The 56,746-nt window shown below is 66.8% G+C and carries 52 protein-coding genes and 3 pseudogenes (1 of these 55 cut by a window edge); 32 read left to right on the top strand and 23 right to left on the bottom strand.

The window, feature by feature from the left end; genetic code table 11:
* The 5 genes from MKK51_RS04205 to MKK51_RS04185 form a co-directional block, all read right to left on the bottom strand.
* Positions 1-1,819, bottom strand: the 5' portion of a protein-coding gene (locus tag MKK51_RS04205; protein WP_243975165.1) for a TonB-dependent siderophore receptor. 530 nt of this gene lie to the left of the window's left edge; only the first 1,819 of its 2,349 coding nucleotides appear in the window; the start codon lies at positions 1,817-1,819; its stop codon lies off the left edge, out of view.
* A 298-nt stretch (positions 1,820-2,117) separates the two neighbouring features.
* Positions 2,118-4,136, bottom strand: coding sequence for a Fe(3+)-hydroxamate ABC transporter permease FhuB (gene fhuB, locus MKK51_RS04200; protein ID WP_243975164.1), 2,019 nt, complete (start codon positions 4,134-4,136; stop codon positions 2,118-2,120).
* On the bottom strand, positions 4,129-4,944 hold the full coding sequence (locus tag MKK51_RS04195; protein ID WP_243975163.1) for an ABC transporter substrate-binding protein: 816 nt from the start codon (positions 4,942-4,944) through the stop codon (positions 4,129-4,131). Before MKK51_RS04195 ends, fhuB begins: the two co-directional genes overlap by 8 nt.
* Positions 4,945-5,116: 172 nt before the next feature.
* Positions 5,117-6,406 carry an MFS transporter gene (locus MKK51_RS04190; protein ID WP_243975162.1) on the bottom strand — a complete coding sequence of 430 codons (1,290 nt, stop codon included), beginning with the start codon at positions 6,404-6,406 and terminating at the stop codon, positions 5,117-5,119.
* Positions 6,407-6,462: 56 nt separating this feature from the next.
* A complete protein-coding gene (locus MKK51_RS04185; protein ID WP_243975229.1) occupies positions 6,463-7,530 on the bottom strand; it encodes a siderophore-interacting protein in 1,068 nt (355 codons plus the stop codon).
* 495 nt (positions 7,531-8,025) lie between these two features.
* Between MKK51_RS04185 and MKK51_RS04180 the strand changes: the two genes are divergently transcribed.
* On the top strand, positions 8,026-8,793 hold the full coding sequence (locus MKK51_RS04180; protein WP_243975160.1) for a GNAT family N-acetyltransferase: 768 nt from the start codon (positions 8,026-8,028) through the stop codon (positions 8,791-8,793).
* A 71-nt stretch (positions 8,794-8,864) separates the two neighbouring features.
* Here MKK51_RS04180 and MKK51_RS04175 read toward each other — a convergent pair whose 3' ends face one another.
* Together MKK51_RS04175 and MKK51_RS04170 are read right to left on the bottom strand one after the other, a co-directional pair.
* Positions 8,865-14,915, bottom strand: coding sequence for a non-ribosomal peptide synthetase (locus MKK51_RS04175; RefSeq protein ID WP_243975158.1), 6,051 nt, complete (start codon positions 14,913-14,915; stop codon positions 8,865-8,867).
* 39 nt (positions 14,916-14,954) lie between these two features.
* On the bottom strand, positions 14,955-15,170 hold the full coding sequence (locus MKK51_RS04170) for an MbtH family protein (RefSeq protein ID WP_243975156.1): 216 nt from the start codon (positions 15,168-15,170) through the stop codon (positions 14,955-14,957).
* A 194-nt stretch (positions 15,171-15,364) separates the two neighbouring features.
* Here MKK51_RS04170 and MKK51_RS04165 point away from each other — a divergent pair, with 194 nt between their 5' ends.
* From MKK51_RS04165 to MKK51_RS04130, 8 genes are all read left to right on the top strand, one after another.
* Entirely contained in the window at positions 15,365-16,747 is a 1,383-nt protein-coding gene (locus tag MKK51_RS04165; protein ID WP_243975154.1) for a lysine N(6)-hydroxylase/L-ornithine N(5)-oxygenase family protein, read from the top strand.
* A 65-nt stretch (positions 16,748-16,812) separates the two neighbouring features.
* Positions 16,813-17,637, top strand: coding sequence for an ATP-binding cassette domain-containing protein (locus MKK51_RS04160; protein WP_243975152.1), 825 nt, complete (start codon positions 16,813-16,815; stop codon positions 17,635-17,637).
* Positions 17,638-17,696: 59 nt separating this feature from the next.
* Positions 17,697-17,909 carry a hypothetical protein gene (locus MKK51_RS04155; RefSeq protein ID WP_243975151.1) on the top strand — a complete coding sequence of 71 codons (213 nt, stop codon included), beginning with the start codon at positions 17,697-17,699 and terminating at the stop codon, positions 17,907-17,909.
* A complete protein-coding gene (locus tag MKK51_RS04150) occupies positions 17,906-18,106 on the top strand; it encodes a DUF3606 domain-containing protein (protein WP_409565611.1) in 201 nt (66 codons plus the stop codon). Before MKK51_RS04155 ends, MKK51_RS04150 begins: the two co-directional genes overlap by 4 nt.
* 116 nt (positions 18,107-18,222) lie before the next feature.
* Positions 18,223-19,419, top strand: a complete 1,197-nt coding sequence (locus tag MKK51_RS04145) for an MFS transporter (RefSeq protein WP_243975149.1) — start codon at positions 18,223-18,225, stop codon at positions 19,417-19,419.
* A 110-nt stretch (positions 19,420-19,529) separates the two neighbouring features.
* The gene (locus MKK51_RS04140; RefSeq protein WP_243975148.1) at positions 19,530-19,991 is read left to right on the top strand and encodes a hypothetical protein; all 462 of its coding nucleotides are present in this window, start codon (positions 19,530-19,532) and stop codon (positions 19,989-19,991) included.
* A gap of 341 nt (positions 19,992-20,332) precedes the next feature.
* Positions 20,333-20,815, top strand: coding sequence for an Hsp20 family protein (locus MKK51_RS04135; RefSeq protein ID WP_243975146.1), 483 nt, complete (start codon positions 20,333-20,335; stop codon positions 20,813-20,815).
* A 100-nt stretch (positions 20,816-20,915) separates the two neighbouring features.
* Positions 20,916-21,416, top strand: a complete 501-nt coding sequence (locus MKK51_RS04130; RefSeq protein WP_243975144.1) for a hypothetical protein — start codon at positions 20,916-20,918, stop codon at positions 21,414-21,416.
* A gap of 371 nt (positions 21,417-21,787) precedes the next feature.
* Here the strand turns inward: MKK51_RS04130 and MKK51_RS04125 are convergent, their stop codons facing one another.
* Complete coding sequence (locus MKK51_RS04125) at positions 21,788-23,254, bottom strand: PLP-dependent aminotransferase family protein (RefSeq protein ID WP_243975143.1); 1,467 nt, start codon at positions 23,252-23,254, stop codon at positions 21,788-21,790.
* A 206-nt stretch (positions 23,255-23,460) separates the two neighbouring features.
* Here MKK51_RS04125 and MKK51_RS04120 point away from each other — a divergent pair, with 206 nt between their 5' ends.
* The 5 genes and pseudogenes from MKK51_RS04120 to MKK51_RS04100 form a co-directional block, all read left to right on the top strand.
* Positions 23,461-25,623, top strand: coding sequence for a molybdopterin-dependent oxidoreductase (locus MKK51_RS04120; protein ID WP_243975141.1), 2,163 nt, complete (start codon positions 23,461-23,463; stop codon positions 25,621-25,623).
* A 261-nt stretch (positions 25,624-25,884) separates the two neighbouring features.
* Positions 25,885-26,301: an ester cyclase gene (locus tag MKK51_RS04115; protein ID WP_243975139.1), complete on the top strand. Its 417-nt coding sequence runs from the start codon at positions 25,885-25,887 to the stop codon at positions 26,299-26,301.
* Between the two features lie 337 nt (positions 26,302-26,638).
* The gene (locus tag MKK51_RS04110; protein WP_243975137.1) at positions 26,639-27,364 is read left to right on the top strand and encodes a hypothetical protein; all 726 of its coding nucleotides are present in this window, start codon (positions 26,639-26,641) and stop codon (positions 27,362-27,364) included.
* The gene (locus MKK51_RS04105; RefSeq protein ID WP_243975136.1) at positions 27,297-28,574 is read left to right on the top strand and encodes a DNA-packaging protein; all 1,278 of its coding nucleotides are present in this window, start codon (positions 27,297-27,299) and stop codon (positions 28,572-28,574) included. The genes MKK51_RS04110 and MKK51_RS04105 overlap by 68 nt, the downstream gene beginning before the upstream one ends.
* 176 nt (positions 28,575-28,750) lie before the next feature.
* A pseudogene (locus tag MKK51_RS04100) lies at positions 28,751-29,098 on the top strand (phage portal protein); the annotation flags it as partial.
* Positions 29,099-29,147: 49 nt separating this feature from the next.
* On the opposite strand, the gene MKK51_RS04095 reads toward MKK51_RS04100, so the two are convergent.
* Together MKK51_RS04095 and MKK51_RS04090 are read right to left on the bottom strand one after the other, a co-directional pair.
* Positions 29,148-29,957, bottom strand: coding sequence for a hypothetical protein (locus MKK51_RS04095; protein ID WP_243975135.1), 810 nt, complete (start codon positions 29,955-29,957; stop codon positions 29,148-29,150).
* 92 nt (positions 29,958-30,049) lie between these two features.
* Complete coding sequence (locus MKK51_RS04090) at positions 30,050-30,313, bottom strand: DUF6471 domain-containing protein (protein ID WP_243975134.1); 264 nt, start codon at positions 30,311-30,313, stop codon at positions 30,050-30,052.
* A gap of 74 nt (positions 30,314-30,387) precedes the next feature.
* Between MKK51_RS04090 and MKK51_RS04085 the strand changes: the two genes are divergently transcribed.
* The 4 genes from MKK51_RS04085 (at position 30,388) to MKK51_RS04070 (ending at position 32,916) form a co-directional block, all read left to right on the top strand.
* Positions 30,388-31,365 carry an IS1595 family transposase gene (locus MKK51_RS04085; RefSeq protein ID WP_243975133.1) on the top strand — a complete coding sequence of 326 codons (978 nt, stop codon included), beginning with the start codon at positions 30,388-30,390 and terminating at the stop codon, positions 31,363-31,365.
* On the top strand, positions 31,365-31,799 hold the full coding sequence (locus MKK51_RS04080; RefSeq protein WP_243975132.1) for a hypothetical protein: 435 nt from the start codon (positions 31,365-31,367) through the stop codon (positions 31,797-31,799). Before MKK51_RS04085 ends, MKK51_RS04080 begins: the two co-directional genes overlap by 1 nt.
* Before the next feature lie 327 nt (positions 31,800-32,126).
* The gene (locus tag MKK51_RS04075) at positions 32,127-32,330 is read left to right on the top strand and encodes a hypothetical protein (protein WP_243975131.1); all 204 of its coding nucleotides are present in this window, start codon (positions 32,127-32,129) and stop codon (positions 32,328-32,330) included.
* Positions 32,331-32,637: 307 nt separating this feature from the next.
* Positions 32,638-32,916, top strand: coding sequence for a DUF6894 family protein (locus MKK51_RS04070; protein ID WP_243975130.1), 279 nt, complete (start codon positions 32,638-32,640; stop codon positions 32,914-32,916).
* A 37-nt stretch (positions 32,917-32,953) separates the two neighbouring features.
* On the opposite strand, the gene MKK51_RS04065 is transcribed toward MKK51_RS04070, so the two are convergent.
* Positions 32,954-33,223 carry a hypothetical protein gene (locus tag MKK51_RS04065; protein ID WP_243975129.1) on the bottom strand — a complete coding sequence of 90 codons (270 nt, stop codon included), beginning with the start codon at positions 33,221-33,223 and terminating at the stop codon, positions 32,954-32,956.
* A gap of 615 nt (positions 33,224-33,838) precedes the next feature.
* Here MKK51_RS04065 and MKK51_RS04060 point away from each other — a divergent pair.
* Positions 33,839-34,666 (top strand): annotated as a pseudogene (locus tag MKK51_RS04060) (phage portal protein); the annotation flags it as partial.
* Positions 34,667-35,023: 357 nt separating this feature from the next.
* Here MKK51_RS04060 and MKK51_RS04055 read toward each other — a convergent pair.
* A complete protein-coding gene (locus tag MKK51_RS04055) occupies positions 35,024-35,428 on the bottom strand; it encodes a type II toxin-antitoxin system VapC family toxin (RefSeq protein WP_243975128.1) in 405 nt (134 codons plus the stop codon).
* Positions 35,425-35,661 carry a type II toxin-antitoxin system VapB family antitoxin gene (locus MKK51_RS04050; protein ID WP_243975127.1) on the bottom strand — a complete coding sequence of 79 codons (237 nt, stop codon included), beginning with the start codon at positions 35,659-35,661 and terminating at the stop codon, positions 35,425-35,427. Before MKK51_RS04050 ends, MKK51_RS04055 begins: the two co-directional genes overlap by 4 nt.
* An 80-nt stretch (positions 35,662-35,741) precedes the next feature.
* On the opposite strand from MKK51_RS04050, the gene MKK51_RS04045 reads away from it, so the two are divergent.
* Positions 35,742-36,287: an HK97 family phage prohead protease gene (locus MKK51_RS04045; RefSeq protein WP_243975126.1), complete on the top strand. Its 546-nt coding sequence runs from the start codon at positions 35,742-35,744 to the stop codon at positions 36,285-36,287.
* Positions 36,284-37,588 (top strand): annotated as a pseudogene (locus MKK51_RS04040) (phage major capsid protein). Before MKK51_RS04045 ends, MKK51_RS04040 begins: the two are co-directional and overlap by 4 nt.
* 56 nt (positions 37,589-37,644) lie before the next feature.
* Here the strand turns inward: MKK51_RS04040 and MKK51_RS04035 are convergent.
* Positions 37,645-38,508, bottom strand: coding sequence for a S1 family peptidase (locus tag MKK51_RS04035; RefSeq protein WP_243975125.1), 864 nt, complete (start codon positions 38,506-38,508; stop codon positions 37,645-37,647).
* 105 nt (positions 38,509-38,613) lie between these two features.
* Entirely contained in the window at positions 38,614-39,372 is a 759-nt protein-coding gene (locus tag MKK51_RS04030; protein WP_243975226.1) for a S1 family peptidase, read from the bottom strand.
* A 37-nt stretch (positions 39,373-39,409) separates the two neighbouring features.
* Here MKK51_RS04030 and MKK51_RS04025 point away from each other — a divergent pair, with 37 nt between their 5' ends.
* The 9 genes from MKK51_RS04025 (at position 39,410) to MKK51_RS03985 (ending at position 43,915) form a co-directional block, all read left to right on the top strand.
* Positions 39,410-39,970, top strand: coding sequence for a phage head-tail connector protein (locus MKK51_RS04025; RefSeq protein ID WP_243975124.1), 561 nt, complete (start codon positions 39,410-39,412; stop codon positions 39,968-39,970).
* Positions 39,971-39,993: 23 nt separating this feature from the next.
* Complete coding sequence (locus MKK51_RS04020) at positions 39,994-40,344, top strand: phage head closure protein (protein ID WP_243975123.1); 351 nt, start codon at positions 39,994-39,996, stop codon at positions 40,342-40,344.
* Positions 40,341-40,796, top strand: a complete 456-nt coding sequence (locus MKK51_RS04015; protein WP_243975122.1) for a DUF3168 domain-containing protein — start codon at positions 40,341-40,343, stop codon at positions 40,794-40,796. Before MKK51_RS04020 ends, MKK51_RS04015 begins: the two co-directional genes overlap by 4 nt.
* Positions 40,793-41,200 carry a phage major tail protein, TP901-1 family gene (locus MKK51_RS04010; protein ID WP_243975121.1) on the top strand — a complete coding sequence of 136 codons (408 nt, stop codon included), beginning with the start codon at positions 40,793-40,795 and terminating at the stop codon, positions 41,198-41,200. Before MKK51_RS04015 ends, MKK51_RS04010 begins: the two co-directional genes overlap by 4 nt.
* Positions 41,200-41,538 carry a gene transfer agent family protein gene (locus MKK51_RS04005; protein ID WP_243975120.1) on the top strand — a complete coding sequence of 113 codons (339 nt, stop codon included), beginning with the start codon at positions 41,200-41,202 and terminating at the stop codon, positions 41,536-41,538. Before MKK51_RS04010 ends, MKK51_RS04005 begins: the two co-directional genes overlap by 1 nt.
* Positions 41,535-41,750, top strand: coding sequence for a phage tail assembly chaperone (locus tag MKK51_RS04000; RefSeq protein ID WP_243975119.1), 216 nt, complete (start codon positions 41,535-41,537; stop codon positions 41,748-41,750). Before MKK51_RS04005 ends, MKK51_RS04000 begins: the two co-directional genes overlap by 4 nt.
* 12 nt (positions 41,751-41,762) lie before the next feature.
* Positions 41,763-42,365 carry a phage tail tape measure protein gene (locus tag MKK51_RS03995; protein ID WP_243975118.1) on the top strand — a complete coding sequence of 201 codons (603 nt, stop codon included), beginning with the start codon at positions 41,763-41,765 and terminating at the stop codon, positions 42,363-42,365.
* An 84-nt stretch (positions 42,366-42,449) separates the two neighbouring features.
* Positions 42,450-43,085, top strand: a complete 636-nt coding sequence (locus tag MKK51_RS03990; protein ID WP_243975117.1) for a DUF2460 domain-containing protein — start codon at positions 42,450-42,452, stop codon at positions 43,083-43,085.
* Between the two features lie 32 nt (positions 43,086-43,117).
* Entirely contained in the window at positions 43,118-43,915 is a 798-nt protein-coding gene (locus MKK51_RS03985) for a DUF2163 domain-containing protein (RefSeq protein ID WP_243975116.1), read from the top strand.
* Between the two features lie 298 nt (positions 43,916-44,213).
* Here the strand turns inward: MKK51_RS03985 and MKK51_RS03980 are convergent, their stop codons facing one another.
* The 6 genes from MKK51_RS03980 to MKK51_RS03955 form a co-directional block, all read right to left on the bottom strand.
* Entirely contained in the window at positions 44,214-46,076 is a 1,863-nt protein-coding gene (locus tag MKK51_RS03980; protein WP_243975115.1) for a TniQ family protein, read from the bottom strand.
* 11 nt (positions 46,077-46,087) lie between these two features.
* The gene (locus tag MKK51_RS03975) at positions 46,088-47,152 is read right to left on the bottom strand and encodes an AAA family ATPase (protein WP_243975114.1); all 1,065 of its coding nucleotides are present in this window, start codon (positions 47,150-47,152) and stop codon (positions 46,088-46,090) included.
* Positions 47,149-49,335 (bottom strand): Mu transposase C-terminal domain-containing protein, encoded by a 2,187-nt coding sequence (locus tag MKK51_RS03970; protein ID WP_243975113.1) that lies wholly within the window; start codon positions 49,333-49,335, stop codon positions 47,149-47,151. Before MKK51_RS03970 ends, MKK51_RS03975 begins: the two co-directional genes overlap by 4 nt.
* Complete coding sequence (locus tag MKK51_RS03965; protein ID WP_243975112.1) at positions 49,332-50,030, bottom strand: TnsA endonuclease N-terminal domain-containing protein; 699 nt, start codon at positions 50,028-50,030, stop codon at positions 49,332-49,334. The genes MKK51_RS03970 and MKK51_RS03965 overlap by 4 nt, the downstream gene beginning before the upstream one ends.
* 491 nt (positions 50,031-50,521) lie before the next feature.
* A complete protein-coding gene (locus MKK51_RS03960; RefSeq protein WP_243975111.1) occupies positions 50,522-50,938 on the bottom strand; it encodes a hypothetical protein in 417 nt (138 codons plus the stop codon).
* A 4-nt stretch (positions 50,939-50,942) separates the two neighbouring features.
* A complete protein-coding gene (locus MKK51_RS03955) occupies positions 50,943-51,914 on the bottom strand; it encodes a 3'-5' exonuclease (RefSeq protein ID WP_243975110.1) in 972 nt (323 codons plus the stop codon).
* Between the two features lie 28 nt (positions 51,915-51,942).
* Here MKK51_RS03955 and MKK51_RS27510 point away from each other — a divergent pair, with 28 nt between their 5' ends.
* On the top strand, positions 51,943-52,209 hold the full coding sequence (locus MKK51_RS27510; RefSeq protein WP_409565610.1) for a helix-turn-helix transcriptional regulator: 267 nt from the start codon (positions 51,943-51,945) through the stop codon (positions 52,207-52,209).
* An 88-nt stretch (positions 52,210-52,297) separates the two neighbouring features.
* On the opposite strand, the gene MKK51_RS03950 is transcribed toward MKK51_RS27510, so the two are convergent.
* Positions 52,298-52,957: a response regulator transcription factor gene (locus tag MKK51_RS03950; RefSeq protein WP_243975108.1), complete on the bottom strand. Its 660-nt coding sequence runs from the start codon at positions 52,955-52,957 to the stop codon at positions 52,298-52,300.
* Positions 52,954-54,378, bottom strand: a complete 1,425-nt coding sequence (locus MKK51_RS03945; protein WP_243975107.1) for a histidine kinase — start codon at positions 54,376-54,378, stop codon at positions 52,954-52,956. Before MKK51_RS03945 ends, MKK51_RS03950 begins: the two co-directional genes overlap by 4 nt.
* Before the next feature lie 203 nt (positions 54,379-54,581).
* Between MKK51_RS03945 and MKK51_RS03940 the strand changes: the two genes are divergently transcribed.
* Entirely contained in the window at positions 54,582-56,384 is a 1,803-nt protein-coding gene (locus MKK51_RS03940; protein ID WP_243975105.1) for a methanol/ethanol family PQQ-dependent dehydrogenase, read from the top strand.
* Positions 56,385-56,746 lie beyond the last annotated feature (362 nt).

Below are 56,746 nucleotides of genomic sequence, written 5' to 3'. Positions count from 1 at the left end.
TCTTCGTGTTGAACACGGAGAAGAGGATCGAGGTAGCCTGGCCCGGCGGCTGAAACTTGACACCAGCCTCAATGGTCTCGCCGATCTCGGGCTTGGCCGGCGTGATGTTGTAGGTCAGTGGCACCGGACCGATGCCGGGCACGTCCATGCTCGTGCTATTCTGGAGGAAGACCGGTAGCACGTTAAACGAGCGGGCCGCCGAGACATAGGGCGTCAGGCCGTTGTCGAAAAGATACGAGAGTCCGACGCGGCCGCTATAGGATTGTGCGTCCTGATTCGCACCGAAGCTCGTGGGAATTCCGTTCGGGAACGGGATGGCGTTGAGTATTTGGCGCACGGTATCGATGACCGGGTTTTGGGCGTCGGTCTTCGTCGTCACCCAATCGTAGCGGGCGTTCATGCTGAGCAGCCAGTGATCGTAGAATTTTACCTGATCCTGCGCGTAGACGCCCACTTGGTCCTGTTGCAACCGTGACAGGAGGGAACGCGGAAGCTGGGCGACGGGCTGGCCGTAGACCGGGTTGAGGATGTTGAGCGGGCCTACGAATGGACCGACTCCGAGAAGACCAAAGCTTGTACCGCCGTACTGGTCGCTCTTGTTCTTGATCTTGCTGTAATCGACCCCGAGCAGGGCAATATTCTTGATGTCACCGAACTGCGCATCGTGCTGAATCTGGGTATCGACGGTGAAGACGCCGTAATCTTCAAGCCAAGTCTGAGCCTCGCGGTTGACGATGTTGGGCATCGCCGAATTGGTGACGCTCGTGGAATAGATCGCATTGTAATCGGTCGAGGCATGGGCGTAGCGCAGATTCTGGCGCACGGTCCAATGGTCGTCGAACCGGTGTGAGAACTGGTAGCCGCCCTCGAAATGCTCGGCGAGGAAGCGCGAGAAGCCCGGCTCCCCCAGGAAGCGGCTGCGCATCTCCGACTTATAGGGATTGCTGCTCCGGGTGTATTCGCGCGGGATGGCGCGGAATGTGTCGCCGGTGCGGTCTCTTTGATAATTGCCGAGCACCGTCAGGCTGGTATCCGCCGAAGGCGCGAAGGTCACCGCGGGCGCAATATAGATTCGGTCCAGCGGCGTGTAATCCACCTGCGTGCCGCCTTCCCTCAGCAGGCCGGTGATCCGGTAGAGGATCGTCTTCTCGGGATTTAGCGGGCCGCTCAGGTCGAAGCCGAACTGCTTGCGGTTGAAGCTGCCGTAGGAACTGAATATCTCCCGTAGCGGCTCGATCGTCGGCTTTTTGGTGATGAAGTTGACGAGGCCACCCGGATCGTTGAGTCCGAACAGGCCCGAGGTCGGACCACGCAGCACGTCGATGCGCTCCACGCCGTAGGGCTCGATCGGGAAGCCGGAGAAGCTCGTCTGAGGCAGACGCATCCCGTCCTTATAGATGCCGCGCTGGGTCTGATCGAAGCCACGGATGATCAGTTGATCGAAACGGCCATCCTGCCCCTGCGGCGACGCGACGATGCCGGCGCTGTAAGCGAGCGCATCAGCGAGATTCTCCGCGCCGCGATCCTCGAGTTGCTTCTGGGTGACGACGGACACGGACTGGGGGATCTCCCGCAGCGCCGCGTTGGTCTTTGTTCCCGACGTACTCCTGGGCACGACGTAGGAATTGGCAGCCGTTACGCCGCCGCCATTGCCGCCTCCCACACCATTGCCGGAGCCCTGCACCGACAGGGTGTCGAGCTGCACCGCGGCCGTGCCGCCCGAAGCGCCCTGGGCGAAGGCCTCCCCGCTCCACAGGGCGGGGGCCATGGCGAGCATCGCCACGGTGGAGACCCCGGCGAGACAGCGCAGTCCACTCACGGTTTTGTGAGAGACCCTGCCGGGGGAGAGCAACATGCCATCAGACATAGGGAAGGCCTTGATCGTCGGAAATACGGCGCAGACTTGATCGTGACTGAGCGAGATGTCCTCGCCGATGCATCGCGTGGAACGATTCAAAAACAAAGATCGAGTCTCGGTAAGACGAATCCATACGGCGTCTTTGACAGCAAGGCGAAGTTGCTCCTCAATGACCGAAGTTGTGGCTGCGTTGCCTAAGGATCACATTCCTACTTTGGAATAATTCAATTCAGACTGAGAAGAACCCGTCCTGCGACATTCAACGGCGGGCCAGCAGCCACATCAGGAATGGCCCGCCGACGAGGGTCGCCACCAATCCGGCGGGCAGCTGGTAGGGGAAGAACGCCATCCGCCCGACGAAATCCGCCGCGACCATGATGAGCGCGCCGACGATCGCCGCACCGGCGAGCTGCGGCGCCGCGCGGGTGAGGCCGGACAACCGCGCCACCTGAGGGGCCACGAGGCCGACGAAGCTCAACGGCCCCGCCACCAGGGTCGCCGCGGTGGTGAGGATCGCCGCCACGACGAGGATGGCAAGACGGCTGCGGCGCAGGCCGAGGCCAAGCGACCGGCCGGTGGGATCGCCGAGGGGCAGCAGGTCGAGCCAGCGGGTCAGGGCGGGGAGGCAGGCGGCTCCGAGGCCGAGGATTCCGAGGGCCGCCACGGCATCCTCCGGCGCCACCCGCGCCGTGGAGCCCGCCGTCCACCCGAGCAGCATCACCACGGAGGGATCGCCGCTGATCATCAGGATGGTGAGGAGGGCGGCGAACCCGGTGGTGAGGCCGATTCCGGCCAGCAGCATCTGCTCGGGCACGGTGTCGGCCCGACGACCGAGGCTCGCGATCGCCAGCAGGGTCGCGAGGGCCCCGAGGCTGCCGGCGGCGAGGAGCGCCATCCGGTCGGGCGTGCCGAGGACGATCGTGATCGCGACGAGGCCGAGGGCGGCCCCGGAACTGATCCCGAGCACTTCGGGACTCGCTAGGGGATTGCCGGTGAGCCGCTGCAGCAGGGTGCCGGCCAGGGCCAGCATCGCGCCGGCGGCGAGGGAGGCCGCGATCCGGGGCAGGCGCCAGGGCAACAGCCCGTCGAGGCCGGCCCCGAGGCTCCAGTGCCAGCCGGCCGGATCGCGGCCGAGGGTCAGGGCGACGAACACGAGAAGGGCGAGCGACACCGCTCCGGCCAGGATCAGGCGCCAGGGCCGCGCGAGACGGGCCGAGGTCTCGCCGTCCGGGCGATGCAGCGCGCCGACGCCGCGCAGGCGCGGCAGCAGCCAGAGCAGCATCGGCACGCCGACGAGGGAAGCCAGCGCGCCCGTGGGCACCTGCGCGATGGGGGCGAGGGCCAGGACCACGGAATCGGTGAGCCAGATCAGGGCCGCCCCGAGAAGGGGCGCGGCGATGAGACGGTCTCGCAGGATGCGCGTGCCCGTGAGGCGGACGAGGATCGGCGCGGCGAAGCCGACGAAACCGATGACGCCCACCCCCGCCACCACGAAGCCGCCCAGCGCCACCGCCACGGCTACGGCAAGGAACCGCACCCGGCCGAGGGAGAGGCCGAGGCTTTTGGCATTCGCCTCGTCGAGGTCGAGCACCGAGAGGGGCCGCACCATGAGCGCCACCAGGAGGGCGGCGACCGCGAGGCGGGGCGCGAGATAGGCGGGCGCGCTCCAATCGTTCATGGCGAGCGACCCCGCCCCCCAGACGAACAGGCCGAACAGCCGCTCCTGGTGCAGGATCACGAGGAGGGTCTGGAGCGCACCGCAATAGAGTTCGACCACGAGGCCGGCCAGCAGCAGCCCCAGGGGGGCGAAGCCCTTGGCACGGCTCAGGCCGAAGACCGCGAGCACCGCCAGGGCGGAGCCCGAGAGCGCCACCGCCTCCCGCCCCTGCGAGAACAGGCCGGGCGCGAACAGGGAGGCCAGGGCCAGGGCGAGCTGCGCCCCGGCGGAGATGCCGAGCGTCGAGGGCGAGGCAAGGGGATTGCGCAGCACCTGCTGCAGCACCACCCCCGACAAGGCGAGAGCGCCGCCGGCGAGCCACGCGGTGACGATCCGCGGCAGCACGCTCTCGTGCAGGATCACCTGGGCGATGTCGGTCCAGTCGGGACTCCACAAAGCCTTCAGCGCAGGCCCGAGCGCCATGTCGGCGGTGAGCGTGCGCAGGGTGAGGAGCGCGGCCACGAGGGACACAGCGCCGATGAGGAGCATCGTCCCGCCGATCCGCGACCGGCGCGGCACGAGGGCATCGAGGCGGGGCTCGGCGAGATCCACCTCAGCCACGGGGACAATCCCGCTTCGCGAGATCGGTCATCAGGTCGGCAAAACGCGCGATGGCCGGCAGGCCGCCGTAGAACCAGACCGGGGCCACCACGTCGACATGGTGCTCGCGCACCGCCGGCAAGGTCTGCCAGAGTCGGCTGCCGGCCAGCGCCCTGGCGGCGTCGGATTGGATCGGCCCGATATGGACGATGCGCGCATCCGCAGGACCGTTGGCGAGCTGCTCGATCCCCACCGCGGTGAAGCCGGACGCGTTGCTGGCGCCGGTCCAGGCATTCGCGATGCCGAGGCGGTCGAGCACGGTCTGGAACAGACTGATGCGGCCGTAGACGACGATATTGCGGTGATCGACGATCCAGACGAGGTAGGTCGGATGCCGGTCGGCGGGGCAGGCGCTCGCTTCGGCCCGCGCGAGAGTCGCCTCGGTCCGTACCTCCAGGGCCCTGGCCTCATCGACGCGGCCGAGGCGCATGGCGACGCGCATCGTCTCCGCCTTCGCCCGCTCGTAGGGATCGCCCCCCGCATTGGCGATGGTGACCGCCTCCGTCGGGGCGATCCGCGACAGGGAAGCCCCTTGCGTCGCCACCTGGATCGGATTGGCGAGGATCAGGTCCGGTTTCAGGCTCGCCAGCACTTCGAGGTTGGGCTCCACCACGAGGCCGAGATCCACCACGCCCTCGGGGAGCGCCGGCGCCACCACGGTCCGGTTGTAGTTCTCGGGCTGCGTCACAGCGATCGGCACGATACCGAGGCCGAGGAGCAGTTCCACGGCGCTCCAGTCGAGGGCGGCGACCCGCGGCTGGGCGGGCATCTTGTTTTCCGCGCGCGCGGGCGGACAGGCCAGCACAAGGAGGCAGGCCGCCAGGCAGACGACGGCCCTCCTAGAGCTGCGCCCGACCACGTTGGGTCGGGGCACACCTCTAGATCCTTGTTGTGTCGCTCTCTTTTTCGCCGAACCGGCATCCACTTCGGCGGAGTGCGCTCTAGCGGACATTAACGGCAGCCAGGGCGAGATCGTCGGCCTTGCTTTTCGCCTCCGGGGCGAGGCTCGCATCCCGAAGGGCGGGCGTCAGTGCCGCGATGGCGGCGGTGGCGGCGAGGCACAGGCCGCCGCCCGCCGCCATGGCGATCCGCGCCGAGGCGAGATGGGCCGTGGTGCCTGCCTGCATGCCGCCGAGCGCCGGGCCGATCGTCTCCTCCAGCACCCACAGGCTCGACACCCGGCCGAGCATCGCGTCCGGAGTCGCTCGCTGGATCAGCGCCGCACGCAGGATGCCGGCAAGGCTCGCGGCGGCGCCGAGCGTCGCGAGGCAGAGCAGGGCCGGGACCATGCCGTCGCTGAAACCCAGCACGATGCAGGCGCAGGCCCAGACCGCGACGCAGGCGAGAAGCCAGCGGCCCGCGAACGGGCTCGCGCCGGCGCGCCCCGAGGCCAGGGCGCCGAAGAGCGCGCCGACCGAGGGGGCGGCATAGAGAAGGCCGATGCTGTCGGGCCCTCCGCCGAGCCCGTGCGTCGCGAGTTCGGGCAGCAGCACGTAGGGCACCGCGAAGACCAGGGCGACGAGATCGACGAGGAGCAGGCTCAGGACCAGGGGAGAGCGGGCGATGTAGCGCAAGCCGCCCATGAAGCCGGCCTCGTCGGCGGCGAGGACGGGGAGAGGCGCCCCGGCCGACGCCCCGGCCAGGGGCGGCAGGGGGGGCAGGAAGGCGAGCACGATCGGGGTGATGCCGGAGATGAGCGCGACGACGCCGTAGCACGCGACGAGCCCGGCGCCGGCGGTGATCGCCCCGGCGAGGAACGGCCCGGCGATGGCGCCCGCCTGCGCCGCCACCGCCGTGAGCGCGGCGGCCCCCGACAGGTGCTCGCGCCCGACGAGGGCCGGGGTGGCGGCCATGATCGCCGGCATGCCGAAGCCGAAGGTCGAGCCGCCCACCACGGCAGCCGCGTAGATCGGCCAGACCATCGGCTCGGCGAGGGCGGCGTTGGCCATCAGGATCAGGATGGTGAGGAGATGGGCCGTGCGCGACCAGACCATGACCGCGCGCCGGTCGTAGCTGTCGGCGAGCCAGCCACCGACGATGAGCGCCAGCCCCATCGAGGCGGCCACAGCGGCGTTGAGGAACGCCACCTGCAGCGACGAGGACGTGAGCGCGTACATCTGAAGGCTCACGGCGACGCCAAGCACACCGAAGGCGAGGAACGAGGCGGCCCGCGCCGCATAGAGCAGCCGGAACCCCCGGCTCGCGCGCAAGGGAGACAGGTCGAGCATCATGGTGCCATGCCGCCCCGGATGACGCTCTTTGACAGGACTCTCCTGGCGCTCACGCTTCAATCCTCGTCCTTGGCGTCTTCGTCGGCGCCGCGCCGCCAATAGGCCACGGCGAGATGCTGGTCACGGGTGAGGCCACAGGTCTTGCGCCAATGAGCCCGCAGGGCCTTGAATGCATTGAATTCCGATCCTGCCCAGGCGAAGACCGTGCGATCGTCAGGGAATGCGATCGCCCGGACCGCATCCGCCAGGAGCGTCGTCGTGCCGGGCGCTGCGCCGTTGCGGTGGAGCCAGCGCAGTTCCACCCCATCCGGCCGGTCGAGCGCCTGCTCGTCGGCCGGCCCGTCGACCTCGATCACCGCGATCCCGCCGACATGGCCGGGCAGCCGCCCGAGGATGCGGCCGATGGCGGGCAGGCCGGTCTCGTCGGCGGCGAGACAATACCACTCCGCCGCACCGACACTGCGGCCCCCTGGGCCGAGCAGCGCGACCACGTCCCCGGCCTTGGCGCGCTTGGCGAAGGAGGCGCCGGGGCCGGCGTCGTGATGCATGACGAAGTCGATGTCGATCTCACCGGCCGCCACATCGATGCGGCGGATTGTGTAGGTGCGCATGGAGGGCGAGCCCTCCCCCTGTGGCCAGACCGGGATGCCGTCGATTCCCGGCACGGGCCATTGCGGCGCATGGCCGGCGGGCGGGATGATGACGTGCACATGCATGTCGAACGCGTCGTAGCGCGCCAGATCCGTGCCGACGAACGTGATCCGGCGCATATGCGGCGTGAGATCGACGACACGCCGGACCGTGACTTCGCGCAGGCTCGGGATCGTCTTGTCCGCGCAGCCGTCGCCGGTCCAGACGATGGAGGCGTCCGTGGCGCCGGGAAGCTCCTGGAGATGCGAGGCGAGCATGAACTTGACGACGGCGAGGGAGGTCTCGTCGGTGGCCTCCGCCTTCAGCGCGAGCAGGCCTTCGGCGGCGACGAGGGTGCCGGTACCGACGTCGAACTCGACCCTGCCGCGTCCCGGCTCGTGAAGCACGAGAATGTCGTGATCGAGGAAATGCTCGCACAGGTCCGCAATGTATCGCCCGGCATCGGCGAGGCGCACCCGGGCTTCGGAAGCCATGGCTGTCACGGGATGTTCTCCACGATGGCGGGACGGCGCGAAGTCCGGCCGCGGATCGGCTGTTGGCCGTAACCGAGGGAGGACGGACATACAACGCAAAACACGGTGACTGACTTCATCGAAGCACACCGGATCGATTATTTGTCATTGATAGAAAAGCTGCCATCATAAGAATGCTTTCCACGCTTTCTTCGCCGTGATGTCGCGTCCCGGCACAAGTCGATCCTGTTTCCGCGATCCCGGCGCCGTAATCGCGACGCCCGTGACAGGCAGGCTAAAAATTTCACCTGTCGTAAGCATCGGCACGAAGACTCTCTGTCTACAGAGGCGTTCGACCCAGATTTTCATTGTTACATTTTCAAAGATAAAATATTGACCGATCGCATGTCGACAAAAACGGGCGAGCCCCCATATCAGCACTCGAACGGCATCTGATTCCGGCAAGGGACAGAACGCGTCAGGTCTTTCCGCCATCGAACCGAGACGGGAGAATGCATGAACGATGTCGATTTTCGCGAGATGCTGGATGCCCACTGCCTGATGCAGGCGGGCTGCTACGTCTCGGACATCGAACCCGCCCCGGATGACGGGCGCTACCTCTGGTCGAGCGCGATCCCCGAGCCGGGTTTCAACGTCGGGGTCGAGACCACCGACCTCGCCTGGGTCCGGGCGACCTCCGCCCGGCGCGGCCGGCTCCCGGCCATCCTCGTCACCGAGGGCGGGGACGCGCTCGGCGCCCATCCGGACCTGCAGGCGGCCATCCCGACCCGATGGATGCTGGGCGATTGCCGAGAAGCGCAGGGGCCGGTCATGCCGGAGGGGCTGACCCTCGCGACGGAGGAGACGGCGGCTCCCGGCGAGGGCTACCTGTCGGTCTGCGGCGGCCTCTACGACGACGCTGGTATGAACGAGATCGCCGAGACGGTCTTCCTGCCGGTGCTGCGCAGCGCCCGGCCCGTCGAGGGCGTCGAGACGCGGCACCTCACCGTGAGCGCGGACGGCGTTCCGGTGGCCTGCGCCTCGGTCTACCGGGCGGGCCCCCTTGCCGGGCTCTACAATGTCGGCAGCCTCGCGACGCGACGCGGGAGCGGCCTCGGCACCCTGGTCACGCGGGCGGCGATGGCGAGCGCCCGGCAGGCCGGCGCGGACACGATGATGCTCCAATGCGTGGCCGGCGGCCATGTGGAGCGGCTCTATGCCGGCCTCGGCTTCACCAAGACGGCGAGCCCGACCCTGATGGTGTTCGCCCCGGACGCGATCTGACGTCGATGGACCGACCGCCCCCTCTCCCCGCCCGCGCGGAGAGGGGGTGCAGGCCGAGGAACCCGGTCCGCTCACAGCGAGGCCGCGAAACTGTCGTGGAACGCCGCCGAATCCACGATCTCGCGGTGGGTGACGCCGGGGATCACGGTCACCTGCTCCACCCGTCGCGAATAGCGGCCCCAATCCACGTGATTGAGGCCGCGCTCCACCGACTTGCCGGCGAGCCAGACCCGGATCGGGCAATCGAACCGTTCCGCCCGGTAGCGGCGGTATAGCAGCGTGTTGTCGACGAAGGTCCAGAGTTCGTATTCCTTGCTGCCGACGCCGGGCCCGTCGAGGGGCAGCGGGTCGGAGGCGGCCGCCACATAGGCGAGGAACTGCTCGTGGAGCTCCGGGTCCATGCGCCGGAACAGATCCTCCCAATCCGCCCGCATCGGCGAGCGCTCCAGCCAGACCGCGACGCCATCCTGAAGGCGGCGGCGATGCTCCGGCGTCAGCACCGGCAGGGCGCCGACCGCGAAGCTCACATCGATGTCGCAGACGTCGAGCATGCCGACGAAGGAGAGATCGATGCGCGAGCCCAGCATCCGCGCCGCCTCGTAGGCGAGGACGCCGCCCCAGGACCAGCCGAGCATCGCGCAGGGGCGCCCGGCGCTCTCCCTCTCGATGATCTCCGCGTAGCGCGCGGCGATGTCCTCCACCGAGACCACGCTCTTGCGGGCGTCGGTCAGCGAGTAGCAGACGAAGCCGGTCACCGGCTGGTCCGGCCCGAGGCGGCGGACCAGGGGTGCGTATTCGCGGGTGTTCACCATCAGGCCGGGGAAGCAGTAGAGCATGGGCCGGTCGCCCGTCGCCCGCAGGCGCACCACCTGCGCGGTGCCTACGGCGTCGGCGGTGAGCGCGGCGGCTAGGGTCTCGACGCTCTGGTTGTTGAAGATGTCGGCGATGGTCGGGCTGCGGTCCGGGAAGGCCGCGCCGAGGGCGGTAAGCACGCGCAGGGCGGTGAGCGAGTTCGCCCCCGCCTCGAAGAAGTTCAGGTCCGGTGGGATGGCGGGGAGGCCCAGCGCCTTGGCCCAGATGTCGGCCACCACCGTCTCGGTGGGGGTGAGCGGGCGCGAGGCGCCGTTCGGCGTCGCCGCCAGCGGCGCGGGCTCCGGCAGGGCCGCCCGGTCGAGCTTGCCGTTGGGCGTCAGCGGCAACCGATCCAGCGCCACGATCCGGCTCGGCACCATGTAGTCCGGCAACCGCCGGGCCAGATCCGCCCGGAGCGCGCTCGCGTCGAGGGCCGCCCCGGCCGCCGCCACCGCATAGGCCACCAGCTGCGGACCCGCCGGACCCTGCCGCAAAGCTGCCGCCGCTCCCGCCACGGTCTCCTGCGCCAGCAGCGCCGCCTCGACCTCGCCGAGCTCGATCCGGAACCCGCGCAGCTTCACCTGCGCGTCCGCCCGCCCGAGATACTCCACCGTCCCGTCCGCCCGCCAGCGCGCCAGGTCACCGGTGCGGTAGAGCCGGCCGCCGGCCCGACCCGACAGGTCCGGGAACGGGTCGGGGATGAACCGGTCCGCCGTCTGCCCGGCCCGGCCGAGATAGCCCCGCGCCAGACCGTCGCCCCCCAGATGCAGCTCCCCGGTGACCCCCACCGGCACCGGCTGCAATGCCGCGTCGAGGATGTAGGCCCGCCGGTCCCCCACCGCCCGGCCAATCGGCGCATAGGCCCCCTCCACCGCATCCCCGGCCCGCGCTCGCCACACCAGGGGCGAGATCACCGTCTCGGTGGGGCCATAGCCGTTGATCAGCAGCGTCGGATCGAGCGCCCGGCCGATCAGCGCGAAGCTCTCCCGCGACAGGGCCTCGCCGCCGAACGCGTAGGAGCGCCGGCTCGGGCGCGGGCCGCTGGCGGCCTCCAGCGCCAGCTGGTGCATGTAGGCGGTGGGGAACCCCGCATGGGTCACGCGATGACGCTCCATGGCGTCGAGCGCCTCGCGCGGAGTCCACAGGCCGTCCGGCTTGAGCACGACGCAGCCGCCGAAGGCCAGGGGCACCATCCAGCGCTCCTGCGCCCCGTCGAAGCTCATCGACAGGACGTGGAGTTCGCGGGTCTCCCGGCTCGTGCCGTAGACGGCCCCCGTGGCGCGGACATGCCGGGCCAGCGGCCCATGCGCCACGGCGACGCCCTTGGGGGTCCCGGTGGAGCCGGAGGTGTAGATCACATAGGCGAGCTGCTCCGGATGCGCCGTGCGGGACGGGGCAGTGTCCGGCTCCGACGAGAGGTCGAGGGCGGAGGGGTCCAGGGTCGCCCCCTCCCCCATCCCGGCCTCTCCCATTCCGGACTCTTGCATCCCGGCCTCTTGCGCCAGCCCGTCGAGGGCGCTGCCCTGCACCATGAGCAGGCGGGCGCCGGCATCGCGCAGGAGGGCGGCGAGACGCGCCCGTGGCTGCGCCGGGTCGAGGGGCAGGAACGCGCCCCCGGCCCTCAGGATGGCGAGGAAGGCGGCGATCTGGTCCGGCCCGCGCGGCAGGGCCACGCCGACCACGGCCTCGGGGCCGACGCCCTCCCGGATCAGCCGGTGGGCGAGGCGGTTGGCGGCCCGGTCGAGCTCGCCGAACGTGGTGGTGCGCGCACCGCAGATCACCGCCGGTGCCTCGGGATCGGCCAAGGCCGCCGCGCCGATCAGCTCTGGCACCAGCCCCTCCGACAGCGGCATCCCATCCACGTAGGGCGAGGACAGATCCGCCAGGGACGAGGCCGAGACGAGTTCGAGCGCGTCGATGCGATGGGCCGGGGTGCCGGTCAGGCCGTCGAGCAGGGCGAGGTAGCCCTGCTCGAACCGGGCGATGGTGGTGGGATCGAAGACGGCTTCGGAATAAGCGAAGGTCGCCGAGAGGCCGCCGTCCTTCTCCGTCACTTCCAGGACGAGGTCGTAGGCGGGAGTGCCGGTATCCTGCCCGAATGCCTCGAGCGTCAGGCCGGCGACGGTGCCAAGATCGCCCAGGGCCGCGGGCTGCTGGCTGATCATCACGCGGGCGAGGGGCGCCCGGCCGGGAACGCGTTCCGGCTGCAGCGCCTCCACCAGTCGCTCGAAGGGCAGATCCTGATGGGCAAGGGCGTCGGTCAGCGACGTCCATAGCTGGCTAAGCACGTCGCGTCCCGGCAATGCCGGGTCGATCGACACCGGCAGCACCAGCGTGTTCACGAACACGCCGACGAGGTGTTCGACGCCCGGCAGGTGGCGGCCTGCCACGGGCATGGCGATGCGCAGGCTCCGGGTGTCGCCAAAGCGATGCAGGAAGAGGGCGAAGGCGCCGAGCAGGATTGTGAAGGGCGACGTGCCCGTCTCCCCCGCCAGGGCCGCGATCCGACGGCTCACCCCCTCGTCGACCGCGAAACCGTGCCGGAGGACGCGGTCGGGGCCTCCGACCCGTCTCTGGCGATCGGTGAGGGACAGATCGGGCTCGGGACCGCGGAGGCGTTCGCGCCACCAGGCGAGGTCGGCCTCCATGGCATCGACACGGGGTTCGCTCGCCTGCCAGGCGGCGATATCGGCCGGCTGGATCGCGAGGGGGGGCAGATCGGTGGGCAGGCCCTCCGCCTCCGCCCGGTAGAGCGCCGGCCATTCCCGCAGGATCACACCCATGGACCAGCCATCGGACACGATGTGATGCAGGGTCACCAGGAGGACGTGATGAGTGCCGCCGAGGCGGACGAGGGCAAAGCGCGCGAGGGGGCCACCGGCGAGGGTGAAGGGGCGCTCCGCCGTCTCGCGGCAGAGAATGGCGAACCGCTCCTCGCGTTCGTGCGCGGCGAACCCGGTCAGATCGGTCTCGGGCAACCCGACGTCGCAGCCGGCCACGATCACCTGCTCGGCTCGACCGTCGGGCCTGCGGCGCAGACGGGTGCGGAAGGCTTCGTGCCGTGCGACGAGGGCAGCGAGGCTGCGATCCAGGGCGCTCCGGTCGAGGACGCCGTGGAGGTGAATTCCACCTGCGATATGGTGGCGCTCGTCATCGCCGAATTCGGCCTCGAACCAGAGCCGCTCCTGCGCCAGCGACAGGGGAAGCGCTCCGTCACGGGAGGCCGGAGCGATTACGAGCGCCGTCGTACCGGCCGCGATCTCCGCCCCGACCGCATCGGCAAAAGCCCCGAGCCGGGGATGCGCGAACAGGGTCTGCGGCGGGATCGCGACACCGATGGCCGTACGGAGTTCGGTGAGCATCCCGATGGCCGCGATGGAATTGCCGCCTAGGGCAAAGAAATGGCTGTCGCGGGTCAGGCCGCGTCGGTCGAGGATGACGGACCAGATCGCGGCGAGGCGCGCGTCCAGCCCGGTCAGCGCCATGACCTCACCGGATTTCGGCGCGCCTTCCGCATCGATCCGCCGACCGTCCTCCATCACCGCGTAGGCGTCGAGGGAGCCGGTCTCCCATCCGCGCCGCGTAGCGCCGCGCTGGATCTTCCCGCTGGATGTGCGCGGCAGGCCGCCGGGATTGAGCAGGACCACGACGCGCGCGGTCTCAAGGAAGGCGTCGGCGACGGCCTCCGAGACCAGTGAGGCGATCGCCTCGGGCGCGGCAAGCTTCTGGGCGGTGCGCGACACCTCCACCGCCACGCCGATGCCCTCGCGCCCGTCGCGTTCCACGGAGAAGGCGGCGATGCGGCCCCGGCGCAGGATGTCGACCTCCTGCTCCACCACCCGCTCCACGTCCTGCGGATAGATGTTCTGGCCACGCAGGATGATGAGATCCTTCTCGCGCCCGACGAGGAAGAGCCGCCCCCGATGCAGGAAGCCGAGATCACCCGTCCTCAGGCAGCGGACGCCGTGCCGTTCGACGAAGGCGGCCGCCGTCGCGTCCGGTTTGCGCCAATAGCCCTGGGCGAGGCTCGGACCGGAGACGATGACCTCGCCGATGGTCCCGTCCGGCAGGGATTCCCCATCCGAACCGGCGATTTGGATCGGATGCCCGGGCTGCTCGAAGCCGCAATCCACCAGCCGGGTGCCGTCCGCCGCCGCGACGGCGCGGCCTTCCGCGAGGCTTGCGGGATCGAGATCGAGGAACCGCATGCCCTCGCCGCGTGTGCCGGCCGAAAGGAAGAGCGTCGCCTCCGCCAGCCCGTAGGACGGCCTCAGCGCGCGGGCGTCGAAACCGGCGGGAGCGAAGCGTTCGGCGAAATCGGCCATGGTCGTGGCCCGGACCATCTCCGAGCCCGAGAAGGCGATCTGCCAGCTGGACAGATCGAGCCGCGCGACGGTCTCTTCGTCGACCCTGTCCTGGCACAGGCGGAACGCGAAATCGGGACCGCCGCTTACCGTGCCGCGATGACGGTGGATGGCTTCCAGCCAGCGCGCCGGGCGGCCGAGGAAGTGCTTGGGCGACATCAGGACGCCCAGGATGCCCGCATAGATCGGCTGCAGCATGCCGCCGATCAGGCCCATGTCGTGATAGAGCGGAAGCCAGCTGACCATGACGTCGTCCGGGCGGAAATCGAAGCCGTGCCGGATCAGCCGCTCGTTGGCGACGAGGTTGGCGTGGCTGACGATCACGCCCTTCGGCAGGGCCGTGGAGCCCGACGTGTATTGCAGGAAAGCGACGTCGTCCGGCGACGGCGCCGCCTCGGGCGGGGCGGCGTGTCTCGCGGCGCCGGGATCGTCCGAAGCGATGTCCTCCACCGGAACCACCGCGCTGCTTTGCCCTGCCATGGCGAGCATGGCGTGAACGGACTCCGCGTCGTCGCGATGGATGAGGATCAGCGCCGGCTCGGCATCGCCGATGATGGCGGCGATGCGCGCCTGATGCTGCGCCCGACGCGGCTCGGGCGGAAAGACCGGGACGGCGATGAGGCCGGCCCGGAGGCAGCCGAAGAAGCCCGCGACGTAGTCGAGCCCGGTATCGAGCAGGAGGCAGACCCGGTCGCCGGGCTGCGCCGATTGCCGAAGCCGCGCGGCGATGATCCCCGCCCGACGGTGGAGGTCCGCGTAGGTGACGGTGACCTCGCCCCGCTGCGGGTCGTCAAGGAAATGAAGGGCGGGGACCTCCCCATGGGTCTCGGCCAGCCAGCGCAGGTGACCGACGAAGTCCGTGGCGGGCGGGACCGCCAGCGACGCGCGCGGAGAACCGTCGGTCATCATATGTCCTAAGATGTCATCGAAGCGGGGCGCCGGAGTTCAGGCGCGGGCGTCGCCGGCAAGGGCGTGGCGCAGGCTCAGGGGCCGCATGTCGGTCCAGACCGTATCGATATGCTCCAGGCACGCGGCGCGGGGCCCGGAGAAGCCGGTCGCGCTCCATCCGGCCGGCACCGGACGATGGGCGGGCCAGACGGAGTACTGCTCTTCACCGTTGATCACGACGAGGAACGTCGCTTCGCTGTCGTCGATGGCCATGGCGTCGCGCTCCGCGAAAGAAGTCGGTCACGCTGCCAGAGACGGTGGCGGATCGCCGAAATTTAAGCCGCGGCGCACAATTTTTCCCGTCGGCTCCTAAATCCCTTCCCTGCCCGAACGTCCCTTTGCCTGACGACTGCCGGCGGATCGCCGCGGTGATCCGTGTCGCTCGGCGCAGGAATGGAGGTTCGGTGATGACGGAATCCTACGACCACCCGGATACGTCCTTCCCCCTGCGCGGGGTCTTCCGGGACGAGGGCGTGAGGCGCGGGGACGAAGACGACGCGCCGGTCTACGATGCGCTGGGCATCGGCTTCGGCCCGTCGAACCTGTCGCTGGCCATCGCCCTCGACGAGGCGGGACGGCAGCGGGGCCGCCAGCCGCGCGTGCGCTTCCTCGAGCGCCAGGACCAGTTCGTCTGGCATGGGGGGATGCTGCTGCCCGACAGCGGGATGCAGATCTCCTTCCTGAAGGATCTCGTCACCCTGCGCGATCCGACGAGCCCCTACACCTTCATCAACTACCTCCACGTCCATGGCCGGCTGATCGACTACATCAACCGCAAGTCATTCTTTCCGAGCCGGATCGAGTTCAACGCCTATCTGCGCTGGGTCGCCGGGCATTTCGCCGATCGCTGCGACTATGGCGATACGGTTCTGGCCGTCGAGCCGGAAGGGCGCGGTGACGCGATCCGCCACCTCCTCGTCCATTCGCGCAAGGCCGATGGCCGCGAGCAGAGGCGGCGGACCCGCGCCGTCATCCTGGCCACGGGCGGCGAGCCGCGCATCCTGCCGGTCTTCGAGGAAGTGCAGGGCAGCGCCCAGGTGTTCCACTCCTCGCTCTACCTGTCGCGGATCGAGGGCGTTCCCCTGCCGGACGGCTCCGCGCGCCGTCCGCGCATCGCCGTCATCGGCGCGGGCCAGACGGCGGCGGAGCTGTTCCTCGACCTGCAGAGCCGCATCCCCACCGCCGATATCACCATGATCTTCCGCGGGCAGGCGCTGAAGCCCGCCGACGACAGCCCCTTCGTCAACGAGATCTTCAACCCGGACTTCACCGATTTCGTCTACGGCCAGCCCGAAACCCAACGCCGGGCCATCATCGACGAGTTCCGCGGCACCAACTACTCGGTGATCGACACCGACCTCCTGACTCGGATCTTCGACATCCTCTACCAGCAGAAGGTCAGCGGGGAGCATCGGCACGCCCTGAGGCCGAGGACCACCGTGGTCGGAGCCATTGAGCAGGCCGGTGAGATCGTCCTAGAAACCCTGGACGCCGCCACCGGCCTCACCGCGCGGGAACCCTACGACGCCGTGATCATGGCCACGGGCTATCGCCGCGACCGCCTGGAGACCATCATGCCGTCCCTCGCCCCGCATCTCACCGACGGCACCATCGGGCGCGACTACCGTCTCGCCACCCGCCCCGGTTTCGAGCCCGGCATCTACCTCCAGGGGTTCAGCGAACCCACTCACGGCCTGAGCGATACCCTCTTGTCCATCCTGGTCATGCGGGGGCATGAGATCGCCCAATCGCTCCTCGCCGACCGGCAGAGGGCCGGCGCGCGGGCCTGACGCGGCCCTCGATCCACCGGCATGGCACCGGCATGGCGTGCGTTGCAGCGTCGAACGGGCGAACGATGTCCTTGAGCCGAGCCGATGCGGAACCTCGTTGGGAGTCAGGTCCGGACGAGGCGGTCTACAGCCTCGACCGGGTCACGTTCTCGGTTCCCGGGCGCGTGCTGCTGCAGCCCCTGAGCCTGACCATCCCCGCCGGCCGGGTCATCGGCCTCATCGGTCATAACGGCTCGGGCAAATCGACCCTGATCAAGCTGCTCGGCCGCCAGCAGGCCCCGAGCGCCGGCCGCCTCCTGTTCAAGGGCGACCAGATCGAGCATCTGGGGGACCGCGCCTTCGCCCGCGAGGTCGCCTACCTGCCGCAGACGACGCCGCAGGCACCGGGCATGCTGGTCAGGGAACTCGTCGCCATGGGCCGCTATCCCTGGCACGGGGCGCTGGGCCGGATGGGCGCGGCGGACCGCGACGCCGTCGCCGAGGCGATGCGGCTCACCACCGTGACTCCGTTCGCCGAGCGCATGGTGGACAGTCTCTCCGGCGGCGAGCGCCAGCGCGTCTGGCTCGCCATGCTGGTCGCCCAGAATGCCGGCTGCCTCCTCCTCGACGAGCCCATCGCCGCCCTCGACATCGCCCACCAGATCGAGGTGCTCTCCCTCGTGCGCCAGTTGTCGCGGGAGCGCGGCCTGACCGTCGTCGTCGTCCTGCACGACGTGAACATGGCGGCCCGCACCTGCGACGACCTCATCGCGCTCCATGGCGGACGCCTCATCGCACGGGGAACGCCCGCCGAGATCGTGACGCCGGAGGGGCTGGAGGCGATCTACGGGGTGCGCATGGGGGTCTTCCCCCATCCCCGGACGGGCATGGCCCTGAGCTACCTCGACTGAGGCCCGCCCGAACCCACGTCGCGCTTCATGCGTTGCCCCGCCAGATCAGGGAGCGACGCATGTCCGAGACGACGACACCGCCCGAGCCGGCCAGGGTGAACGAGGATCTGGCCGCATCCACCTACGACCGATCGCGCGGCGGCGGTTCCACCAAGCCCGAGGAGAACGGCGCCGCGACCGGCCCGAAGGATACCGTCACCGGGACCGTCCAGGAAACGCCGGACGAGCCGAGCGACCGCCCCGGCACCGAAGCCGAGGAGAACGCCCGATGAGTGCGACCCCATCAACGCCCGAAATGCCGGGCACGATCACGCTGACGGAGCCCCGCGACAAGGCCTATTGGGCCCGCTATTTCCAGACCCCCATCGAAGATGTCGAGGCAGCCGTCGCCGCGGTCGGGCACGATCCGGCAACCGTGGCCGAGCGGCTCGGCAAGCCGTGGCCGGTGGAGGAGAGCGGCATCGTCTGAGGCCGCGAAAGCCGGGGCTCGCACCGTCACCCGAAGCAGAATTGCGTACACTTTTCGGCCGGACGGCATAGAGCGGGTCGGGTAGAGGGGAGCCTGCCCGCGGAGATTCCTTGTCGATGGACGCCGAAACCCTGTCCCGTCGCACCCTGCGCTTCGTCAACGTGGCGCATGCCCTCGACCACTTCGTCCTGCTGATCTACCCGACCGCCGTGATCGCCATCGCGGCGCAGACCGGGCTCTCCTATGGGGAGTTGATCGCGCTCGCCACCGGGGCCTTCGTGGCCTTCGGCCTCTGCGCGCTGCCGATGGGCTGGCTCGCCGACCGGTTCGGACGGCGAAATCTCATGGCGGTGTTCTTCTTCGGCTACGGCCTGTCGTGCCTCGGGGTCGCGAGCGCCGCGAGCCCGACGGCCTTCGCCCTGTGGCTCTGCGTGCTCGGGCTGGCTTCGGCGATCTACCACCCGGTCGGCTCGACCATGCTGGTCTCCCATTCGCGCCGCCTCGGGCGCGATCTCGGCGTGAACGGCGTCTGGGGCAATGTCGGCGCCGCGACGGCCTCGGGGGTCACGGCGCTGCTGGCGACGGGGTTCGGCTGGCAGGCAGCCTTCCTCGTGCCGGGCCTCGTCTGCCTCGCCTGCGGGACGGCCTTCCTGGCGATGGTCCCCGGCGACGGCGAGGGCGCGCAGGGCAGGGCCGGGGGCAAGGCGGTCCTCGCGGTATCCCGGCCGATCCCCCTCCTGGTGGTCTTCGCCTGCGCCATCGTGGCCGGCGGGATGACCTTCAACATCACCACCATCGCCCTGCCGAAGGTGGTGGACGAGCGCGTCGGCGACGGTTTGCCCCTGGCGCTGATCGGCTCCGTGGCCACCCTCGTCTTCGTGTTCGGAGCCCTGACCCAGCTCGCCATGGGACGCCTGATCGACCGCTACAGCCTGCCGGCGCTGTTCCTCGGCCTGTCCGTGCTGCAGCCGCTCGGCCTCGGCATCGCGGCCCTGAGCACGGGCGTTCCGCTCCTCGCCGGTCTCGTCCTGGCCATGGCGGCGCTCTACGGACAGGTGGTGATCAACGACGCGATGGTGGCCCGCTACGTGCCGCCCCTCTACCGCGCGAGGGCCTACAGCGTGCGCTATTTCCTCGGCTTTACGGTGAGCGGGTTCGTGGTGCCGATGATCGCGCTCCTGCATGAGAGGGGCGGGTTCGGCCTCGTGCTCGGGATCGCGGCGGCGTTCGGCGCCGTCATCGTCGCCTCGGCGGTCGGCTTCTTCGGCCTCACGCGACGGGAGCGATCCCGGCCCCTCGCCCCGGCGGAATGACGGACGAGGACCGCCACGCGACCGGCCTTCGCACCGCCATCGGACGGGGCCGTCGCGAAATCGGGGCGAACGTCCTATGTCGGTCCCGGTCGGCCAGGGAGAGCGACGCCATGCAGAGGCGGTACGAGATTTTCGCCGACTACCACCAGTTCTATCTCTGGGATCAGGCCGAGAGCCCCGACACGGCGCTGGATTACACCGACGAGGATCTCCACCGGAGGGTCAAGACGGCGCCGTTCCTCGTGGTGATCCAGCCCGAGCGCAACATGTCCGTGCCGGTGGAGCTCGCCATCGTCGACCGGGCGCCGGACGACGCCCTCGACCGGTGGGACCATGTGGCGGAAGCGAGCCTCGACCTGCCCTCGGGCCGCCTCGAGATCCACGAATGCACCGGCGGATCGATCGACGTCCTCACCGTCGCCCCCGGCCCCTACCGGGTCCGCGCCTATTTCGGCGGCCTCGGCACCCTCACCGACGATGGGCTCGACGGCGAGGACCATTACCGCCTCGTCCTGTGGCCGGCCCCTGCCGCCCCGGTCGCGGTGATCAAGCACTACGCCGACCCGCGCTGATCGGGCGACCCCATTCCTTGCGGCTAGGCTGTTCCCTCATCTCGCGGGCACCTCGGGTCCCCTCTCCTGTAAGGAGAGGGAGCACGGCGCGCCTCATGTTGCACCCTTTCGGATAGAGGGAACGACCGTCGAGCGGAGGTGCGACTCCGGTAGCTCCGCATGCGGGGAGAGGCGGGTCCGAAGCCCGCCCCTCACAACTCGAAAAAAATCCACATCGGCCCGGAACCGCGCCCGACCTTCCGCGTTTCACGCGTGCGAGGCCGTGATCGGCTCGCATTCTGGCGCCGGGCACGGTGTCCGGCGCCCTTTGTCATCACGTTGCTCTTCAGGAGGATGTGGTCATGAGGACCTTGGATTTCGCACCGCTCTACCGCTCGACGGTCGGTTTCGACCGCATGATCTCACTGCTCGACCAGGCGACCCGGATCGAGCCGTCGACCACTTGGCCGCCCTACAACATCGAGAAGGTGGCCGACGATTCCTATCGCATCACCATGGCGGTGGCGGGCTTCACGCCGGATGAGATCGACCTGACGCAGCACGACACCGTGCTTCAGGTGACGGGCCAGAAGGCGGGCCAGGACGGGGAGCGCGCCTATCTCCATCGCGGGATCGCGACGCGGCCGTTCCGGCAGACCTTCAACCTGGCCGACCACGTGAAGGTCACCGGCGCCCGCTTCGACAACGGGCTCCTGACCGTGGACCTCGTGCGCGAGGTGCCGGAGGCCTTCAAGCCCCGCCGCATCGCCATCGCCGGCGCGACGAGCCCCGCCGGCCAGGACAACGCGCCCGCCCGGATCGAGGACCGCGCCGAGGCCGCCTGATCGTCGACGCAGCCATGAGAGACACCCTCGGGGGCTCACGGGCCCCCGAGGGCCGCATTCCTGTTTCAGTCCGGCCTCACAGCCATAGGGAGGATCGATCATGTCGTTGAGGGAACCGCATTTCTTCCGTTCCGGCGCCGGGCCTTCCGGCCCCATGAACCCCGCCGCCACCCAGCCCGCCTCGTTCGAGGCGTGGCAGGCCGTGGTGGCCCCCGGGGACGTGTTCCGGCATCCGCGCGAGGTGCTGGCGCACCCGCTCCTGTCCCGCGAGGAGAAGCGGACGATCCTGGCCTCCTGGGTCTCGGACGCCTGCGCCCTCGAGAACGCACCGGGCCTGCGCTGCCTCACCGGGGCCAGGGCCGAGCCGGTCACCGTCGAGGCCCTGCTCGCGGCCCTCGCCGAACTCGACGGCGGCGCCGCCCCGGAGAGGGCCACCTCCGGCCCCCCTCGGGCCGCGCCGCGCCGCCGGCCGCGCCTGGCGAACCTGCACCGCTACCTCCGCCCGCGCCGCCGCAACGACGACGACGAGCCGCCGCCCTGCCCGGCGACGATCATGCCCCGCCCCCGGACACCGCCCAGCGCGGACGCGATCCCGGCCTGAGCGGGGGCGCCTGGCGCGCGCCGCCGCCGTGGGGCGGCGGTCGCGCGAGGCGGCTTGGCCCGCGCTTGTGAAGACCCTCGCCATTCCACCGCCGGCCATTGCGAGTGTTCTTCGAGGTTGGGCGCTGGCGTGGAAGCTTGGCTCAGGGAGAGGAGCAGGCTTTCGCCCTCCCCCCGGACGCGGAGGAACGGGTCGCGACCCAAGTCAGTCGCTCGGTGCATTGGCGCCGGCCCGCGAGAGCGGACATGGGATACGCGAAGCCTTGTCCCTAGAGCATTTTCAAGCGAGGTGGATGCCGGCTCGCGTGAAGACAATGCGACCACACAGCAGGTGAGAATATTGTCCGTGATCCAGAGATGACGGACAATGCTCTAGCGTGCATCGTCCAATATGAACTTTAGCTCCCGCACGGCGCGTTCGATCTCTACCTCGGCCAGCGACGAGTACCCAAACACGAGCATGTCGTCCCCCGCCCCAGGGTCGAAGTCATAAGCGGCGCCGCTGGACAAGGCATAGACGCCGATCCCCCGCTCGCGCGCCTCGATTTGGATTGTCCTGGCCGGAGGGAAGCCATCCGGCAGCCGCCAGACGAGGTGAAGACCACTCTCGCCGCCGAGAATGACGGCCTTGTCGAACGTGCTCCGCAACGCTGCGACGAGGCAGTCCCGGCGTGCCTTGTAGACCTGCCTCAGCCGGCGCAGGTGCCGGTCGAAATGCCCCTCGTCGATGAAGGTGGCGAGCGCGGCCTGTTCCAGCCACGCCTGGCCGTTGCTCATCCGCGCCTTCAGCATTCGCGCTTCGTCCCAGAACATGCGCGGGACCGTAGCAAAGCCGATGCGCAGGCCGGCGCCGACGGATTTCGAGAAGGTCCCGACGTAGAAGACGCGTCGTCCCCCATCGAGGCCGGCCAGGGCGGTCAGCGGCGGCCCGTCGTACCGGAAGTCGCTGTCGTAATCGTCCTCGACGATGTAGCTGTCGGTCTCCTCGGCCCACCGCAGGAGGTCCAGCCGCCGGGTCAGCGGCATGATCGCGCCTGTCGGGAACTGGTGCGAGGGCGTGACGTAGAGCAGGCTGGCCCGGTCCTTGGGCAGCAGGTCCGTCCGCAGGCCGTCGCCGTCGACCGGGACCGGATGGATGGTCATGCCGGCGCTCCTGAAGATCAGAGAGGCCCCGAGGTAGCAGGGGTTCTCGATGCAGAGCTGCCGAGTGTGGGACCGTAGCAGATTGAAGACGAGGTTGAGGGCATCCTGCCCGCCCGTCGTCACGACGACCTGGTCCTCCGTCACCGCGACGGCGCGGGCACGTCTGAGATGAGTGCTGATGGCCGCGCGGAGCTCCGGGAGGCCGGCCGGGTCGCAGTAGTCGGTGAGGTAGGCAGTCTCCCGTGACAGGAGTCGGTTCACGATCCGCCGCCAGATCCGAAGGGGGAACCCGGCGGGGTCCGAGCGTCCAACCCAGAAATCGAGCTCCGGTCGGTCGCCGCCGCCGCCCGGCGAGCCGGCAAAGCAGAGCAGGGGGTCGCCGGCCACGTCCGGGACCGGCCCGTTGGTCGGGGTCCGGTCGCTACGCTGGATCAGCAGGAGGCTGTCCGGCGGGATGGGCTCCACGAAGAGACCCGCCGTACCGCGCGCTTTCACGTACCCTTCGGCGGCGAGCCGCTCGTACGCGGCATTCACGGTGTTGCGAGAGATCCCGAGGCGCTCCGCCAGCAGGCGGCTCGGCGGCAACCCCATCCCGGCCTTGAGCTTTCCCTCGAGGATGATCGCCCGGACCTGATCGAACACCTGGGCCTGCAGCGGCTTGGCGGAGGTCGCGTCGAGCGTGAGCGTCAGTTCCAATCGTCACCTCCACCGGTGCCGTCGCCGTCCGGCCACCATCGGCTCCCACAGCTGCGACAAAACGGTTGGTACCATGGAGCATGCCGGATTTGGTCCTTCCACCGGACCAAAATTTGGAATTATTTGCAACTTAGTGCACCTTGATAATCGGTCAGGCACGCCATCCGGAACACCAAGAAGGCCGGACGCTCGACCGCGGAGGAAACATGAACGAAATCGTCAAGCCCGACTCCCTGCTGGTCGCCGAGGCCGAGAGCCTGACCGAGACCTTCTTCGGCGGTTGCCCGCACGACTGCCCCGATACCTGCTCGATGCTGTTCGAGGTCAAGGATGGTGAGCTGCTCGGCGTCCGCGGAAACCCGGACCACCCGATGACCCGCGGTGGTCTCTGCGTGAAGCTGAAGGACTACGAGAAGCGCCACTATCACCCGGACCGGCTGCTCTATCCCATGAAGCGGGTCGGGCCGAAGGGCTCCAAGCAGTTCGAGCGCATCACCTGGGACGAGGCGCTGGACACGATCGTCACGCGCTGGAAGGCGATCATCGACGAGCACGGTCCGCAAGCCATCGCGCCCTACAGCTATCTCGGCAACCAGGGCCTCGTGCACGGGCTGAACGGCGGCGACGCGTTCTTCAACCGGATGGGCGCCACCGTCACCGAGCGGACCTTCTGCGGCGAGGGCTCGTGCACGGCCTGGCTCCTCACCGTCGGGCCGACCGCCGGCCTCGACCCGGACAGCTACATCCACTCCAAGTACATCGTCATCTGGGCCTGCAACTCGGTCTCGACGAACCTGCACCACTGGGCCATCGTCAAGGACGCCCAGAAGAAGGGCGCCAAGGTCGTCGTCATCGACACCTACGCGTCGCGCACGGCGAAGGCCGCCGACTGGCACATCGCCCCGAAGCCCGGCACCGACGGCGCGCTCGCCATGGCGCTGATCAATTCGATCATCGAACAGGGCCTCGTCGACCAGGATTACGTCGACAATTACACGGTCGGCTTCGAAGAGCTGAAGGAGCGGGCGAGCACCCGCACGCCGGAATGGGCCGCCGAGATCACCGGCGTCCCGGCGCAAGACATCCGCAAGCTCGCCCGCGAGATGGCGACCGAGCAGCCGGTGGGCATCCGCATGGGCGTCGCCCTGGAGCGGCACTACGGCGGCGGCCAGACCATCCGGGCGGTCTCGTCCATTCCGGCGCTCACCGGCGCCTGGCGCCATGTCGGCGGCGGCGTCACCCAGTTCGGCGTGTGGGAGCACCCCTACAAGTTCGACGTGATGTGCCGGCCCGACCTGATCCCGGAGGGGACCCGCGTCGTCTCCAACCTGCAGATCGGACGCGCCCTCACCGGCGAGCTGAAGCTCGACCCGCCGATCCTATCGCTGATGTGCTGGAACTCGAACCCCGTCACGCAGGCCCCCGAGACCGACAAGATCGTCGAGGGCCTGATGCGCGAGGACCTGTTCATGGTCTCCGCCGAGCACTTCCTCTCCGACACCGCCTCCTACGCCGACATCGTGCTTCCGGCGACGATGGGCGCGGAGATGGAGGACATGATCCTGTCCTGGGGCCACCTCTACCTGACCTACAACACCAAGTGCGCGGACGCGCCGGGCGAGGCGATCCCGAACAACGAGATTTTCCGCCAGCTCGCCGCCCGGCTCGGCTTCGAGGAAGAGAACTTCAAGTGGACCGACACGGAGTGCCTGGAGCACTATGTCGACTGGAACGCGCCGGCCTGCGAGGGCATCGACCTCGCCTACATGCGCGAGCACGGCTTCGCCCGCCTCAAGGTCGGCACGCCGGACGACCGGGCTCCCCATAGGCAAGGCAACTTCCCGACGCCGACCGGCAAGTGCATGTTCATGGTCGAGGGCGCCACGAACTTCGTCGCGCCGCCGTTCCGGCAGATGTACGAGGGCTTCCAGCCCGGCGAGGCGCTCGATCCCCTGCCCGACTACCTCGGCCCGCGGGAATCCCACACCAACGATCCGGAACTCGCCAAGCGCTTCCCGCTCAACATCGTCTCGCCCAAGAGCCACTACTTCCTGAACTCCTGCTACGCGAACATGGAGGACAAGCAGAAGGGCCAGGGCGAGCAGTTCGTGATGATCAATCAGCACGACGCCGATGCCCGCGGCATCCGGGACGGTGACAAGGTGCAGGTCGCCAATGACCGCGGCGCCTTCAAGGGCGTGGCCCGCATCACCGACGACGTGAAAGCCGGCATCGTGGTGGCGACGCTCGGCTACTGGCGCCAGCTCAACGAGGGCACGGTCAACAGCATCTCGTCGCACGCCTTCACCGACATGGGCCACGCCCCGTCCTTCTCCGACAACCTCGTCGAGGTTGCGCGGGCGAACTAGAGCTGCGCCCGACCACGTTGGGTCGGGGCACAGCTCTCGATCTTTGTTGTGTCGCACTCTCTTTCGCCGAACCGGCATCCACTTCGGCGGAGAGCGCTCTCGCCGAACCCGGCTCCTCGCAGGCATCCCTCCGGGGGTGCCTGCCTCTACGGCGTCCGTCCATCAGCCGAGGATTTACGAGGCAACTCGTCATGGGGCATGCTCTCGGCGGGCATCCGCGACAGGCGATGTCCGCAACGATAGCAGAGGAGTGACCTTGACATGAGCGACATCGCGACGGTGGCGAAGGCCTTCTTCGACGCCTGTGAGACGGGTGGGGGCTGGGAGGCCTGCGAGCGCTATTGCACCCCCGATGCGACCTTCTCGGCTCAGGCCGACGCCCTGGCCGGCGTCACCTCGATACGGGACTACACGGAGTGGATGAAGGGGCTTCTGACCTTCATTCCCGACGGTCGATACGAGGTGAAATCCTTCGCCACCGACGAGGAACGCCGGAACGTGGCGGCCTACGGTGTCTTCCACGGCACCCATACCGGCGAAGGCGGTCCGTGCCCGCCGACCGGCAAGAGCACGTCGACCGACTACGTCTACGTCATGCAGTTCGAGGGCGACAGGATCGTCGGGATGACGAAGATCTGGAACGACGCCCGGGCCGTGAGGGAGCTTGGCTGGGCTTAGTTTCCTGATAGATACCCCTATCGTCCACCCGGTAATGTGACGAGGCTGCCATCCGTCGGCGCTCAAACCGCGTCGGCGAGCGGCAGCTTTCCTCGTTCCAACCCGGACGTTGGCCTCTGTCTCACCAGCCTGGGAGTGGACCTTCCAGGGGCCTGCCCGAGGTCCAGAAGCGGAGGCGATCAAGCGTGAGGCTTCCCGCCACCGGCCTGCCTTCCCGCCGGGCGCTTGCTTAAAATTCCAAAACTAGGAATTTATGCTTGACAGCGTGACGCTCCTCCGGTATCAATGAGGAACGCTCAAGAAGTGTGACGAGAGGGGCAGCGGGATGGAGCTTCCCTTGGAAACACGACAACTCGCCGAGCGGTTGATGCGGACGACGGGCATGACCGGCCGCGAGATCGCGGAGCGGACGGGGGTCCGCCCCCAGACGATCAGCACGTGGAACCGCCAGCATGGCTGGCGCGAGGGGGTGAGAGACGCAGCGCGTCGCCTCGACCCCGGAGCCTGGGCACCCGCGCGACGGCGCGCCGTGGCGACGCTCTACGGGATGCCGGAGGTCGAGGCCGCGACCCTGGCGGTGGCGCTCGGCGGCACCGTCGTCGGCGCGCCGGCCCTGTTCCGCGCCTGCGGCTTCGCGCGCAGGCCGCCCGCCCGCCCGGCGCCGCGTCCGCCGAAGGTCGGGGCGCCCCCTTCGGAGGCGCGCGCCACGGAGAACCTGGGCGCGGCCCTGCGCGACCATATCGGCCGCCAGATCGCGCGGTTCCACGCGGCGCTCACCGCCGAGACGCCGCCGGGCCTCGATTCGGCGAAGGTGCTGCGCGACCTCGGCGGCCTGAAACGCCTGCTCGACGACCTCTCACGCGACGACCGGGAGCGGAACCATGCGACGTCCCGCTCCCCGGCCGGCGACAGAGGCGACACCGGCGAGGACGATCTGCCGGCCCTGCGCGCGGCAATCGCGGCGCGCTATGCGGCATGCCTCGGCGAGCGGCCGGATGCCGGGTTTTCTGGCGAGCCTGCCGCCGGAGCTGATCCGGGCCCTGGCCTCGGACTGGCTCCATAACGCCCGGAGCGACCAGCTGCCGCCCTGCCCGTCGCGGGACGACTGGACCACCTGGGTGGTGATCGGCGGGCGCGGCTCGGGCAAGACCCGCACGGGGGCCGAATGGGTGCGGGCGCTGGCCGGCGGCGACCCCGCCTTCTGCGCGGCGGCGGTGGGCCGCATCGCCCTCATCGGCGAGACCTATGCCGACGTGCGCGACGTGATGATCGAGGGGCCGTCCGGCCTGCTCTCCCTCTCCGGGTCGCGGCCGCTCTGGTCGCCCTCCCGGCGGCGGCTCGAATGGGCCAACGGCGCCGTGGCCCTGGCCTTCTCGGCCGAGGAGCCCGACTCCCTGCGCGGGCCGCAATTCGGCGCCGCCTGGTCCGACGAGATCGCCAAATGGCGCCGGCCGGACGCCGCCTACGACATGATCCAGTTCGGCCTGCGTCTCGGCGACCGGCCCCGCAACCTCGTCACCACGACGCCCCGGCCGATCCCGCTGATCCGCCGCATCCTCGCCGACCCCCTCACGGTGGTGAGCCGCTCGCGCACCGCCGACAACGCGGCCAACCTCGCGCCCTCCTTCCTCGACGCCGTGGTCGGGCGCTACGCCGGCACGCGGCTCGGGCGCCAGGAGCTCGACGGCGAGTTGATCGAGGACCGGCCCGACGCCCTGTGGACGCGGGAGGGGATCGAGGCCGCGCGCATCGACCGGATGCCGGAGCTCGGGCGGATCGTGGTGGCGGTGGACCCGCCCGCCTCCTCGAAGGCGGGGGCGGATGCCTGCGGGATCGTCGCGGCGGGGCTGGGAGCCAACGGGCACGCCTACGTCGTCGCCGACGCCACCTTGAGCCGGGCGAGCCCGCAGGCCTGGGCCGGCGCGGCCCTGGCCCTCTACCATCGCCTGGAGGCGGACAGCCTCGTGGTCGAGATCAACCAGGGCGGCGAGATGGCCATCGCCGTCATCGCCGAGGTGGATGCCGCCGTGCCGGTGATCCCGGTGCGGGCGACGCGGGGCAAGTATCTGCGGGCCGAGCCGGTCTCGGTGCTCTACGCTCAGGGCCGCGTCCATCACGTGGGCAGCCTGCCGGCGCTCGAGGACGAGCTCTGCGATTTCGGCCCGGACGGCCTCTCCAGCGGCGCCTCCCCCGACCGCCTCGACGCCCTCGTCTGGGCCCTCACCCACCTGATGCTGGGCCAGAGGGCGGAGCCGCGGATCCGGCGGATGTGAGCGGCGTACGCCGCGCGTCCCTCCCCCCTTTGCGGGGGAGGGTGGCCCGCGAAGGCGGGTCGGGAGAGGGGAGCGCCGCCTCCTCGGGATAGACCCGCGCCCCCCCTCACCCGGTCGCTCCGCGACCACCCTCCCCCGCAGAGGGGGGAGGGGTGTTTCCCCGCCGAGGATCTCACATGCCGAACCTCCTCACCCGCCTCGCGCGGGCCGCCTTCCCCGTGGCCGAGACCAAGGCCGCTCCGGTCGCCGGCATCGGCCTCGCCTTCTACGGCGAGGGCCGGGCGGTCTGGACCGCGCGGGATTACGGCGCCCTGGCGCGGGAAGGGTTCCAGCGCAACGCCATCGTCCACCGGGCGGTGCGGCTGGTGGCGGAGGCCGCCGCCTCCCTGCCCCTGGTCCTGACGGACCGGGCGGGGCCGCATCCGCTCCTCGCGCTGCTGGCCCGGCCGAATGCCCGCGAGGGCGGGGCGCGCCTGCTGGAGACGCTCTACGGCCACCTCATGGTCTCGGGGAACGCGGCCTTATGGAGCAAATGCACCAAGCTGCAAGGCTTCTACGATGAGCCGAGCTGCTTCACGTCTGAGGGGCTTTTACGCAGTCCTCATCTGCTGCGTTGTGGGGGCCGTAAACCTGCCAACGCATAGCAGCTTCGCCAGGAGCCTCTTCAGTCACTGGGATAACGATCCCCATAGAGAGGGATCGCATACAGAATTCAGTGCGCCTTCTAGGCGTACCCGGCATAACGTCGTTGTATTCGCACCATCCCCACACATAGAGAAATGCTCTTCCTTCTGCGACACGCGTCATGTCGGCATGAGAAGCAAATACTGGGGTGGATTCGAATTGAGTTCCGGAGGGAATGAATACGACTTGCCTCATACCCCATCCCTCAATGTCTGGATAGGAGAACTCTTCAGACAGTTCACCTTCCATAACCGCAACGCTGGCATAAGTGTACAATCGCTTAGGCCAAGTTTGACCACTATTATTCCATTTGAATGTGACTATATAATCTCTAATTCTTTGTTCTTTTGGTCCAGGGGCTTGCTCAATGTGGAAGTCGCTAGCGAAAATATAGGCTCGCCTTTCAACAAGAAATGTTTCTTGAGCGAGAGAGTTTGCGGCGATGGCCGCAGTAGCGCTGCGGTCGGAATGGAGAGCGGCAAATCGGGCATAGATCGCAGCGGCAGCGGCGGCGGCGAGAGTCAGCAACGCAATGCCGAGGCCAAAAAGGGAAGCTACGAAGGTCAGTCTTGTCCAACGGGCGGAATCAGCCGCAGCATCTGCCGCCTTCCACTGAGCGCAAAGATCGGACTTTCGATTGTCTTCACCGGGCTCGCATGGCTCTTTTTCGTCGTCAGCCTTGTGCGGGCTATCAGCCAAAGGCGCTACGCCCTCCCCATTGCGGGGACTTTGATAGGGATAGGCCTGTTTCTGTCCCCACTCGCTCTGTGGTGGTGAGGCGGCCAAGCAACTCAGTCCAAGGACAGCCGTAAAGAGGTAGCGCCAACCGCTTCTAAACATTGCAATAAAAACACCGCCGTGAACCCGCCACGGCTGATCTTATTGGCGATGTTGCGCTCTGTCTCCTCCACGCCAAGCGTCGCCAGCTTGTCGACCAAATCGCGGTAGCTGACGCCTCTTCGCTTCAACTCGGCTTTGAGGAGGTTCTTCGCGCGGGCCTGCCATTCGGTCTCATTGGCCTTCGTCATCATCGCTCCTGGGGTGAATGTCGCCATATCCGATATATACCCTCTTGTTCTGATGACCAAACATCACCATATTCGATGTATCAACATCGGATATGACGACAGTGACCCAACACTTCCTCCTCTCGGCAGCCGCCCGCACCCTCTCGCTCAAGGCGATCTACAAGGGCGGCGAGGACAAGGCCTACCAGACCTTCAAGCGCCTTCGCTGGCCTGAGACGGATGGCGAGCCCGTGTGCCCTGGCTGCGGTTGCCTCGATCACTACGACATCTCGACCCGTCGTCGCTTCAAGTGCGCTGGCTGCGGCAAGCAGTTCAGCGTCACCAGCGGGACCATCTTCGCCTCGCGCAAGCTGGCCTTCACGGACCCGTGCGCCGCCGTTGCCATCTTCGTGAACGCGGTGAAGGGCCTCTCGGCCCTGCAACTCGGTCGTGACCTGTCGGTGTCCTACAAGACGGCCTTCGTCCTTGCTCACAAGCTGCGCGAGGCCCTTTCGGCTGAGACGCGCGGCTTCGGCCTTGACGGTGAGGTCGAGATCGACGGCGCGTACTTCGGCGGTTCGGTTCGTCCTGAGAACCGCAAGGAGGATCGCAAGGACCGTCGCCTCAAAGAGAACCAGAGCGGCGAGCGCCGGGTCGTCATCGTCATGCGCCAGCGCAAGGGCCGCACCCTGACGTTCGTTGCCAAGCGCGAGGCCGAGGGCGTGGCCCTGGCTCAGCAGCACGTCGCCAAGGGCTCCAAGGTCTACGCCGACGAAGCCGGTCACTGGGACGACCTGAACGTCGCCTTCCCTGACATGGGCCGCATCAACCACTCCGAGGCCTACTCGGCTGACGGTGCCAACACGAACCAAGCCGAGAGCTTCTTCGCCCGCCTGCGCCGCATGGTGTCGGGCCAGCACCACTTCGTCACCGCCCGCTACCTTCACCAGTACGCCGCCGAGGCTGCTTGGAAGGAAGACCACCGCCGCGACCCGAACGGCATCGCCTTCGCTCGCACCATCCGTCTCGCGCTCGTCTCGCCGAAGTCCTGGGCCTTCTGCGGCTACTGGCAGCGCCGCCGTACCGTGAAGGCAGCCTAATGGCAGAGTCAGTCACCATTATCCAACTCCGCGCCAAACAGGAGGAGTTGCAGGACGCCATCGCGTACCTTGAAGGGAAGCTGACGGAGGCGCGGGCCGACCTCCTCCACGTGAGCGCGGTCCTGCGGCTGTTCGAGACGAACGGCGAGGTTCAGCAGTTCCCCGCCCACGTGAACCTCTCGCGCATGTTCAGCGCGGGCGAACTGTTCGCGCTCGCTACCAAGGCGCTGACGGAGAAGGGCGGGCCGATGACGACGCGTGAGCTAGGGGCCTACGTCATCAAATCGAAGGGCTGGGATACGATTGACCCGATCCTGGGCCGGGGCGTCACCCACAAGCTCGTCTACGTGATGAGCAAGGCTCACAAGCGAGGACGCATCCAGTCGCTGGGATATGAGCGGGGCGTGCGGGTTTGGGCGCTGTTGGAGCCGTAGTTCGGCCTTTGTCTGCTTCCTAGAGCGCTATAAATTTATAGCGGTAGGTTGGAGGCCTAAACACCCTTAAAGCCCGTCAGCGGCCAACGTCGCGCAAAATCGAGGCTATCCAGCAACCGAGTGTTGACTCGGAAGCTATCAGAAGCGACACTGTTGCTTGGGTTGGGATAACTCTGCCCAAAAACGACAAAAGCCGGGGGTGCAAGCCCAGCTTTTGTCTCAACCGCACAGGCTCCGAAAGGCTTGCGGCTGTCGTTTGGTAACACGTGCATTTTATGCGCGCCTGATGGCATGTCAAGCTTTTCGGGGCCTCCCACAGGAGGCCACATGGCCAAGGCACGACATCAAGTCCCCTGTCACCGCCTCACGTTTGAGGAGGCCGTACAGGTCCAACTCCGACTCATGAATGGCGAGATCTACAGCCGCATTGCGGCTAGCTACGACGTCAATCAGGGGCGGATCGCCGACGTAAAGTTCGGCCGCCTGCATCTCGGCAGCTATGCGGAAGCGGTTCGCCGCTCCGAAGGCTAAGGGGGCGCAAAATGGCAAAATCACCCCCGCCCCGCCAGACTTCCTCAAAGGTCTCGACCCTTGCCGCAAACGTTTTAGCTGGACGAGTGACGCCCACTAAAGCGCAGGTAAAATCGCTTGCGGCGACCGCCCTGTCTCAAGATCAGACCAAGGGTCAGAAACCGAAGTAGGCAGTCGCCCACCGGATTCCTACGCGGCGGCATCTCAGATGCCGCCGTTTTCTGTTTGGGGCGGCTCCGTGTGAAACCGGACAGGAACGTCCATGCGCCCAACGGATTGGCAAAACAGGCCAAGCCGTGAGGTGTCCGTGCCCCGCTACTTTTTTGACTTCTACGGAGCCGACAAGGAATCGATATTGCGCGATTCGGTCGGTAGCGAATGCTCGGGCCGAGCCGAAGTTCGGGAAGAGGCGATGCACGCGCTGCCAGCGCTTGCCAAAGACAAGGTCCCACAGGATGGAGACACCCAAGCCTTCACGGTATCCGTTCGCAACGAGATGAACGTCACCGTCTACACGGCGACCCTGACCTATGCTGGGATATGGTTCGGTGAAGATATCCCGCCGGTTGAGGAACTAAGCGACTAGCCTGCCTCGTCGTCAGCTTTCGGCTTCTGCTTCGCGATCACTCGAAGCGGCGCCTCTGCTCCTCCGGCGTCAGCTGCTCTGCCCCGACCTTGCTCACCGCTTTAGCCAGCTTCGCTTGGGCCTCTACCGCATCCTGTGCTGCCTTGTCGGCGCGGTTCTGCGCCGTGCGTGTGACGAGCTTGGCCGATGCCACTGCCGCCTGCGCGTCAGCTACGACAGCCTGTGCGCGCTCGACGTCCGACGTCAGCTTCTCGGCGCCGAGCTTGGAGGGCGGCTTGGGCTTGGTAGGTGTATCCGCGATCGCCATTGCGTCTGACTCTCGTCGCTTCGCGATTGTGTGTCTTGAATGGCTTCGTCTTAGAAGCGCTTGCTCGCCAAGCCGTTCAGCAACAGAGTATCGCCTCCAATGCCGCAAACGTACTCCTTGGCGCTATCGGTGGTCATCTGGTGGTCGGTGAAGTGCGTCGACCTTCGTGTTCTGTTCGGGTCTCAATCGACGGGCGGGAACAACTCGATGAACCGCACGCCATCCCATAGCTCGACAGCGTGACCGTCGACCATGGACTTTGCGCGCTCTATCGCCCGATCGTCGTCTTGGACTGAAAGGCGAACCATTCCGATAACAGCCCCGGTCTTCGCAAGTAGAACGGCTCGATAAGCGGGCGGTCGTGGCTCGCTTAAGGAATCCATGCGGGATCGAGGTGGGTCGGACATCGCATCTCTCTCCTGCTGGAGGCGGGAGCGCACGACACTCTCAGCCGTCAGCGCGCCGGTTCGGTGCTGACGATGCCCGAGGGTAGTCCTCAACAGCAGGAGGAGACAGGATTATCGGCGCTATGGCCAAGGTTGGTACATAAAGCGACAGACCAGACTCAACCCGCTCACATCAAAGCTTTTTGGTGCATTTGCTCCATAAGGCCGGGGGAACGCCTATCTCGAAGCGGTGAGCCTCGACGGCACGCCGCGCGAACTCCACGCCCTGCGCCCGGACCGGATGCGGGTGGTGCCCGGCCCCGACGGCTGGCCCATCGCCTACGAGTACGCGGTGGGCAGCCGGACCCTGCGCTATGATCAGACCCGCGAGGGCGTGCCGCCGATCCTGCACCTCACCCTGTTCCACCCGGCCGACGACCATTACGGCCTTTCGCCCATGGAGGCGGCGGCGGTGGCGCTGGATATCCACAACGCCGCCGGAGCCTGGAACAAAGCGCTCCTCGACAATGCCGCGCGGCCTTCCGGGGCGCTGGTCTACGCCACGTCCAACGGCGCCACCTTGAGCGAGGCGCGGTTCACCCGCCTGAAGGGCGAGCTCGAGGCGAATTACCAGGGGGCCGCCAATGCCGGCCGGCCCCTGCTGCTGGAGGGCGGCCTCGACTGGAAGCCGCTCTCGCTCTCGCCGAAAGACATGGATTTCGTGGAGGCGAAGGCGGCCGCCGCCCGCGAGATCGCCCTGGCCTTCGGCGTGCCGCCCCTGCTGCTGGGCCTCTCCGGCGACAACACCCACGCCAACTACGCCGAGGCCAACCGTGCCTTCTACCGCCAGACGGTGATCCCCCTAGCGCGCCGCACCGCCGAGAGCCTCGCCCAATGGCTGGAACCCGCCTTCGGCCCTGCCCGCCTGGAACCCGATCTCGACGCCATCGAGGCCCTGGCGCCGGAGCGGGAATCCCTCTGGCGCCGGGTCCAGGCGGCGGACTTTCTCACGCAAGCGGAGAAGCGCGAGGCGGTGGGCTACGGGGCGGCACCCTGATGCGCTCGGTTCCCCTCCGACTTGCCTCCGGGAACCCGCCACGGACGGCCATTCCACCGGAATGGCAGGTCTAGTCCCAGCGGGCCGCCGCCTGGGCATCGGCGGCGGAATCCGCGGCCGATGCCGGGATCGGCCCGAGCCGGCACAGCCGAACGGATGCACCGTGTCGCTTGAAGCTCACACTCATGATGCCCCCCCTTTCCTCATCGCAGACCGACGACGAATGATGTCATCGACCCGCGGTGAGGAACGCGAAACCTCAATGTAGTCCTACGGTTATTCCCAATCCGGCGGCTCGTCTTGACGGGTGCGCGCCCGTTCAGGTGTCGCACCCATCGAGCCGGCGCTTCAGCGGGACTATCCGGCCCGCACGATGTCCGTCAGGATAAAATCCTCGCCCTTGAACAGCAGGACCGCATCATGGGCTTTCGCGCAGGCATAGGCGTGGCAATCGCCCATGTTGAGGGAAGCCGGATGCCGCCCCTTGCCGAAGCGCTCATAGGCGTCGATGGCGAGTTCGAACTCACGCCCGGCGATCGGAACGAGGCGGATATCCGCCTCCTCGCAGGTCAGGCGAACCCGTTCGCGGGCCGCCTCGACGCTGAAGGCGTAGCTGCGCACGAGGCCGGCGACAGTTTCCCAGAGGGAGAGCGCCGAACACAATCTGTCCGGATCGGACTCCAGGACATCCGCGAGCGCGTCGGCCTCCGCCTCGCCGGTGATGATCGCGATCAGGGCGGAGGCATCGACGAAGAGCGTCATTCTCCGCTCAGGTCGTCGAAGAACGCCTTGTCGGCGGCCCGCCCCGTGGGCTCCGGCAACGGATGACGTGCCCGTAGGGCGGCGAGGCGTTCGCGCAGCGGCACCGATGGGGTCAGGCGGTTCAGTTCGGCCGTGACGGCCCGACGCACGGCCTCGGACTTGGTGACGCCGGACGCCTTCGCGAGCTTCGCCACCAGACCCGCCGTCTCGTCGTCCTTGATGTAGAGCGGCATCCGCACCTCCGGGATATCCTCGGCATGAGGAAGATATCCCGCCGTCGCCCACCTGTCACCACACCCTCCGGGAGCCCGCCATGGACGGCCATTTCACCGGCTATGCCAGCCTGTTCGGCGTGCCCGATCTCGGCAACGACGTGGTGGCGCCCGGCGCCTTCGCGGGGAGCCTGGGCGCGCGCGGGGCCGCCGGCGTGCGGATGCTGTTCCAGCACGATCCGGCCGAGCCGATCGGGCGCTGGCTCTCCCTGCGCGAGGATGCGCGCGGGCTGCGGGTGGAGGGCCTTCTCAACCTCGCCGTCCAGCGCGGGCGCGAGGCCGACGCGCTCATGCGCGAGGGCGGTCTCGACGGATTGTCCATCGGCTTTCGGACCGTTCGGGCGAGCCCGCAGCGCGGCGGCCTGCGCCGCCTCCTGGCGGTGGATCTCTGGGAGATCTCCCTCGTCACGTTCCCGCTCCTGCCCGGCGCCCGCGCCGCCGCGCAGGGCGGGACGGTGGCGCCCCTCGCCATGGAGCTGCGCGCCTTCGCCCGCCGGCTCGCTCCGCGCGGAGCGCCGTCCGCCCGGCCCGCCGCCGTGTCCGCCTTCACCCTCCCCCATGTCGCCCAACCCGAGAGGCTCGCATGACCGTCCACGTTTCGCCCCACGCCGCTGCCGCCCCGGAGACCAAGGCCGATCCGCACCTCCCGCTGGAGAACAAGGCGGCGCGCCCCGCCTCCGACGCCGAGGTGGGCGCCGCCATGGGCGAACTCTCCCGCGCCTTCGAGGCCTTCAAGGAGACCAACGACAGCCGCCTCGCCGAACTGGAGGGCCGCCGCTCGGGCGACGTCCTCACCGAGGAGAAGCTCGCCCGCATCGACGCGGCCCTCGACAGCGCCCGGACCCGCCTCGACCGCCTGACCCTCGACGGCCGCCGGCCGCCCCTGGGCGGGGACGGGCCGAGCCGTCCGGACCCGGCGTCCGTCGAGCACAAGGCCGCCTTCGACCTCTATGTCCGGGCGGGCGAGAGCGGCGGCCTCAAGCGCCTGGAGGAGAAGGCGCTCTCGGCCGGTTCCGGCCCCGACGGCGGCTATCTCGTGCCGCAGACGGTCGAGCGCGACGTGCTGCGGCGCCTCGCCGACCTCTCGCCGATCCGGGCGCTCGCCACGGTGCGCACCATCTCCGGCGGCCTCTACAAGCGCGCCGTCTCCGCCACCGATGCCGTCTCGGGCTGAGCAGCCGAGACCGCGGCGCGGACCCAGACCGACGCTCCCACCCTCTCGGAGCTGAGCTTCCCGGCCATGGAACTCTACGCCATGCCGGCGGCGACCCAGACGCTTCTCGACGATGCCATCGTCGATATCGACGCCTGGCTCGCCGACGAGGTGGAGACGGCCTTCGCCGAACAGGAGAGCGTCGCCTTCGTCACCGGCAACGGGGTCAGCCGCCCGCGCGGCTTCCTTAGCGTGGACAACGTGGCGAATTCCGCCTGGGTCCCGGGCAAGCTCGGCTTCGTCGCCACCGGCGCGTCCGGGGCCTTCCCCACCGCCAACCCGTCCGACGTGCTGTTCGACCTCGTCTATGCCCTGCGCGCCGGCTACCGCCAGAACGCCAGCTTCGTGATGAACCGCAGGGTGCAGAGCACGATCCGCAAGATGAAGGACGCCGACGGCAACTACCTGTGGCAGCCGCCGCTCGCGGCCGACCGGGTGGCGACCCTGCTCGGCTTCCCCGTCGCCGAGGCCGAGGCGATGCCGGATGTGGCGGCCAACAGCCTGTCCATCGCCTTCGGCGACTTCAAGCGCGGCTACCTCGTCGTGGACCGCGCCGGCCTGCGCGTCCTGCGCGATCCCTACACCGCCAAGCCCTACGTGCTGTTCTACACGACCAAGCGCGTGGGCGGCGGCGTGCAGGATTTCGACGCGATCAAGCTGCTGAAGTTCGCGTGAGCGATGGCCGCCCCTCGGCTCGACACCGGCCGGGGGGCGGTCCCCGTCATACCGCGTTACCGCCGCCCCGGCCGCGCCATCCAGTCCGAGCGGTGGGAGCGCCGGAAATTCGCGGACGCCTCGCCGGAGGTGAGCTGCGCCATCTCGGCGGCGCGGGAGGTGATCCAGCCGGCATGCTGGCCGGTGGGGGTCACCGCCGTGAAGCCGCCGCAGGCGGTGCGGGCGCGCTTGTCCTGGCGCATGGCGCCGCTCGACCAGCTCACCACGCCGACGATCTGGTAGCCGCCCGGTCCGCCGCGCAGGATCGGCCCGCCGGAATCGCCGAGGCAGGCACCGGCCCCCGCCGTCTCGGCGAGCTTGCGCCGGTCGGTCACCACCGTGACCGTGTTGGCGACCTGAAGCGAGCCGATGGACACGAGATGGGCCTGGCGCAGGGTGCGGGCGGTGTTGCGGCGGTTCTCGGCCACGACGCCGAAGCCGGCGATGTCCACGGCGTCGCCGCTGTTGATGGCGCCGCCGCCGCGCGGATCGAGGGGCTGGAAATCGCCCCCCAGGGGCTCGGACAGCTTGATCAGGGCCAGATCGATGCCCGGCTGATCCTCCGGCGTGGTGCCGGGTACGAAATCGGGATGCATGGAGGCGGCGATGGCGAGGATGCGGCGCTGGCGGAACGCGCGGTCCACCGCGACCACGCTGTAGCCGGCCTGATGCATCACGCAATGGGCGGCCGTCAGGACGAGGTCCGGGCCGATCAGCGTGCCGGAGCAGATCTCGCCCTGGGTGCTCTCGATGCGGACGACGGAGGCGCGCAGGCCGTTAGGATCACGGGAGACCTCGCCGTTGATCACGGCGAAGGCCGGAGCCGGAATCAGCCCGACCAGCGCCGTGACGACGGCCCTGCGGAGCGCGGTCGCGAACATCGTGTCTCTCCCGCGCCCGGCTGAAAGCCCCGGACGTCCCTGGAATGAAGCCTAGCGTAAGGCAATCCCTCGGCCAAGCTCCCGGTTCCGTCGCAGCGAGCCCGCTCAGGGGCTCCAGTTCGTTCCAGACCCCCATTCCGCCAGCGTCCGGTCAATCCACGCCCGCTGCGGCCCCAGCAGCACCCCTTGCGAGATGCCGCCGCAGGCGCCGCCTCCGACCCAGGCCGAGACGGCGAGCGGCGGAGCGCCGGGCGCCTCCGCGATCGGCCCGCCGGAATCGCCCTGGCAGGCGCCGGATGCGCCGCCGGACGGCTTCATCCAGACCAGGATCCGGCTCTGCCCGTAGGGCTCGACCACGGGCAGCACGGCGCTGCGGAAGGTGCCGGTGGTGCGCGGCTCGCCCGGTTTCGAGACCCCGTAGCCGGCCAGGACGAGGTTCTCGCCGGCACGCGGCAGCGCGGCGCTGAGCGGGGTGGGGCGGAAGCGGCCGGGAAGCGGCGTCGCGGTGCGGACGAGGGCCAGATCGATGGAGCGCCGGCGCCCGGCGATGGCGCCGGCATCGTAGCCGGGATGGACCGCGCGGGCCGCGAGCTCGATCAGCACCGGCTGGCCCGCCTCGTCGCGAACATGCACCCGGTGCTCCGTACCGCCCCGGCGGGGGGAGGCCGCCACGCAATGGCCGGCGGTGAGCACCGCGTCCTGCGCCACCACGATGCCAGTGCACACGCCGCCGTTCGAGGACAGCACCATCACGGCCGAGCCGGCCGCCTCCGGCGCCTCCCGGCCGCCGACCACGGCGCCGGCCGGAGCGGCGGCGAGGCCGAGCAGCAGCGCGGCACCCATCGTTCGCGTGTCGAGACCCATTCCACCCGCCCCCTTCACCGCCCGCCCGGAGACGACGATGAATCCGATACGCGTCGATGCCGCCATCGTCGAGCCGGTCACCCTGGCCGACATGCGCGCCCACCTGCGCCTCGACCCGGACATTACCGCCGAGGACGGTCTGGTGGAGAGCCTGATCGCCTCGGCCCGCGCCATGGTCGAGCTGGCCACGCGGCGCGTCCTGGCGCCGGGGCGCTACCGGGTGATGCTCACGGCCTGGCCCAGGGACGGGTTCGTGCCCCTTCCCCTGAGCCCCCTCGTCGCCCTGGCGAGCGCCGGCTCGGTGGATGCGGCGGGGACCGTCACGGCCTTCGACTCCGGCCTCGTTCGCCTCGCGCCGGACACCATGGAGGCGCCGGGGCTGGTCGTCTCGCCCGCCCTTCCCGCCCTGGACCGGGCCGCCGCCTTCATCGAGGTCGATGCCGGCTATGGCGGAGCGGGTCCGCCGGTCCCCCCGGCCCTCGTCCAGGCGATCCGGCTCCTCGCCGCGCACGGGTTCGAGAACCGGGGCGACCTGCCGGTGACCTTTCCCCCGATGGTGGAGGCGCTGATCGCGCCGCACCGCCGGATGCGCCTCTAACGTACCGTTACCGGAGCCTTGTCATGACGCACCCGTCCATCGGCGCGCGGCGGCGCCGCTACGTGCTCGAACGCTTCGTCGACGACCCGGACGGGTTCGGCGGGCACCTGCGCCGGTTCGTGGCCGGGCCGCTCCTGTGGGGGACGCTGGACTCCACCGGCCAGGCCGAGCGCCTGCGCGGCGGCCGGTCCGATGCGGTGGCGACCCACCGCATCCGCATCGCCTACCGCACGGACGTCACGCCCGCCATGCGGCTCGCCTCGGGGCCACGCCGCTTCGTGATCCGCACGGCGGCGGACCCCGACGGGCGCGGGCGCGACCTCGTCTGCGAGGTCGAGGAACTGATCGACGCCCCAGCGGAGGCCCTGCCGTGAGCGACCCCCTCTCCCTTCCCGCCAACCCGCTCCTCGCCCTGCGGGCCGCCATCCTCGCCATCCTCGGCGAGGATGCGGAGCTCGGCCGGCTCATGGGCGGCCATGTCCGTATCCACGACGAGCCGCCGCGCGGCGCGGCACCCGTCTACGCCCTGTTCGGCCCGGCGGAGATGCGCGACGATTCCGTGGACGGCGCCCTGCGCCATGTCCATCGGCTCGGGCTGATCCTCTTCGCCAAACCCGGCTCCAGCCGCGGCGCCATCGAGGCCGCCGGCCGCGCCGCCGCCCTCCTGCACGAGGCGCTGCTGTCCCCCGCCGGCCATGCCCTGTCGCTCCTGCGGGTCGAATCCCTCGCTTACGCCCGTGACGAGCGCAGCGGCGAGACCCGCGCCACCCTCACCCTCCACGCCGTCACCGAGCGGCTGCCGACCTCCGATGGAGCCGCCCCATGAGTGCCCAGAAAGGCAAGGACCTCCTCATCCGGATCAGCGAGGGGACGGGCTTCACGGCGGTGGCCGGCCTGCGCGCCCGGCAGCTCGCCTTCAACGCCGAGACCGTGGACGTGACGAGCGCGGACTCCGTCGGGCGCTGGCGCGAATTGCTGGCCGGGGCGGGGGTGCGGCGCGCGGCGGTCTCGGGCTCGGGCGTCTTTCGCGATGAGACCTCCGACGAGCGCCTGCGCCGGATGTTCTTCGAGGGCACCATCGACACCCTGCAGATCGTGGTGCCGGACTTCGGCACGATCCAGGGCCTGTTCCAGATCACCAGCCTCGAGTATCGCGGCGACCATGCCGGCGAGATGACCTTCGACATGGCCCTCGATTCGGCCGGACCCCTCACCTTTACGAGCCTGTGATGGCCAACCGCAGGCGCGGAGAGGTCTCCGTCGCGATCGGAGACCGGCGCTACACCCTGTGCCTTACCCTCGGGGCCCTGGCCGAGCTGGAGGAGGCGCTGGGCGCCTCCGACCTCACCGGCCTCGCCGCCCGCTTCGCCGAACGCCGCCTCGCCAGCCGCGACCTCATCGCCCTCCTCGGCGCGACCCTGCGCGGGGGCGGCCACGACCTCGACGACGCGGCGGTGGCGCGGCTGCCGCTCACGGGCGGGATCGAGCCCATCGCCACGGCCCTCGGCGAGGCGCTCGCCGCCGCCTTCGGGGCGGAGACGCCGGACCCATCACCTCCGGACCCTTGAGCCCCACGGGCGGGATCGCGCCGGAGGCTCCCTCCGCCTTCCCGTGGGACGAGGCCATGGCCCTGGGCCTGAACGCCCTGCGCTGGAGCCCGCGCGATTTCTGGGCGGCGACGCCCCGCGAACTGATCGCCGCCGCCGGTCGCGGCGGCCGGCGCGACGCCGCCAGCGCCGCCGACCTGCGCCGGCTGATGGAAGCCTATCCCGATCCCTGAGCGGAGACAGCCATGGCCGAGAGCGAGATCGACCGCACCAATGCGGCGCGGGCGAAGCAACTGAGCACCCTGGACAGCCTGGCCCAGAAGTTCGGCGACAGCCTGAGCAAGGCCTTCACCAGCACGGTCGGCCCGGCCAGGCAGCTCGACGGGGCGCTGACCTCCCTCGTCTCGAAGCTCGCCGGCATGGCGGGCAAGGCCGTCCTCGACCCGGTGAAGGGCGGCATCGAATCCCTGGTGCGAAGCCTGATCAATTCCGGCGCCTCGACCACCGCCCTCGCCAAGGGTGGCGTGATCTCGGGTGGCGTGATCTCGGGCGGCGCGATCTCCGGCGGGCGGGTGCGCCCCTTCGCCGATGGCGGTGTCGTGGCCGCCCCCACCTACTTCCCCCTGCGCGACGGGACCGGCCTGATGGGCGAGGCCGGGCCGGAGGCGATCCTGCCGCTCACGCGGGGCAGCGACGGCCGGCTCGGCGTCGCCGGCGGCGCGGCGGGACGGCCGGTCTCCGTCACCGTCCACATCGCGACGCCGGATGCGGAGAGCTTCCGCCGCTCCGAGGCGCAGGTGGCCGCCGCCCTCGCCCGCGCCGTCGCGCGTGGCCGACGCGCGTCCTGAAGAACTCCCGCGCGGCCGGCGCGCGTCCTGGAAAAGCTCCGGCGCGGCCGGCGCGCGTCCTGACCGTCATCCTTGGAGGCCCCGATGGCCGGCGATTTCCACGAGGTCCGCTTTCCCCTCGACGTGGCCCTGCGCGGCAGCGGGGGGCCGAGCCGTCTCACCGAGATCGTGACCCTGGCCTCGGGACGCGAGCACCGTAACGGCCGCTGGGCCGATTCGCGCCGGCGCTACGATGCGGGCCTGGGCATCCGCACCCTCGACGCCCTGCACGCGGTCCTCGCCTTCTTCGAGGAGCGGCGCGGGCGCCTCTACGGCTTCCGCTTCCGCGACCGGATCGACCATCGCTCGGGGCCGCCGAGCCTGGCGGTGGGGCCGGGCGACCAGCCTCTCGGCCTCGGCGACGGGGCGACGCGGGTGTTTCCCCTCGCCAAGACCTACGGCACCGGGCCGCTGCCCTATCGCCGCCCCATCGCCAAGCCGGTGGCGGAGACCGTGCGGGTGGCGGTGGCCGGTGCGGAACTCCCGCCCTCGGCCTTCGCCTGCGACGGCACGACGGGCCTCGTGACCCTGGCGACGGCCCCCGCCGCCGGCGCGCCGGTGACGGCGGGGTTCTGGTTCGACGTGCCCGTCCGCTTCGACACCGACGATCTCAGCGTGGACCTCTCGGCCTTCACCGCCGGCGAGATCCCGAACGTACCGCTCATCGAGATCGTGCCCTGACCGGAGCGGCGTCTCCCCCAAAGGATCTGGCCATGCGCGACATCCCCGACGCCCTCGCCGCGCATCTCGCCGGCGGATCCACCACCCTGTGCCATTGCTGGTCGCTGACCCGGCGCGACGGCCTCGTCCTCGGCTTCACCGACCACGACCGCGACCTCGCCTTCTCCGGCATCACCTTCGCCGCGTGCTCCGGCCTCGAAGCCGCCGAGGCGAGCGCGGAGCTCGGTTTCGCGGTGGGCGGCGGCGAGGTGGCCGGGGCGCTGACCTCCCTCGGCATCGCCGACGAGGACGTGGCAGGCGGGCTCTACGACGCGGCCGGCGTCGAAACCTGGCTCGTGGACTGGACCGATCCGGGGACGCGCCTCCTCCTCGACATCGGCACGATCGGCGAAATCCGCCGGGCCGGGACCGCCTTCGTCGCCGAGCTGCGCGGGTTGATGGACCGCCTCGACGAGGAACGCGGCCGGACCTTCCGCGCCACCTGCGGCGCCGATCTCGGCGACGCGCGCTGCCGGGTCGATCTCGCCGATCCGCGCTACCGCACCACCGGGACCGTCCTCGCGCCGGCTCGGCCCGGCGAGATGCTGGCGGCCCTGGCCGGCGCCTTCCCCGACGGCCGCTTCACCGGCGGGCGGCTCGGCTGGAATTCGGGCGCGAATGCCGGGCTCGCCAACGACGTCCGGTCCCACGCACCGGCCGATGGCGCCGCCCGGATCGAACTCTGGCAGGAGCCGCCCCGCGCCATCACGGCCGGCGACGCTTTCACGCTCACGGCCGGCTGCGACAAGTGTCCTCGCAACCGAAGTTTGTCCGCAAAACTAGAGGGATAGCTTACTAATTTGGCGCTAGTTCGTCCGCATAATGATCTTTAGTTTGCCCGTGGCTTCACAAGCTGATTTTAGTCACGAAATTCGCTATTGAGATCTTACGGACATGGCAGTGGCGCAACCGACTACGCCCACTGGTTATGGACGCGAGACCAGGAGTTTCGGCAAGGTCCGGGACATGTCAGCATGATTTGGCGATAGCGCGCTATAACTGACAGCACATTTAATTACGAAATTGGCGAGAAAATATTCGCGATCTGACGCGGTGGTACATCATAGATTGTTCGTCTTTAAATTATTCTCAAATCTTTTTATGTTCTTTCAGGTATTTGCAAAACGCTTTAGTGTCTAAAAAATGATAAAGATGGACCTTTAAAACATCGGGTGGGCCAACCGGCTCAAGTCCATACTCATCGGCAAGGCACTGAAGACGCGCGTATCCGATTCCAGTGACGCGGCTAAGTTCATATCGTGTGATGTATCGTTTCTTGAACTGGGCAATCGATGCCAAGGGGATAAGACGGGCTACGCATCGACGCTTTACGTGCCCAGCATATTCCGCCTCGATGAAGTTACGTTCAATCAATTCGTGCACAGCAGGGGGCTGAATGTGCAGCATGGCCGCTGCTTTCTTAAATGTGGTCACGTTTTGCTTTTCAGGATCGATCAGCGAACGCACTTCATCGATATCGAGCAACAGTGCGGGGATGCCTTCGCTATCTGCTCGTTTTCCGATCCATCGAAGGCGGCGATTGAGAACGAGCTCGATGATATCTCCTGTTCGGCTCAAGGTGCGTCGACGAGTCGACAACAGGCCGTACATCTTTGGCTGCACGGAATCTACGATCACCGCGCCGTGCAGCATTCGGTCGATGAAATGTTGGATATCCGACCGCCGAAAGAGATCGCTCTTGAGGAGTTGGTTGCCTCGTGGGACCATAGGTTCGATAAGTCCCTGTCCGACAAATTGCGCTACGGTTCGGCGCGGCACGCCTAGCAGCTTTGTCAGGCCGTCCCATCCCACGCACTCTTCGACTTCACGGATAAGCACTTGCAAATCTGCGGCGGAGACGATCACTTGGCTGTCGCGAAGGTCACTTGCGTCCGCAGCAATGAGACCGGATGCTGCCATAACATTACGCAGTCGCTTTGGATCAATGCCGAAGGCATTGTGAGCCGTGCGAATGGAGTACCACGGACGTTCTGGGATGGGCTGTCCGAATAAAGATTTACGAAGATTGCTCGTCGCGTGATTAAGAATGTACTCAATTGCCTCGGATTTAAACGATGCATAGACGTCATCTTTAGCTCTGTACAACCAATTATACAAATTTCCGTAAGTCGTACTTGGCCGCCCAAGTGCACTAGCACTATCGAGATGCTTGCGGCGGACACCATCAAGGATCTCCACCGTCCCTTCCCGGCCTCGACGGAGCTTCAAGAAGCCTGCCTCGCCGGCGGCACTCTTCTCGTTCGGGGTCAGCAGGTGGCACGCGCCTGACGGCCCAAACAGGTCTGCGGTGCCAAAGGCTTCGCAAACATTTATGGCACTGGACAATGGCATTGTGTCGAAGACCGTTTCACCGCCCGCGCCATTCTCTAAGCGTCGTAGAATGTAGATCTCGAGTTCGGTTGCCAGCCTGCGCTCTACGTCGGCAAGGGTTTGGTCGAGCGTGTCAAAGGCTTGAGCTGTACAGCGTGCGAAGTCGCGAAAATTCTGAATTCCCGTTGGGGCCTTGATGATCTGTAGGGCCATTCCGTGGTGCGGGCATGATCTGACGGCTTCCAGCGACCAAGCGATCCGTTCATAGGCGCGCGATCCGGGGTGTTGGACCTCAACCCCATCGGCGCGAAGGCACGCAGGGCAGAATGCGAGCGAGGTTCGGCGCAACGCGGTCCAATAAAACTTCTCGCTCCGCAGGAACCAACCGTCGTCTGTTTGGATGAGTGCGGCGCGGCGAAGGGCCGTTTCGGGTTCGCCCGTCAAATCAGACAGCCATGCGATTCCTTGTTCTCGGCCGTAGCAGAGTTTGAGGAAGCTATATCCTAGGTCCGTACAAAAATCTGCGGCACTGGGCGCACAGTTCAGGAACGCCAAGCGCGAGACATAGCTTGTCAGAGTCTCATCGGGGTTTAGCGGTGCAACGGGATACAAGCGTGGCATTAGATCGGGTCTCATCGACGCCGTTGCGGTTTCAGGGGAGCATCGCTGCCAGCCACGTTGCGCGGAAGAAGATCGTCCGCGAAGAGGCGGGAGCAGTCGATGGCTCGCCAGTCTGGAGCGAGGAACGGATTCGCCGCGGGGCCGCAGCCGCTCAGAAAGACATAAGCTGCTGCAAACTCGGTGATGCTGAGGACTGAGATCTTGCCGATCAAAGCCTGGTCGATCGCCTGTTGAAGAAGACTGATGGCGGATCCGAGTTGATAAGAGGCCGCGTGGATGAGACGCGGTATGATCATCGTCTGCGTCCGCGAGGCTAGGGCGAGCCGCGCGATGCCCGCAAGGTGGCGAGCCAACTCCGTCAGCATTTCACAATCACGTGGCGAGACAAGGGATTCAAAAGTCACCGGGATCGTGCGGCGTTTGTCTTCGACGGACTGTTCGATGAAGGCCGTCGTGAGTGGGAGGCCGGACACGATCACGGTAACCGGCCAATTGGCATCGGTTATCAGGGACTTCAGTGTGTTCTGAATGTCGATCCGGTCTGGCTCGTTCGCCGTGAGGATGACGTTGTGCATCTCGTCGAAATGGAGAACCGTGGTTCCAAGGGCGGGCAGTCGATCGAAGACTCGCTGCCAGACGGCATGCTTCTCGAGCTTGCCAACGACCGGGTAACCGGTTGCCGCAAGCGTCTGGCGCCCCATCGCGACGAACGTGCAGGGGGTCTTGATCTTGAGGCTGATCGCCGCCCGGTTTGGCGTGACCGGATCGGCATAGCCTCGATAAGTGGGATGACGGTCGAGCAGGCGGTGGAGGGCACTGGACTTACCCGCTCCCGTTTCGCCTACCACGAGGACGATGCGACCCTCGCTGCGATTTCCAGGGCCCAGTGGCTTCGTATCGTCAACCCTGAGGAGCAGGCTCTCGGAGGCCGCTTTCAGGGCGGCCTCAAGGCGTTCATATCGCTCTGTCGTCAAGAAGCGGGAATTGATCCGCTCCTTGATCGCAAGCCGTTCATGATCCTCAGAATCAAAGGATTGGCGCAGGATATCGAGGGGATTCGTCAGTGCTTTAGTCACGTCTCGATCCGGAATGACGGTTTCTTTGGACCATGAGGTTCCCCCGGATCCGACGGCAAAGCGTCCGTCGACGGGAGGTTTTCGGGTACGACGTCGATGGCCCCGTCCAGATAGTCATTGGAGTCCGGAGCACCGGTTCCCTCTGCTGCTGAGAAGCTTGGCATGCGGAAGCCATAGCTGAGACTATCTTCGGCCTGCTGAATGACGGCGTCACTCGGAGCCGACGGGCCAATGCCAGCATAGGCTTCAGTGGCTTCGCGCAAGGTCGTGATTTCACGAACGGTCTGTTGAATGACCTGCAGCGTGGCTTCGTCGGGGTTCGTGAACCGAGCGCGGATATTGGCCAGTGTTGGCATCCACGTTGCGACCGACACATTGTCGAGACCCGGTGTGACGCAATCGACCGGGAGGTATGGGCCTTTCTCACCCATAGCGACGGAGACTGTTCCGATATCTCCATAATCGACCCGGACAGCCACAGGAACTGTTCCGCTCGCCCCCGCCGCTTTCCGACGATAAGCCTGTAGACACTCGGACTGGTACTGAAGGCCGAGGAAGCGAACTCCTTCATGATCGAGGACGCGTGTTGTCTCGATACCGAATGCGGCCCGCAGCGTGTCACGGTCCGGCGGCTGCTTGACCTTGAACAGTTCGGTCCGCGAGAGCCATTCTTCGCGTGGCGTCCGTCCCGAGAGACCCTCGTGCGGGGTGTTGTGATAGATGTCGATCAGGTACCGGCACAGGACCCAGCGGAAATCGGATTCGAAGAGATTAGCATTGCCCTCAGAATCATAGTCTCCACGCGTCACAACGTTTTCGAAGGTCCGCCCAGCGAATCGGGCCACAAGTCGCGTGTGTATCGTCCGAAAGACGCGCTCGACTCGCCCGCGTAGCCACGGAAGACCGCCAACGGTAAGGACTGGATGTGCACCGATCATCATGACAGCAAGCCGAAATCGCTTGTTCGCGAACGAAGGGCCGCCGTCGGTGACAACAGTTTCTGGCGTTCCGCACATATCCCACGGCGTCAGCGAGCCGATGCTGTCGGCAAAGCGCCCCTTATCAACGAGCGCCATACGGAGAGCGGCGAGCGCGTTGTCAGACGATGCTGTCGCGGCGAGGCTAAGGCCAACGATGCATCGCGTGGCGCAACATATGACAACACACAGATGGCATTTCATGCGGGCAATGCGATCACGCTGCTCAAGCGTCAGGCTCAACCAAACGCCCGCTTCAATGGCCAGCAGCATCAGCGGGACCTCCCATTCGTCCATCTCCAGACGTTCATAAGGGCGGGTCACGTCGGGGCCGCTCGAGACAATCCGGAATTTGGCCTTTGCAGCAGCCTCTCCGAATCGTTTGGCGACCACCTCATAGGCGTCGAGATCGCGTATCCGCTTGTTGAACCAGCGCGTTGACGGCATCGGCAGCGGCTCAAGACCGGCCTGAGCACGGTTTGCGTTCAGGTCTGCAAGGTCCCGTTCCATGTCGTCATAGAGTTCAGTCCGCGAGGGCCGATCGCGGCTGGCGAACCGCGTCGTGTTCTTAATCGCAAGCAACCGAACGTCAGCGTGGATGACGGGCGCGCGGGAACCGCAATTCCCATAGCGGGGCGCCAAAGCAATTGGATCGTAGGCTGCTCCCCTCAGCCGGGCCAGCCAATCGCGGGTTGCTTTCGGCCCAACCACCCGTCGAACTGTGCGTTCGCTGCCGCCACGAGGCTTCCTGAGTTTGCCGTCCTTTGTCCGCTGCATGGGATTGTCGAGATGCTCAACCTCCGTCTCGATCTCGGGAAGGCAGCCTTTGAGGCTCTCGTCCGACAATGTCGTCCGTCCTTCAGCAATCCGCTGCAGAACTTTGCTGCAGACGGTCATACGGAACAGGATCGTTGCTTGGACCTGATTGCTGAGGTCAGCGATGTACGTCGTCCCCGCCTGCAGACGGGCCTTGACGCGGTCGGGGTTGAACCAGCCGGAATGATACCGATAGGTTCGATCACGTCTCACCGCATCGAACTGTTCGAACGTGAACCCCTCGGTGATGTCCGGCTCATTGACGCGGGTAAAAAGGTAGCCCGTCTCCGTGGTCGCAATCCATCGATACTCATGTCCGCGGATCACATGGAGATCCTCCGGGTGGTGTCGCAGGAGCGCGTGCGCGCGAAAGCCTGGAAGCCGGCTCATGCTGCGACTCCCTGAGCAAGAGTTGGCGCGCGGACGACACGAAGCTGATAGTCGATCCGCTGCAGTCCGATGGGAATGAGCACTTCACGATCGATCAGCCTGACACAGGCGCTGAACGCGCGTGCCGCGATGCCAGTCGCCTTGACGAGGTCGTCGATTGTGATGATGCCGTTGAGCGTGTCGACAAGGGTGATGACTACAGCCTCGGCATCAGGATCCGGGTCCCGGCGTACGGCATGAATCAGTTTGGCGTTGTGGACCGTATCTCGATCAAAATTCTTTTCGGTGACGAGGAGAACTTTGTCGGCCGTCGATGGAGGAATGTGACGAGCGATTTGCCGTAAGGTCGCCTTCAGATCCTTGGCTTCCGCACGACGTGAGGGTTTGACAGCGACGAGGATGCGCGTCCCCTCCGTTGTCGTGAACAGAAAGTCAAAGGTGTGCCGTCGCGAACGGCCCTGAGCGTCTTCGTAATCGATGGCTGGCGGTTGCTCCAAGACATCCGCGATGCGCCGGTCAGCGAGAGCGATATAGGCGACGTTCGCTTCAAGGTTGCTCTCGAGCCGGATTTCCCGGGGAGGCGTTCCGGCAATGATCGTAACGCGCGCGCTGCCTCTCGAAGGGCGGATTGTTGATCGCGATGCGCGACTATCTTCAGGAGCGCAAGCGTAGGCCGAAGTCTTTGCGGTGGTCATGGTCTTCCTCGTCATGCAGGGGTTCAAAGCAGCCAGCCGATCTCGTCCGCTCAGGGCGGTTGGTTGGCCGTTCATTTGCGTGAGGAAGTTGTGACGGACTGCTCGCTACAGTGAGGCGCGGCAATTCCCAGGTCTCTTGCGTCACACTAGCCAAAGTGCGACTCTTTCGACCGTGAGAGCTCTCTGCGATTCGTTCGCAGAGAGCTGACACAACATCCGGTTGGGTGGGTGTTCCGACGCGTTTTTTGTGGTGGACGTCGGGAGCTAAGTCTTCACCGATGGGGGCGTCCGATTGGTACTCGGACGCTCCCTGGTGAGATGACCCTTTGAGTATGCTAATATTTGCCTTCACTGGTTGCGGAGCGCTGAACGCAGCGGCCCTTCTTCGAGTAGTAAAGCTGAATCATCGATCTTTTGGAAGCGGAGGCTTCAATTCGCATCGAACTCACCGATCCGAATCGGATGCCTTTGCAGCGATTCGCAGTTAGATTTCAGGACATTAGCGAAATTGCCGTAACCCACTGGTCGGACTCGCGAATCGCAAGTGAATCGCTCAATCCATGAGTGAATCGCTCTTTAGCGAAGCACGTAACGCTGAGGCCTACTCGACCAAGTGACGATCCGTTATCAATCGTGAGGTGGGTTGGAATGGGCTTAAAACTGCTCTGCTCATACGAGCGCAAACGACGGGGCTCATCGCGATTCTGCATGATGAGGATCGCAATGAAGACGACGCCCATCTGCGCGAGAAGATAAAGGGCTAGATAGACATGCCATCGCGCAAGTTCCTGCCCCAGTGTTTCGATGGCTTCATTGGCGGCGACTTGGATCGTTTGGGCGATCGCAATCGCCTGCGCGTCGCTGAGCCCGGTCGCCTGCAGGTTCGAGGCGTGATTGGAGGGGGCCATGATCTTACAACCGCCCTGAAAAGCGGTCGTAGGGCGTAACCTGCACAATTGGGATGTCGACCTCGTATCCGTAGATTTCGAGACGAAGCCAAGCCAGTTCACTCGCGACATCCGCTTCAGGTACGTCCTTGTACCAGCACTTCAGGTTGCTTGTGGCGCCATCGTCCCACCGATACCGCCGAGCCTTCAAACTGCCCTTGACCTCGAAGGGAGCCCGAACGGCTTTCAGGCGGTAGACAGGTTCGAAGGCTCTTTCGAGGAGAAAGCTGAATCCTGTCCGTCCCGATTGCGGGAGTGGGCGAGCCATAACCTCCAACGTCGCTTGGCAATCATCAACGGCGCGATGTGCTCCGTATATGAAGCCAAGATCAGCCGCGATGTAGCAAAGCTTGCTACCCATCCCCTCGTCTGCCCATGGGATTTGCGTCAATGAACAGCCCCACGGCTTCTTGGCTAGGGCTGGGCATACATCCTCGGCGAAGCGGCGATCAAAATTGCTGTTGTGAGCGATGACTAAGTCAGCTTCCGCAACAATCTCGTCGACGCGGACCCTATTGATCATCCGCCCCTGGACCATCGCCCCATCGATTCCGGTCAGCCTCGTGATCTCTGGGAGGATTGGGCCAAACGGCTCTTGAAACGATCCGTAGGGGGTTCCCGCTTCTGTGATCGTCCCATCCACAGTGTACTGGAAGGGCAACAGGCCGATCTCGATCACTTCGTGGTATGCGGGATCGAGACCGGTGGTCTCAAGGTCGATGATGAGGCCGTTCCTGACCTCTGCATCGCCTGGTTGACTGAACGTGCGGCGGGGTTTGTGACGACGAAGTACGCGATAGTTGCTGTTCCGTTCCAGAGCGGTAGCGATGAGTTCCGGATCTATATCGAGCATCGTTTTTGCCTTTCGGGTTATTCCGATTGGCAGAATGTATCTGATTCGAATCAAAACGATACAAATTGTATCTTTTTGAATCATCACTTTTTCGTGATCTGGGGCAAAAGCTGTGGATAGGCGATTGCTTAAGGCTGGACGGGCAGCGCTTGGATGGTCGCAGTCCGAGCTCGCTGACCAAGCTGGCGTGCAGCGGTTGGTTGTAGCCCGCTATGAAAATGGGACTCAAACTCCGCACCCCACGACGATGATCAAGTTAGTAAAAGCATTGAGTGATTGTGGGGTTGACGAGATCAAACTTGCCGATGGGTCCGTAGGCATCATCCTCAGAGCCGAGGCTTTCGCTGCTGAGGCAGAGGGCATTTTACGAGATAAATAACCCGGAACACATTGGATCCTGATATTTAAATTGATATATCATACTTAATAATTAATATTTAGTGGCCCCGCTACGTTCTAATTTGACATCATGCAAGATCACGTAGACCGCTCGGTCTGATAAGGCCCGCGTCGATTGCCAGCCACACCAGATGTGCGTCATTTCGGGCTCCCAGCTTCGCCTTAACGCCATAGTGGTAGTTCTGGATCGTTTTCGGGCTGAGGTTCAAAGCTTTGGCAATGGCCTCCGTCGACATACCGGATGCCACGAGCTGAAGCACCTCTACTTCTCGAGGGCCAAGCTCGCTCAGCATGGAGCGTTTGCCGCCAAGACATTCCGCGGCAAGCTCCTGAGCGATGTCGGCGCTGACCGCCTGTCCTCCACGTGCCACGAGGGCAACCGATCGGACCAGTTCCTCGGGTGCGCTACTCTTGGTAACGTAGCCTGATGCTCCCGCCTCGAAAGCTTTAAGTGCGAATGATGCACCCTGATGCATGGTAAACACCAGCACGCGGGCACGTGAGTCCCATTGGCGGATGTGCCGCACCGCCTCAAGGCCGCTCGGTCCCGGCAGCGCCAGATCCATGATCACCATCGTCGGGCAGCTTGCCTTGTAGGCCCGGTAGGCCTCGGCCGCTGTCTCAGCCTCGGCCACGACGCGATATCCCGGCTGACGCTCCAGCAGGCGACGGTACCCCTCCCGCACGACCGGATGGTCATCCACGAGCAGGATCGCAATCTCGGTCACGCTGCGATTCCTTTAAACTTCAAATCTGGAAGTGTCGTCCACTCGGTCCGGACTGTAGGTTGAGTTGCCTCGTTCGGACACGGAATTGTCGCTTCGATCCGTACGCCGCCGTCGGCTGGGGCGATGGTCAGGGTCCCGCCCAGCGCTGCGATCCGCTCACGAATGCCGAGCACGCCCTGACCGCTGCCGGTCTCCACGAGCACTGCGTCGCCCCCTCCATCGTCCACGACCCCAAGCATCACCATCTCCGGCATCCGAACGACGCTCACGTCCACTTGGGTCGGTCGCCCGTGGCGAACGGCGTTGGTCAGGCACTCCTGCACAATTCGGTAGATGCTGAGAGCGGTCGGTCCGCTCAATGTGGAGAGGTCACCAGCGAAGCTCAGGCTGAAGGCGGCGGGCGCCGCGTTTCGTCTCTCCCAGGTGGAGACGAGGCGGCGCAGACCGTGCTCTAGGCCGAACTCATCAAGGTCTGGAGGGCGCAGACGTGCAAGCGCCCCTTTCAGCGTACCCATCATGTGACGGGTAATCCGGCTGATCGAGCGGGCGTCCTCACGCAACTCTGGACGATCGCCCGCTTCGGCCTCGATGGCGCTCGCCAAGGCTCCCGTAGCGGTCAGACATTGCCCAAACTCGTCGTGGAGATCCCGGGCGAGGGCGCGCCGCTCCTCTTCTTGAACGGCAAAGAGGCGCTGCGTCAGCGCCGTCCGCTCCGCTGTCGTTTGACGGAGCCGCTCGCTCAGGGCGTTTACGGCGCGAGCGATGCGGTCGAACTCCCCGGCCCGGAAGCGGGGCAAGCGGGTGGAATGATTGCCTTCCTCCATCCTGCTCAGGCTCCGAGTGATGATCTGGGCCGGCCGCAAGGCGATGCCGATTACGAAGATTGCTAGGAGTGCGATGCCACCTGCCATGGCAGCGGCGGCGGCCATGAGCACCCGCACCTGTCGCCAAACCTGGCGAACTGCTGCACCTCGGTCGGGGGTGGTGAGAACGACCCCCGCTTCCTTGCGGTTGAGGGTCACCACGCGACGGATCGGTTCTATCTCGCCGAATGCGACTCGATAGAGCCATTCGAACCAGGCGGGGGCGGGCCCACCCGCTGTTTCCAAGCCGCTGCACTGCTGGAGCGTAGCCTCGCCCTCCCAGGTCAGGGCAACGCAGTTCCCGGGATTAATGAACCGAAGCGTGTGCGAGCTGCGCCAGTCCGGGAAGGCATACTTCGCGAGCCGCCCGGTGCTGCCCCGCCATGTCAGCTCACGCCAAGCGAGTTCCTGCGCTTCTCGCACGACGCGGTCGGCCGATGCCGCGGTTTCCGCACGGATCCCCTCGTGCACCTCGGCAATCACCCAGGCAGTGGCGCACGCCAGGCACAGGAGCACCACTGCCATGATGCGAAGGATCAATCCGATGAGCAGGCTCATGCCTTAACGTTCCTCGCTTCCGGTGGGAAGGAGGCACGGAACGGCCGGAGGCTGGCAAGTGGCGAAGGACATGATCGGGCAAAATGCCCGGCCCACGACGGGGATTTTGCCGTACCCCGAGGCCGGCATGGCCAATACCTTCCTATCGGCTGGGCTGCTCCGCGAGACGAGCGAAGAAAGCAGCCGGCGACCGGAGGAAATCCATGAGACACGCTTGCCTACTTGGCCTGGGCTTCGCCGTGGCAAATGCCACTGCCGGCGTCGCCAACGACGACGTGCTGAAGCGCAGCCAGGATCCCAACCAGCAGGTGCTGCAGACGATCGATTATGCCAACACCCGCTACTCGAAGCTTGACCAAATCAACGCCGGCAACGTGAAAAACCTGCAGGTCGCCTGGAACTTTTCAACCGGTGTCCTACGCGGTCACGAAGGCTCGCCCCTGGTCATCGGCGACGTGATGTACGTCCACACCCCCTTTCCGAACATCGTCTACGCCCTCGATCTCAACAACGACGGCAAGATTATCTGGAAATATGAACCCAAGCAGGATTCGGCCGTGATCCCGGTCATGTGCTGCGACACGGTCTATCGCGGCTTGGCCTATGCAGATGGGGCCATCATCTTGCACCAGGCCGACACAACCCTGCTCTCGCTGGATGCCAAGTCCGGTAAGGTGAACTGGTCCGTCAAGAACGGAGACTCGAAGATCGGCGAGACCAACACCGCTACGGTGCTGCCGGTGAAAGACAAGATCATCGTCGGGATCTCCGGCGCTGAGTACGGGATCCGCGGCCACATCACCGCTTACGACGCGAAGACGGGCAACCGCGTCTGGCGCGGCTACAGTGTCGGGTCGGACGAGGACATGATCGTTGATCCGGCTAAGACGACCTCGCTTGGCAAGCCAATCGGCAAGGATTCCTCCCTGAAGAGTTGGGAGGGCGACCAGTGGAAGACTGGAGGCGGCGCGACCTGGGGCTGGTACTCCTACGACCCGAAACTCGACCTCATTTATTACGGCACCGCCAATCCTTCGACCTGGAACCCCAAGCAGCGTCCGGGCGACAACAAGTGGACCATGGCGATCTTCGCCCGCAATCCCGACACGGGCATGACCAAGTGGGTCTACCAGATGACCCCGCACGACGAGTGGGACTACGACGGCATCAACGAGATGATCCTCACGGATCAGAAGATCAACGGCAAGGATCGTCCGCTCCTTACCCACTTCGACCGTAACGGCTTCGCTTACACCCTGGACCGCGCCACGGGTGAGGTGTTGGTGGCCGAGAAGTTCGATCCTGTGGTGAACTGGGCATCCAAGATCGATTTGGACAAGGCGTCGCCGACCTACGGCCGCCCGCTCGTTCAGGCCAAGTTCTCCACCGATCAGAACGGTGAGGACACGAACACGAAGGGCGTCTGCCCCGCCGCCCTCGGCACCAAGGACCAGCAGCCCGCTGCATTCTCGCCAAAGACCCAACTGTTCTACGTGCCCACCAACCACGTCTGCATGGACTACGAGCCGTTCCGGGTGTCCTACACCCCCGGCCAGCCCTATGTCGGTGCGACACTGGCTATGTACCCGGCCCCCAACAGCCACGGCGGCATGGGCAACTTCATTGCCTGGGACAACCTCGCTGGTAAGATCAAGTGGTCGAACCAGGAGCAGTTTTCGGTATGGTCGGGTGCGCTCGCCACCGCCGGTGATGTGGTGTTCTATGGGACCCTCGAAGGCTACCTGAAGGCCGTCGATGCGAAGACCGGCAAGGAACTCTACAAGTTCAAGACCGCCTCCGGCATTATCGGCAACGTGATGACCTACACTCATAAGGGCAAGCAGCACCTCGCCATCCTGTCAGGTGTCGGAGGCTGGGCCGGCATCGGCCTCGCGGCGGGCCTGACTGACCCGAACGCCGGCCTCGGCGCGGTGGGCGGCTACGCTGCCTTGTCGAGCTATACCAACCTCGGCGGTCAGTTGACGGTCTTCACGCTGCCGAACTGAACAACATCGGCTCGATGCATCCGCTCGGTTGGGGCGGATGCAAACAGTGTTCTCCCGCGCAGTGACCGCTGTCCGGAAGAATGGCGTGTCGCCCTCGCGCCAACGATGAAGAGGGTTATTTGCGACATTAACTGATCCGAACCTCCGCGCAGCGTAAGTCCTCCACCTTGTTGTCGTGCGGAAATGGATCGGCGGGCTTTCGAGCCCGCCTTTTTTATGGCTGGTCAGCCCCCATTGAAGTGGTCCGCCCTTTAGTATGGCTTTTGAGCCTGGAGGACGGACAGAATGGCAAAGCACCCGAAGCCTGAGGAGATTGTCGCCAAGCTACGGCAGGCGGATGTGCTGATCTCACAGGGCCAGAG

It is taken from the genome of Methylobacterium sp. E-045, assembly GCF_022829685.1.
Lineage (GTDB): Bacteria > Pseudomonadota > Alphaproteobacteria > Rhizobiales > Beijerinckiaceae > Methylobacterium.
The sequence above is the reverse complement of the archived record's forward strand: the minus strand, read 5'-3'. Positions and strand labels throughout refer to the sequence as shown.

What these genes read in the sequence shown, in the direction of transcription:
- MKK51_RS04025 (WP_243975124.1), top strand. Translation starts at nt 39,410, where the DNA reads ATGAATCCGATACGCGTCGATGCCGCCATCGTCGAGCCGGTCACCCTG.
- MKK51_RS04165 (WP_243975154.1), top strand. Translation starts at nt 15,365, where the DNA reads ATGACGGAATCCTACGACCACCCGGATACGTCCTTCCCCCTGCGCGGG.
- MKK51_RS04170 (WP_243975156.1), bottom strand. Translation starts at nt 15,170, where the DNA reads ATGGCCATCGACGACAGCGAAGCGACGTTCCTCGTCGTGATCAACGGT.
- MKK51_RS04010 (WP_243975121.1), top strand. Translation starts at nt 40,793, where the DNA reads ATGAGTGCCCAGAAAGGCAAGGACCTCCTCATCCGGATCAGCGAGGGG.
- MKK51_RS04140 (WP_243975148.1), top strand. Translation starts at nt 19,530, where the DNA reads ATGCAGAGGCGGTACGAGATTTTCGCCGACTACCACCAGTTCTATCTC.
- MKK51_RS04075 (WP_243975131.1), top strand. Translation starts at nt 32,127, where the DNA reads ATGGCCAAGGCACGACATCAAGTCCCCTGTCACCGCCTCACGTTTGAG.
- MKK51_RS04195 (WP_243975163.1), bottom strand. Translation starts at nt 4,944, where the DNA reads ATGCCCGCCCAGCCGCGGGTCGCCGCCCTCGACTGGAGCGCCGTGGAA.
- MKK51_RS04160 (WP_243975152.1), top strand. Translation starts at nt 16,813, where the DNA reads ATGTCCTTGAGCCGAGCCGATGCGGAACCTCGTTGGGAGTCAGGTCCG.
- MKK51_RS04180 (WP_243975160.1), top strand. Translation starts at nt 8,026, where the DNA reads ATGAACGATGTCGATTTTCGCGAGATGCTGGATGCCCACTGCCTGATG.
- MKK51_RS04145 (WP_243975149.1), top strand. Translation starts at nt 18,223, where the DNA reads ATGGACGCCGAAACCCTGTCCCGTCGCACCCTGCGCTTCGTCAACGTG.
- MKK51_RS04120 (WP_243975141.1), top strand. Translation starts at nt 23,461, where the DNA reads ATGAACGAAATCGTCAAGCCCGACTCCCTGCTGGTCGCCGAGGCCGAG.
- MKK51_RS04055 (WP_243975128.1), bottom strand. Translation starts at nt 35,428, where the DNA reads ATGACGCTCTTCGTCGATGCCTCCGCCCTGATCGCGATCATCACCGGC.
- MKK51_RS04105 (WP_243975136.1), top strand. Translation starts at nt 27,297, where the DNA reads ATGCCGGGTTTTCTGGCGAGCCTGCCGCCGGAGCTGATCCGGGCCCTG.
- MKK51_RS03970 (WP_243975113.1), bottom strand. Translation starts at nt 49,335, where the DNA reads ATGAGCCGGCTTCCAGGCTTTCGCGCGCACGCGCTCCTGCGACACCAC.
- MKK51_RS04135 (WP_243975146.1), top strand. Translation starts at nt 20,333, where the DNA reads ATGAGGACCTTGGATTTCGCACCGCTCTACCGCTCGACGGTCGGTTTC.
- MKK51_RS04005 (WP_243975120.1), top strand. Translation starts at nt 41,200, where the DNA reads ATGGCCAACCGCAGGCGCGGAGAGGTCTCCGTCGCGATCGGAGACCGG.
- MKK51_RS04185 (WP_243975229.1), bottom strand. Translation starts at nt 7,530, where the DNA reads ATGGCTTCCGAAGCCCGGGTGCGCCTCGCCGATGCCGGGCGATACATT.
- MKK51_RS04130 (WP_243975144.1), top strand. Translation starts at nt 20,916, where the DNA reads ATGTCGTTGAGGGAACCGCATTTCTTCCGTTCCGGCGCCGGGCCTTCC.
- MKK51_RS04065 (WP_243975129.1), bottom strand. Translation starts at nt 33,223, where the DNA reads ATGGCGATCGCGGATACACCTACCAAGCCCAAGCCGCCCTCCAAGCTC.
- MKK51_RS03945 (WP_243975107.1), bottom strand. Translation starts at nt 54,378, where the DNA reads ATGAGCCTGCTCATCGGATTGATCCTTCGCATCATGGCAGTGGTGCTC.
- MKK51_RS04150 (WP_409565611.1), top strand. Translation starts at nt 17,906, where the DNA reads ATGAGTGCGACCCCATCAACGCCCGAAATGCCGGGCACGATCACGCTG.
- MKK51_RS03990 (WP_243975117.1), top strand. Translation starts at nt 42,450, where the DNA reads ATGGCCGGCGATTTCCACGAGGTCCGCTTTCCCCTCGACGTGGCCCTG.
- MKK51_RS04030 (WP_243975226.1), bottom strand. Translation starts at nt 39,372, where the DNA reads ATGGGTCTCGACACGCGAACGATGGGTGCCGCGCTGCTGCTCGGCCTC.
- MKK51_RS03960 (WP_243975111.1), bottom strand. Translation starts at nt 50,938, where the DNA reads ATGGCCCCCTCCAATCACGCCTCGAACCTGCAGGCGACCGGGCTCAGC.
- MKK51_RS04155 (WP_243975151.1), top strand. Translation starts at nt 17,697, where the DNA reads ATGTCCGAGACGACGACACCGCCCGAGCCGGCCAGGGTGAACGAGGAT.
- MKK51_RS04020 (WP_243975123.1), top strand. Translation starts at nt 39,994, where the DNA reads ATGACGCACCCGTCCATCGGCGCGCGGCGGCGCCGCTACGTGCTCGAA.
- MKK51_RS03995 (WP_243975118.1), top strand. Translation starts at nt 41,763, where the DNA reads ATGGCCGAGAGCGAGATCGACCGCACCAATGCGGCGCGGGCGAAGCAA.
- MKK51_RS04090 (WP_243975134.1), bottom strand. Translation starts at nt 30,313, where the DNA reads ATGGCGACATTCACCCCAGGAGCGATGATGACGAAGGCCAATGAGACC.
- MKK51_RS04175 (WP_243975158.1), bottom strand. Translation starts at nt 14,915, where the DNA reads ATGACCGACGGTTCTCCGCGCGCGTCGCTGGCGGTCCCGCCCGCCACG.
- MKK51_RS04080 (WP_243975132.1), top strand. Translation starts at nt 31,365, where the DNA reads ATGGCAGAGTCAGTCACCATTATCCAACTCCGCGCCAAACAGGAGGAG.
- MKK51_RS03940 (WP_243975105.1), top strand. Translation starts at nt 54,582, where the DNA reads ATGAGACACGCTTGCCTACTTGGCCTGGGCTTCGCCGTGGCAAATGCC.
- MKK51_RS03965 (WP_243975112.1), bottom strand. Translation starts at nt 50,030, where the DNA reads ATGACCACCGCAAAGACTTCGGCCTACGCTTGCGCTCCTGAAGATAGT.
- MKK51_RS04190 (WP_243975162.1), bottom strand. Translation starts at nt 6,406, where the DNA reads ATGATGCTCGACCTGTCTCCCTTGCGCGCGAGCCGGGGGTTCCGGCTG.
- MKK51_RS04115 (WP_243975139.1), top strand. Translation starts at nt 25,885, where the DNA reads ATGAGCGACATCGCGACGGTGGCGAAGGCCTTCTTCGACGCCTGTGAG.
- MKK51_RS04035 (WP_243975125.1), bottom strand. Translation starts at nt 38,508, where the DNA reads ATGTTCGCGACCGCGCTCCGCAGGGCCGTCGTCACGGCGCTGGTCGGG.
- MKK51_RS04050 (WP_243975127.1), bottom strand. Translation starts at nt 35,661, where the DNA reads ATGCCGCTCTACATCAAGGACGACGAGACGGCGGGTCTGGTGGCGAAG.
- MKK51_RS03955 (WP_243975110.1), bottom strand. Translation starts at nt 51,914, where the DNA reads ATGATTCAAAAAGATACAATTTGTATCGTTTTGATTCGAATCAGATAC.
- MKK51_RS03980 (WP_243975115.1), bottom strand. Translation starts at nt 46,076, where the DNA reads ATGCCACGCTTGTATCCCGTTGCACCGCTAAACCCCGATGAGACTCTG.
- MKK51_RS04045 (WP_243975126.1), top strand. Translation starts at nt 35,742, where the DNA reads ATGGACGGCCATTTCACCGGCTATGCCAGCCTGTTCGGCGTGCCCGAT.
- MKK51_RS03985 (WP_243975116.1), top strand. Translation starts at nt 43,118, where the DNA reads ATGCGCGACATCCCCGACGCCCTCGCCGCGCATCTCGCCGGCGGATCC.